Here is a 57,671-nt window from a genome sequence, read left to right as displayed (position 1 = left end):
CTGCTGGAGCAGCTGCTGCATGTTGGGCTGGCCACCACCGGGAATCACAGGGCACTCACTTCCGTACGTCGGTACCGTCGGGACCTTTCGCGACCCGAGACCTGCGGAACGCTTGGTCAATCCGAGCCTACGTGCTCCCCGGGCGCCGCGCCCTACGCCGTGAGGACCAACTCTTTCGAGTGAGAGTCGGGGCCTGCGCGTACCTGATGGAGCCCTCCTTGCGAGCGGAAATCCCGGGATTCGTTGTCCATCGCCCGCCATTCGAAGGTAGGAAGAGCATGCGCATCATTGCGCACACGCGCACCACCACACGTCAGCGCAGGCAGAGGGAGTGCCGGGTGAGCCAACCGGAGATGCAGCCCGAGGGGCCACCCCGGGATCCCCGGGAGGAGGGCGGCGGGCCGATGGCGGCGGGCGATCTGACCGGCCGGCCCTTCCCCCTCGGGGACTGGGGGGAGCCCGCCGAGCGGCTCGACGAGCTCTACCGGCGGGTCGAGGCGGACGCGCTACGCACGGCCGAGTGGTACCTGTCCGACCGGGCGTGGAAGCGCCGCGGAGCGCGCGTGCTGCGCGTCGGCGCCGCCCTGGGGGCCGTCACGGGCGCCGCGATGCCGGTACTGGAACTGACCGGCTCGGCGCCGGGCGGATCGGCGTACGGGTACCTGGCGCTCCTGCTGGGCGCGGCCGCGCTGGCCTGCGACCGGTTCTTCGGACTGACGTCGGGCTGGATGCGGGACGTGGCCACGGCCCAGGCGGTGCAGCGCCGGCTCCAGACCCTGCAGTTCGACTGGGCCTCGGAGAACGTCCGCGAGGTGCTCGGGCCCACCGAGGGCACCGCCAGCGAGGCCGCCGAGCGGTGCCTGACCGTGCTGCGGCGCTTCTCCGAGGACATCACGGAGCTGGTGCGGTCGGAGACCGCGGACTGGATGGTCGAGTTCCGTTCCGGTCCCGCTCCACTGGTGATGCAGTCGCTGGGGGCCTCCGGGGCGCGCGGCGCTGACGCGTACGTCCCGCCGGCCCGCTTCCCGCTGCCGCCGGGCACCCGCCCCAACATGCCGCGCCAGCGGCCCCCCGAGCAGCCGCGCTGACCCGGTGGAGGGGGCGGGGGCGGGGCCGCCCCCGCCCACCGGCCCGGGCAGCAGGTACAAGCACAGGTACAGGTACAGGTACAGGTACAGGTACAGGTCTGCAGGCAGCTCAGCTGAAGATGATCATCGATCCCTGTCCGAGACTGCGCGTCGCCGCCGCGTGCAGTCCCAGCCAGACGTGCCGCTCGCGGGCGAAGGGGCTGCCGTCGTACGGGATCGGTCCCGCCGGCTCCTCCAGCGAGGTCGGCCGCCCCGGCGGCGCGGGCGCCGCCGGCGGGTTCCCCGGGTCTATCCCGATGGAGGGAGCGACGAACACCAGCTCCCGCAGCAGCCCTTGCGCGGACCCCAGCGGCCCGCCTCCGGCCAGCAGCTCCTCGTTCGCCAGGGGCGCCGGGAAGTCGACGGGCACATAGGCGCCCGCGTGGTCGTAGTGCCACACCAGGTGCGACTGCTGAGCGGTGGGCTCGAACATCTCCAGCAGCTGTTCGTAGTCCCCGCCCAGCTCGTCCACCGGGGTCACCGGCAGGCCGCAGAGCTGGAGCAGGTAGGCGCGCCTCAGGAAGTGCAGGGCGTCGTAGTCGAAACCGGCGACCGGGGCGACGTCCCCGCTCAGACCCGGCATGTACGCGAACACGGGCACGGACGGGAGCCCGGCCTGGCCCAGCGCCTTGTCGTACGAGGCGATCTCTTCCGCGAAGGGGTTGTCGGGGCTGTGGCACAGCACGTCGACAAGGGGGACCAGCCACAGGTCACAGGCCACACGGCCTCCGATCAGTCGTTGTCGCCGATCAGGCCAGCGTAGTGCGCCGGACACCCTCCGCGAAGGGGTGCGCGGAACTGCGGCCGCCCCCAGGGGCCCGGCAGGGGTTCAGAGGCGCTCGGCCCAGGCCAGCGCGTGCTCGTTGTAGCCGTGCACGATGCGGCGGACGGCATCGGCGTCCGCCCGGGTCACGGCGTCCACCAGATCGCTGTGCCCGTCCCAGAGGGCTTCCCGCAGCTGCGGGTCGCGCTGGAGGTGGGGGACGGCGAAGACCCAGCACTGCACGCGGATGCGGTGCAGGAACTCGGTGATGTACGGGTTGGCGACGAGCCCGCTGAGTTCCCGCCAAAAACGCAGGTCGTAGCCGATCAGCACCTCCAGGGAGCCGCTCCGGGCCGCCCTGCGCGCCTCCTCGCCCCGGCGGCGCACCGACACCAGCATCTCGCCGAAGCCCGGGGTGGTGCCCCGCTCGGCGAGCCGGCGGAAGATGCCGTCCACGACCAGCGAACGGGCCTCGATCATGCCGCGGAAGTCGTCGACCGAGAAGACCCGCACCCGGAAACCCCGGTGCTGGACCAGTTCCAGCAGCCCCTGGGCCGAGAGGTCCACGAGCGCCTCGCGCACCGGAGTCGCGGAGACCTCGTACTGCTCGGCGATCTGCTTCACGGTGAACTCGGTCCCCGGGGGCAAGCGTCCCGCGAGCACCTCGTCACGCAGCGCGTCCGCGATCTGCTGGCGAAGCGTGTTGCGGGTGACAGCGCCGCTGCCTGGCATAGGGGTCCGTCTCCTGTCGTAGAGCTTCGGACACCATAGGCCAGACAGCGAGGCCGAAACCGGTCGGTCGGTGGGGATTGTGTGTGACTGTCCCGGCTACCCGGTGGTGTGGCGGTCGGCGACCGTGAGCGCCTCGTCCAGCAGGGCCAGGCCCTCCTTGGCCTCGGCCTCCGTGATGGTGCAAGCGGGGACGACATGGGTCCGGTTCATGTTGACGAAGGGCCACAGGCCGCCGGCCTTGCAGGCCGCCGCGAACTCGGCCATCGGGGTGTTGTCCGCCCCAGCCGCGTTGTACGGGACGAGCGGCTCGCGCGTCTCCTTGTCCCGTACGAGTTCCAGGGCCCAGAAGGCACCGAGGCCGCGGACCTCGCCGACCGACGGGTGGCGCTCGGCGATCTCGGCGAGCGCCGGGCCGATCACGTTCTCGCCCAGGTGGGCGGCATGCTCGACGACGCCCTCCTCCTCCATCGCGTTGATCGTCGCAACGGCGGCGGCGCAGGCCAAGGGGTGTCCGGAGTACGTCAGTCCGCCCGGGTAGGGGCGGGTCGCGAACGTCTCGGCGATGGCGGCCGAGATGGCCACGCCGCCGAGCGGCACGTAGCCGCTGTTGACGCCCTTGGCGAAGGTGATCAGGTCCGGCGTGACGTCCCAGTGGTCGGCGGCGAACCACGCGCCGGTGCGGCCGAAGCCGGCCATGACCTCGTCGAGGACGAAGACGATGCCGTAGCGGTCGCAGAGCTCGCGGACGCCCGCGAGGTAGCCCGCGGGCGGGACCATGATGCCCGCCGTACCCGGCACGGTCTCCAGGATGATCGCCGCGATCGACTGCGGGCCCTCGAAGGCGATGGTGTCGGCGAGGTGGGTGAGGGCGCGCTCGCACTCCTCGGCCTCAGTGGTCGCGTGGAAGGCGGAACGGTAGAGGTACGGGCCCCAGAAGTGCACGACGCCGGCCGCGGCGGTGTCGGACGGCCAGCGGCGCGGGTCCCCGGTGAGGTTGATCGCGGCGGCGGTGGCCCCGTGGTACGAGCGGTAGGTGGAGAGCACCTTGGCGCGGCCCGTGTGCAGACGGGCCATGCGAACGGCGTTCTCGACGGCTTCGGCGCCCCCGTTGGTGAAGAAGATCTTGTCCAGGTCGCCGGGGGTCCGCTCGGCGATGAGGCGGGCGGCCTCGGAGCGGACGTCGACGGCGAAGCCGGGCGCGAGGGTGCAGAGTCGGGCGGCCTGCTCCTGGATCGCGGCCACGACCTTGGGGTGCTGGTGGCCGATGTTGGTGTTGACCAGCTGGGAGGAGAAGTCGAGGTAGCGCTTGCCCTCGTAGTCCCAGAAGAAGGAGCCCTCGGCCCCCGCGACGGCGAGCGGGTCGATCAGGGCCTGGGCGGACCAGGAATGGAAGACATGCTTCCGATCTGCGTCTTTCACGGCGGCAAGGGTGTGCGGGGTGACATGAGGGGTCATGGCGCCACGCTAGAAGTGCGCAGGTGGGGAGGGATATCGGCGGACTGTATGGGGGTGGCGGGCCGGTCTCGGCAGTCTGTCGGCACCTCTCGGGCGCCCCTGCGCCATATTGACAGCATCCTGTCGTTATGACAGTCTCTTGTCATAGGCGCTTTTTGTGGAAGCCCTCGCGGAGGCCGCTACGGACGGCTTGCGCGGCACATCCCACGAGCATCGCCCAACCCGCCGACACCACGCTCACCACACCTTTCGGACGCGGTGAGCGCCGACGGCACCTGGCACCATCCGACGCTGGAGGCGAACCACCATGAGCGAGACCGCACGCAAGCCCGTCCACCTCGCGGTCTACGACACGTACGCGGACTGGGAGACCGGCCACACCACCGCGCACCTCACCCAGCGAGGCCACGCCGTGCGGACCGTCGGCCTCACCGCCGGAGCGCCGGTCACCACCATGGGCGGCATCCGCATCCAGCCTGACCTGGGCTTGGCCGATCTGCGACCGGAGGACTCCTCGCTGCTGATCCTGACCGGGGCCTCCCTGTGGGACGCGGGCGACGAACTGGGGCCCTTCGCGGCGAAGGCCCGGGAGTTCCTGGCCGCCGGCGTACCGGTCGCGGCGATCTGCGGAGCCACCGCCGGCCTCGCCCGCGAGGGACTGCTGGACGACCGCAGGCACACCAGCGCGGTCTCCTTCTACCTGGCCGAACAGCCGGGCTACCAAGGCTCCGAGCACTACGTCGAGGCCGATGCGGTTACCGACGGGGACCTGATCACGGCGGGCCCGACGGAACCGGTCGCCTTCGCCCGCGAGGTCTTCGCCCGCCTGGACGTCTACAAGCCGGAGGTCCTGGACGCCTGGTACGGGCTCTTCCACCACTCGGACGAGAGCGCCTACCCGGTCCTGATGGCGGCATCGGCGGCGGGCGATGCTTGAGCCGACGTCACCCGCGTCCTCCCGGACCCGGCAGGACCTGCTGAGCCGCACCGCGCTCGGGGTGTTCCGACTGAACGGCCAGTTCCTCTCCCTCTCCGAGGAGCTGGCGCGCCCCGCCGGGCTGACCGCCGCCTGGTGGCAGGTGCTGGGCGCGGTGCTGCGGGAGCCGCTGCCCGTCGCCGGGATCGCCCGCAGCATGGGGATCACCCGGCAGAGCGTCCAACGCATCGCGGACCTGCTCGTCGCCAAGGGCCTCGCCGAGTACGCGCCGAACCCGGCGCACCGGCGGGCCAAGCTGCTGCGCCCGACGGAGGAGGGCCGCGCGGCTGTGGACCGGATCGGCCCGGGCCACTCGGCGATGGCCGCCCGCCTCGCGTCCGAGCTGGGGGACGCCGCCTTCGCGGAGACGGTCCGGGTCCTGGAGCGGCTCGCCGCGGCCCTGGACACGCTGCCCGCGCCGCGTGACCCGGCCGGCCCGGCGGCCTGAGTCCCACGGGCCGGCCGTGCGGGGTCCGACTCGGCCCGGGGGCCGGGGTGGGGGCGGCGTCGAGGTTCAGGTGAGCGTCGAGGGCGGGCCGGATGCGCGCCCGGTCGGGGCCGGGTCGGGGCCCGGGCCAAGGCCCCTGCCCGGGTCCGGCGGCGCTGACCGGGAGGCAACCGGTCGGCGTCCCCACCCGTCTTTCCCGGCGGAGCTGTTCGGCCAGCAGGGGAAGGACCGCCCGGCCATGGAACAACTGCATCCGCACGACCCGCACCACGTCGGCCCGTACCAGCTGCTGTCCCGGCTCGGCAGCGGTCGCACGGGGCGGGTGTACCTCGCCCGGTCCGACGGCGGCCGTACCGTCGCGGTCACGCTGGCCCACCCCGGACTCGCCGCCCGCGAGGAATTCCGCATCCGCTTCCGCCAGGAGCTCGCCGCGGCCCGCCGGGTGGTCGGCGAGTGGGCCGTCCCGATCACGGACGCCGACACCGAGGCCGCCACCCCCTGGTTCGCCACGGACCACGTCGTCGGACCGAGCCTGCGGCGGGTCGTCGCCCACGACTTCGGCCCGCTGCCGGAACGGTCCGTACGCGTTCTGGCGGCGGGCCTCGCGCACGCTCTCCAGGACATCCACCGGGCTGACGTCGTCCATGGCGACCTGACGCCCTCGAAGGTGCTGATCACCCTCTACGGCCCGCGCGTCATCGACTTCGGCATCACCCGCGCCCCCACCGGGTGCGAAACAGGCCCGCCCCGGGCGGGCGACGCCATCGACTCCCCCGGCTTCACGGCCCCCGAGCGGATCCGCAGCGAGCCGGTGAGCGCAGCCTGCGACGTGTTCCGCCTCGGCACGGTCCTGGCGTACGCGACCACGGGACGGGTGCCCTTCGGGAGCGCGGAACGCCCCGGCGGCCACGCGGCACCCCCGCCGCGCGGCGCTGGAGTCGCCGCATCCGAACTGGCCGGCGTACCGGCTGGGTTGCTCGACCTCATACGGGACTGCCTGCACCGGGATCCAGGTGCGCGGCCGGGGCCGGCCGAGGTGCTGGCCCGGCTCGGCGCCGAGGAGACCGTGGCCGACGGGAGGGCCCTGGAGCCCTGGCTGCCGGCGCCGCTGGTGGCCGGGCTCGGCCGGCGCACCCTACGACTGCTGGACCGCGAGGACGCCGGGCCGGACCGCGCGGCGCCGGCACCGCCTCCGCCTCCGGTGCCGCCCTCCTACTCCGCGTACCCCCCGCTGGAACCGGAACGTCCGCCCAGGCCCTGGACGGCGTCCACCGCCCTGCTCCTCGCGGTCGCCGCGGTCGTCGCAGCCCTGTCCGTCGGCACCGTGTACGCGGTGATGAGCGGGGCAGAGAATCCGCGGCCGCCCGTCCCGAGCCCCGGTCCGCCGGCGCCGACGGGCTCCGGTCAGGCCTCCGCTTCGGCTCCGGGTTCCGCTTCGGGTTCGGGTTCCGCTTCCGGGTCGGGTTCCGCTTCGGGTTCGGCTTCGGGCGCTGCCCCGGGTTCCGCGTCGGCTCCGGTGGGCGGCGGCCTGCCGGAGGCGTACACCGGCACCTGGCAGGCCGTCCGCGCCGGCCAGACCTGGTGGCTCACCCTCACGCACGGCGGGGTCGGCGAGCAGGTGATGTCCCTGACCGTCCATGACCCCGGATTCACCTGCTCCTGGACAGCGGCCCTGCGCGGCGCTTCCGACCCCGTGGAGCTGGACGCCTCCACCGTCACCTCCGGCGCTCCGCCGACCTGCACGGCGGGCGGCCGGAGCCGACTGCGGCTGCTGCCCGACGGCGCGCTGCGCAGAGAACTCGCGGGGCGCGGCAGTCCCCCGCTCGACTACCGCAGACAGTGACCCGCCCGTCCGCGCCGAGGCCGAGGGGCCCGCAGCCACAGTTCGTCGCACGGAGCGGCGCTGCCGGACACCGTGGCACGCCTTCGGTCGCTCCCCTGACCGGCTCCCGTCCGGCTCCCGCCCAAGTGGCGTGTCGGCAAGGAGTTCCGGATGGTTCACCGGAGCGCGGCCAGATGGGCCGATGTGCCTCTGGCGTATGGCCCGTCATACCTGGGAGCTACACGCGGACACGGCTCCGTGGCGGGACGCGGACCAGGGGCTCGGATATCTAACTTCGTTGACGGAGAAGGGCACTGACGGCTCTTCCGGGACACGGGGGAAGAAGCCATGACGACGGAGACGGCCGAAACGGCGGACAGGGCAGCGGCGGCCGGTACGGCGCGGGAAGCCGGGGCGGTTGGGGCCGCGCTCGCGACGGGGAAGGGCGGCGGGCGTGGCGGACGCCTGCGCCGCACGCTGCTGGCTTCGCTGGTCGCGGCGGCCGTGGTCGTCCCCGTGTCGGCCGCCGCCTCCGCGCGGGTGCCCGCGCCTTCGCCCGCCGTGTTCGCCGAGGACGCCCCTCCCCGGAGCCGCTATGCGGCCAATCGCGACAACATCTCGGAGGCGCTCCGGATGGCCCATAACGCGGGCCGTTCCGGCCGGGCCGACCGGCTGCGGGCCATGGCCGCAACCGGTGCGGCGCAGTTCCTGGCCTTCGACGGCCGCGGCAGGGGCCGTGCCGTCGAGGTGTTCGGCGAGCTGGAGACCGCCGACCGGATCGCCGTCCTGGTACCAGGATCCGACACCACACTCGACACGTACGAGAGGTTCCGGTCCGGGGCGGTCGCCCTCCAGCAGCGGCTCCGGGCGGACTATCCGCGCACGGCCGTGGTCGCCTGGCTCGGGTACGACACCCCGAGCACGGTCAGCACGACCGTACTGACGGTCGGCCGGGCCGACGATGCCGCCGCCGAACTGGCACCGTTCCTGCACCGGTTGGGGGATCTGGCCGCACCCGGCGCGCGGCTCTCGCTGCTGTGCCACTCCTACGGCTCGGTCGTCTGCGCACGGACCGTCACCGGCCCCGCCGTCGGCGACGTGGTCCTCTTCGGCAGCCCGGGCACGGGGACCGGATCGGCCCGGGAGCTGCCGACCTCGGCCCGGGTCTGGGCCGGCAGGGGCGACGCCGACTGGATAGCCGGTGTACCGCACGTCCGGCTCGGCGGGCTCGGCTTCGGCACCGACCCGGTCGACCCCGCCTTCGGAGCGCGGGCCTTCGCCGCCGGGGGCGGCGGCCACAGCGATTACCTCAAGCCGGGCACCGCGTCCCTCGACGCCCTGGCCGCCATCGTCCTCGGCTGTGGTCCCGCCCAGGAGGCCGGCCATGCGTGAGCTCCGCGCCCGCTGGTCCGCCCTGGCGGCGGGCATCGACACGGCCACCCCGGCCGACCGAGACCGGGCCGTGGACGCCCTCCGAGCTCTCGCGATCCTCGGGGTGGTCCTCGGCCACTGGCTGGTCACCTCCCTGACCGCGGCGGACGGCGGTCTGCGCGGCACGAGTCCTCTGACGCACATCCCCTGGCTGACGCCGCTGACCTGGGTGTTCCAGACACTGGCCGTCTTCTTCCTGGTGGGCGGCCACGTCGCCGCCCGCGGGTACGCCTCGGCGCGCGAGCGGGGCGTCCCGTACACGGTGTGGGTCGGGCAGCGGCTCGGCCGGCTGTTCCTCCCGGTCTCCGCGGTGCTTGTCCTCTGGACGGTCGTCGTGGCGGGCATGCTGGTCGGCGGGGCGGAGCTCGGCACCGTACGGACGCTGGTCAAGCTGGTCCTGTCGCCGCTGTGGTTCCTGCTGGTGTTCGCCGCGCTCACCGCCGCGACTCCGCTGGTGTCCCGGATCGGCCCGGCGTGGCCGGCGGCAGTGGTGGCGGGCGTCGACCTGTGGCGCTTCTGGCTGGGCGGGCCGGAATGGATCGGCTGGGTCAATGTGGCCGCGGGCTGGCTCGTTCCCTTCACATTGGGCGCCACTTGGTCGCGCGGAGCCCTCGCCCGGCACGGCCGGCTCCGGCTCCTCGCCGGCGGTGCCGCGGCAGCCACCACCGCGCTGGTCCTGTGGGGCGGGTATCCGGCATCCATGGTGGGCGTTCCTGGGGCTGGCGTCTCGAATCTCAACCCGCCGACGCTGGCCGCGGTCACGTTCGGGCTGGCCCAGTGCGCCCTGGCCCTGCTGGCCCGCGACCGGCTGGCCCGACGCATGCGCAGGCCGGCGGCCTGGGCGAAGGTGGCTCTGCTGAACAGCTCCGCCATGACGGTCTTCCTGTGGCACCAGACCGCCATGATGGCCGTCACCTCGCTCGGGCTCCTCGTCCCCGCGCGGCTGCCCGGGCTGCACACGCCACCCGACTCGGCGGGATGGATAGCCGCCCGGGTGGTGTGGCTGCCGGTGTTCGCGGCCGCGCTGGGGCTGTGCTGGGCGGCGTTCCGCAACCACGAACAGGTCCGGCGTCCCCCGTCGACCGCGGTCCCTACCGCGCATTCCGTTCCGGCCGCATCCGCCGGGGAGTTCATCCGTGCCTAGGCTGACCGGCGTGAACGAACAGCGCGTGCCGACGGCCAAGCCGAAGCCCTCCGGCCCCGTCAAGGACGTCGCGCCGCGGCTGGCGTCGGTCATGGAGCCGGCCCTGGAGCTGTTCACGCTCCGGCGCGACCCGCTCCCCCGGATGGGCCGGCCGCTGCCGCGGTGGCTGGCTCGGCTTCCGCATGTGCTCGTCGCCTACGCGGCGGTGTTCTTCGGGTTCCTGACCACCGAGCAGCTCATGGACCACTACCACGTCAAAGGCGGCCCGCCGCTGGCCGTCGCGCTCCTGACGGCGCTGTCGATCTGGCTCGCGATGTTCCGCCCGATCGCCGCCTGGTGGCTGGCGCTGCTCGCCGCGGGCTGGATCGCCTCGATGATCCGCCACAGCGTCGGGCCGGGTCAGTGGTGGCCGTGGACGCCCGGCGGGATCCTCGCGTTCGCCCTCGTGCTGCTGCTGGTCTCCCTCCGGGTACCGCCCCGGGTGACGATCTGGGTCGTCACCGTCTCCCTCGCCCTCACCGGGACGGCCGAGCTGACCTCCCGTCCGAACGGAAGCCAGATCTCCTCCATGGAAGCCGCGGTCCTCTTCGGCTTCGTCGGGCTCCTCGGGTACGCGCTGCGCGCCCTGCGGCTGGCACGGGGCGAACTGGTCGAGCAGGAGACCCTCACCGCGGAGGAGCGGGCACGGCGCACCGTGCTGGAGGAACGCAGCCGCATCGCCCGCGAGCTGCACGACGTCGTCGCCCACCACATGTCCGTGATCTCCATCCAGGCGCAGGTCGCCCCGCACCTCGTGGACAACCCGTCGGAGGAGCTCAAGGAGAACCTGGCGGGCATCCGGGAGAACGCGCTGGAGGCCCTCACGGAGCTGCGTCGGGTGCTGGGCGTGCTGCGCTCCGAACAGGGCGGTGATCTCGCGGCCCCGAAGCATCCGCAGCCGACCCTCGCCGAGCTGAACGGTCTCGTGGACAACGTGCGGGGAGCCGGACTGGACGTCACCACCGAAGTCGCGGGCATCCGCCGGCCGCTGGCCCCCGGAGTCGAGCTGACCGCATACCGGATCGTGCAGGAGGCCCTGAGCAACTGCCTTCGCCACGCGCCCGGCTCACGGGTGGAGGTGGGCGTCGCGTACGGGCCGCGCGAACTGTACCTGTGCGTCGCCAACAGCGCGCCGAGCCGGCCGGCACCGCCCTCGCAGGGGGCGGGGCACGGGATGCTCGGAATGCGGGAGCGGGCGGGCATGCTGGGAGGCGAACTGGCTGCGGGCCCACGTCCCGACGGCGGGTACGAGGTCAGCGCGGTGCTCCCGACGGCTCCGCACATCCCGCCCGCCGACACCGACACCCGCTCCCGCACCGAGACGAGGAAGGCACCATGAGCACCCCGATCAGGGTGATGATCGCCGACGACCAGATGATGGTGCGGCAGGGCTTCACCGTGCTGCTCAACGCCCAGCCCGACATCGAGGTGGTGGGGCAGGCGGTGGACGGGGCGGACGCCGTCGCCCAGGCCGCCGAGCTGGCCCCGGACGTGGTGCTGATGGACATCCGGATGCCGGGCATGGGCGGCATCGAAGCCACCTCCGTGATCACACGTGTTCCCCGTGCCACGGTGAAAGTGCTCGTGCTGACCACCTTCGACCTCGACGAGTACGTGTACGAGGCGCTGCGGGCAGGGGCCTCCGGCTTCCTGCTGAAGGACGCGTCCGCCGATCAGCTCGCCGAGGCGGTACGGGTGGTGGCGGCGGGTGAGGCGCTGCTCTCACCGAACATCACGAAGCGGCTGATCACGGAGTTCTCCCGGCTGGGGGCGCCGCGTGCGCCGTCGCGGGCCCGGATCGAGGCGCTCACCGAGCGGGAGACGGAGGTGCTGTCGCTGATCGCCCAGGGCCTGTCGAACGCGGAGATCTCCGAGCACCTGGTCCTGGCCGAGCAGACGGTGAAGACCCACGTGAGCCGGATCCTGGTGAAGCTGGGCCTGCGGGACCGCACACAGGCGGCGGTGTTCGCGTACGAGAGCGGTCTGATCCGTCCGGCGGGCTACTGACGGCCCCGTGTAGTACTTGAGAGGGACGCGGCGAAATCCCCATCAGCGGCGACGCGGGTGCAGGCGGCACAGACCTACGGTTGTGCCTATGACCGAGACGACCACCGGGGGGACAGCCCGGACGCCTGAATTCCGACTGGCATCGGAGGTGATCGCGACCCTTCGCCAGGACCTCCTCACCGATGCCTTCGCCTATCGGCCGCTGCCCCTGGCGGGGGCTCCGGGGCGCTTCTCCCGACGGCTCCCCAAAGCGATACGCCCGTATGCGCCGTGGCGGCGGCATGCGGCCGTGGGATTCCTGGCCTTCGTCGCCGTGCTCGTCACGGTGGACGGGCAGTCGGGCTATCTCGGTGATCTCGGCGGGCTCGTCATGGGGCTGATGGCCGCGGCTCCCGTCCTCATGACGCTGGTGCGGCCGGTCGGCGCATGGTGGGCGGCCGTCGCGATGACCGTGGTGCTGGGCGCCCTCGGCGGGGGCGGCAGCTGGCCCTGGACCCCGGGCGCCTTCTTCTCCTACATCGCGGTCATGGTCCTCGTGACGCTGCGGACCGGGCCCCGGGTGGCGGCCTGGATGTGGGCGCTGACCCTCGCGCTGGGCGTTGTCCTCTCCGTGATGCTCAGCGGCCAGTGGGGGTCGAACGCGTCGGAGATGGCGGTGGCCTCCGCCTTCGCGCTGGTGATCGCCGGAAGCATCCAGATACGCCGGCACGCCAGGGCGGAGGTGAGCGCGCAGCAGGAGGTCACGGCCGTCGAGCGGGACAAGCGGACGCTGTTGGAGGAGCGGACGACGATCGCGCGGGAACTGCACGACGTGGTGGCACACCACATGTCGGTGGTGGCGATCCAGGCCGAGGCCGCGCCGTACCGGGTGAAGAACCCGCCGCCCGAGCTGGAGGCGGCGTTCGTCACCATCAGGGAGAACGCGGTGGCGGCCCTGACGGAGCTGCGGCGGGTGCTGGGTGTGGTGCGCTCCGCGGACTACGAGGCTCCGGAGGCCCCGCAGCCGACGCTGGACTCGCTGGACGGGCTGCTGGCCAATGTGCGCGAGGCAGGGCTGAGTGTGGAGAAGACGGTCACGGGTGCGGTGCGGGAGCTGCCGCAGGGCGTGGAGCTGTCGGCGTACCGGATCATCCAGGAGGCCCTGAGTAACGCGCTGCGGCATGCGCCGGGTGCGGCGGCCGGGGTGGAAGTGTCGTACGTGCTGGGCGGCTTGGGCATACGGGTCGTCAACGAGGCGCCGACCGGGGATGTGCGGCCTTCGCCGGGGGCCGGTCACGGGATCACCGGGATGCGGGAGCGGGTGGCCATGCTGGAGGGGGAGATGACGGCGGCGCGGACGGAATCGGGAGGGTACGAAGTCGCGGTGTTCATCCCGGTGCGCAGCCGTCCCGAGCCGGTGCCGCCGCAGGAGGCAACGGCATGACGATCAGGGTGCTGATCGTCGACGACCAGATGATGGTCCGCGAGGGGTTCTCGGTTCTCCTGAACGCCATGGACGGCATCGAGGTGGTGGGCGAGGCGGTCGACGGCCGCGAGGCCATCGCGCAGGTGGCGGCGCTGCGGCCGGACGTGGTGCTGATGGACATCCGGATGCCCCACATGAACGGCCTGGAGGCGACACGGGAGATCGTGGCCGCGGACACGGACGCGAAGGTGCTGGTGCTGACGACCTTCGACCTCGACGAGTACGTGTATCAGGCGCTGCGGGCGGGGGCCTCCGGGTTCCTGCTGAAGGATGCGTCGGCCCGTCAGCTTGCGGACGGGGTGAGGGTGGTGGCAGCCGGCGAGGCGCTGCTGGCGCCCTCGGTGACCAAGCGGCTGATCTCGGAGTTCTCGAAGATCTCCGAGGTGCGCAAGCTCGCGGACCCGGCGGGAGTGGGCGAGCTGACGGAGCGGGAGACGGAGGTGCTGATCCTGATCGCGCAGGGGCTGTCCAATGCGGAGATGGCAGACCGGCTGATCGTCGCGGAGTCCACGATCAAGACCCATGTGAGCCGGATCCTGGTGAAGCTGGGCCTGCGGGACCGGACACAGGCGGCGGTGTTCGCCTACGAGACCCGCCTGGTGACTCCGGCCTGATCCGGGGGCGGAGCGCATAGTCTGCGGTCATGGGCTTTGATCCGTGGGATGCCGCGTTCGTCGCCGATCCGTACCCGGCCTACCGGGAGTTGAGGCAGCAGGGGCGGGCCGTCTGGTGTGAGGCCACCGGCCAGTGGCTGGTGCCGCACTACGCCGATGTGAGCGCGCTGCTGCGGGACCGGCGGCTGGGGCGGACCTACCTCCACCGCTTCTCGCACGAGGAGTTCGGGCGCCCGGCACCGCCGGCGGCGCACGAGCCCTTCCACGTGCTCAACGGCAACGGCCTGCTGGACCTGGAGGATCCCGCTCACGCACGGGTGCGCAGGCTGGTGGCGAAGGCCTTCACGCCACGGACGGTGGAACGGCTGGTGCCCGCCGTGCAGCGGCTGGCCGGGGAACTGGTGGGGCGGCTACTCGCGGACGGTGGCGGCGATCTGCTCGCCACGGTCGCCGAGCCGCTGCCGGTGGCCGTGATCGCGGAGCTGCTGGGCGTCCCCGAGGGGGACCGGGGGCTGCTGCGGCCCTGGTCGGCGGACATCTGCGGAATGTTCGAGCTCCGGCCGGACGAGGAGACGGCGCGGCGCGCGGTGCGCGCGAGCATCGACTTCAGCGCGTACCTGCGGGAGCTGATCGCCCAGCGGCGCGCGCGCCCCGGCGAGGATCTGATCTCCGGCCTGATCGCCGCCCATGACGAGGAGGGGCGGCTCAGCGAGCAGGAGATGATCTCCACCTGCGTCCTCCTGCTGAACGCCGGGCACGAGGCCACCGTCAACACCACGGTCAATGGGTGGTGGGCGCTGTTCCGCAACCCCGATCAGCTCGCCGCGCTCCGCGAAGGCCGCGATCCCGAGAAGTTGTCCACAGCTGTGGATGAACTGATGCGGTACGACACTCCCCTGCAGATGTTCGAACGCTGGGTGCTCGACGACATCCGCGTCGGCGGTACCGACATCCCCCGCGGGTCGGAGGTGGCGCTGCTCTTCGGATCGGCGAACCGGGATCCCGCGCGTTTCGAGGACCCCGACGCGCTGGACCTCGGGCGGGCCGACAATCCGCATCTGGCCTTCGGCGCGGGGATCCACTACTGCCTGGGGGCACCGCTGGCGCGGCGCGAGCTGGAGGCCTCCTTCGGGGCGCTGCTGGCGGACGGCGTGCCCCCACTGCGGCTCGTCGAGGAGCCGCAGTGGCAGGACGGGTACGTCATCCGCGGGCTGAAGAACCTGCTGGTGGAGTTCTAGGAGGTTGGCTCCTCCGCAGTTCAGGTGGTCATGTCGCGGCGGCGCAGGGCGGTGAGGCCGACCGCCGTCAGGGCCGCTGCCAGGGCGGTCAGGGCCAGGAGTGGGGTCCACACCAGGGGCTCGGCGCCCGGGAGCCTGGGCATATGGGCGAAGGGCGAGAGGTCCAGGGCGGTCTGGGGGAGGTTCAGCGCCGGACCGATCCAGCCCAGGACCAGGGCGCCACCGGCCACGGCCCAGGCGGCCGCCGCGTACGCCGGTATCGCGCCGTGGAGGAGCGCCGCCACGGCCCCGATGACCCAGACCGCCGGAAGCTGGGCGAGAGTGGCCGCGACCGTCGCCCCCACCTCGCCGCCGTGCCCGATGCCGAGACCGAGCCCCGCCAGCAGCAGTATCAGTGCCGAGCCGCCGAAGGCGACGGCCAGGTGGCCGCCGGCCCAGCGGAGCCGGCCGACCGCGTTCGCGAGGAGCGGTTCCGCCCGCTGTCCCGTCTCCTCACCGCTCAGGCGCAGGACGGCCGACACCGCGTACAGGGCGGCGACCATGCCGAACATGCCGGCCATCGCGGCGAGGAAGGCGTCGGTGAGTCCGCTCTGCCCGCCCATCCGCTCGATGATCTCCCGCGTCCGGTCGTTGCCGCCGACCAGGTCCGCGGCACCGTCCGCCATACCGCCGAAGACCACGCCGGCCGTCAGGAAGCCCGCGCTCCAGCCCGTGAGGGTGCCTCGCTGCAGCCGCCAGGCCAGCGCGCCCGCCGTGCCGAGCCGCCCCTCGGCCGGCCCCGGCCGGGACGGCAGGAAGCTCATCCCGAGGTCGCGGCGACCGGCCAGCAGGTAGCCGGCGGCCACCTGCACCACGACGGCGGCGGCGAGCAGCAGGAGCACCCACCAGCGCTCGCCGGCGAAGGCTCGTACGTTCTCCACCCAGCCGAGGGGTGAGACCCAGGTCAGAGCGGAGCCTCCGCCCGTGGTACCGGCGTCGCCCGCGGCTTTCAGGACGAAGGCCGCGCCGAGCAGCGTGGCCGTGACCCCCTTGGCGGCCCGGGCGCTCTCGGTCAGCTGGGCGGTTACGGCGGCCGCGCCGGCGAAGAGCATGCCGGTGCCGGCGAGGGCCAGGGCGAGCGCGACCGCGCCCGGGGCTCCCTGCCCGGCGAGGCCGCCGGCGACGAGCAGGGCGGTGCACGTGTTGGCCACGAGGGCGGCGAGGAGCGCCGCGGTCAGTGGGGCCTGGCGACCCACCATGGCGGCGGAGAGCAGTTCCTGACGTCCCGTCTCCTCTTCCTCCCGGGTGTGTCGGACCACGATGATCAGGCTCATGACAGCCGCGAGGACCGCGCCGAAGACGCCGGCGCGCCAGGCCGTCAGGGCGCCGAGGGAGTCCCCGAAGACCGGTCCGTACAGGGCGCGCAGGGAGTCGTTGGCGTTCATCGTGGCCGCGGCCCGGGCGCGTTCGGCGGCGGTGGCGTACACGCTGCCGAGCGATCCGGGCATGCTCACCACCAGGAGCGCGGTGAGCAGGACCCAGACCGGCATCATCACCCGGTCGCGGCGCAGGGCCAGACCCAGCAGTGCGCCGGTGCCCGCGAGGCCGTTCGGTCGTCGCTTCATCGCGTGCCCGCCTCGCGGCCGTCGGTGTAGTGGCGCAGGAAGAGCTCTTCGAGGGTGGGCGGGGTCGCGGTCAGCGAGCGTACTCCGGCCTCGGTGAGGGAGCGCAGTACGGCGTCCAGCTTGTCGGTGTCGGCCTGGAGCCGGACCTTGAGCCCGCGCACCTCCACGTCGTGCACGCCCGGCAGGCGGGCCATGCCGTTCGGCGGGCCGGCGAGCTCGGCGCTGATCGACGTACGGGTGAGGTGGCGGAGTTCGGCGAGGGTCCCGGTCTCCACGGTGCGGCCCTGGCGGACGATGCTGACGCGGTCGCACAGCGACTCGACCTCGCTGAGGATGTGCGAGCTGAGCAGGACGGTGCGGCCGGCGGAGCGGGCCTCGGCGACGCAGCTCTGGAAGACCCCCTCCATCAGCGGGTCGAGGCCGGAGGTGGGTTCGTCGAGGATGAGCAGTTCGGCGTCGGAGGCGAAGGCGGCGACGAGGGCGACCTTCTGCCGGTTGCCCTTGGAGTAGGTGCGCCCCTTCTTGGTGGGGTCCAGTTCGAACCGCTCCAGGAGCTCGGCGCGGCGCGCCGGGTCGAGGCCGCCGCGAAGCCGTCCGTACAGGTCGATGACCTCGCCGCCGGAGAGGTTGCGCCACAGTGTGACGTCTCCGGGGACGTAGGCGACACGACGGTGGAGGGGCACCGCGTCGGCCCACGGGTCGCCGCCGAGGAGTTCGGCGGTCCCGGCGTCCGCGCGCAGCAGTCCGAGCAGGATCCGGATGGCGGTGGACTTGCCGGCGCCGTTGGGTCCGAGGAAGCCGTGTACTTCGCCGGTGGTGACCGCGAGGTCGAGTCCGTCCAGTGCGCGGGTGCGGCCGAAGGCCTTGTGGAGGCCGACGGCACTGATTGCCTTCGTCATGCCTCCGAACGTACGCTTCTTTCATAAATCTGTGAAGATTGGGAATCACAAGAATCGCGTAAAGTCGGGAGGGTGGCGAACGGCATGGTGCGGACGGACGGGCACGGGGATGGGGCTGCCGACTCGGCCGCCGGACGCGACGCGGGAGCCGTCTCCCGGTTCGTGGAGCGGTTCGCGGCGCAGCTGACCGAAGCGGGGATGCAGCGGATGGCCGCCCGGGTCTTCGCGCAGCTGCTGGCCAGCGATGGCGGCTCGATGACCTCGGCGGAGCTGAGCGACGCGCTCCGGATCAGCCCGGCCGCGGTCTCGGGGGCCGTGTCCTACCTGGCACAGGTCAACATGGTCAGCCGCGAACGAGAACCGGGCTCACGGCGGGACCGGTACGTCCTGCACAACGAGCTCTGGTACGAGACCTTCACCCGGCGCGACCAGGTCCTGACCCAGTGGGGGAAGACCCTGCGCGAGGGCGCGGCCGGACTCGGTACGGATTCGCCCGCCGGGGCGCGGGTCGCCGAGACGGCGGCCTTCTTCGAGTTCATGCAGGGAGAGATGCTGAGCCTGATGGACCGCTGGCGCGCCCACCGGGCCACCCTCGGCCTCGACTAGGGCCGGGGGGCCGTGCGGCGGTGAACCCTTCCGGTCGGTGGACCCTTCCGGTCACAGCACGAGCGGCCGCACCACCTGTCCGGCGGCGCCGGGTCCCGCCGTGCGACCCCGCACCCGGCGGACCGCGCGAAGCCCCGCACCCCGAACACCACCGGGGGCAGTGGCACCACCAGCACCACCGAACGCGTGAGCCGCGCCGCCTCCGTCACCGCGGCAGGGTGAGCATCCAGGACCCGGGGCGCAGCGTCCACGTACGGCGGCGAACCGGGCCGGTCATCGCGCCGTCGGCCCGGTAGCGGAAGTCCGCGCCCGAGACCGTCACCGTCTTCGCCCGGGCCGTCACCGTCGAGCCGGCGAAGCCGCCGCCCGTGCGCACCGCGACCTCCGCCGGTTCGCCGTCGCGCCGCGTGCGCACCGAGACGTCCGCCACGGGCTGGTCCACATCCGCCAGCACGACCCCGTCGGCCTCCACCCGGAGCCGGTGGTGACCGCCGCCCGCACCGCCCGCCGCCACCACCGGCCGGACCAGCGTCCGCACCAGCGAGCGGTAGGCGCTCCACACCGACGGCCCGGCCGGCCTGGGGAGCCCCCGCTCCGGGCCGCGCAGCGGCGAAATCCGCAGCGCGCCGAGGACCACCCCGTCACTGTCGTCGACCAGCAGGTCACACGTCCGCACCGACCCGTCGAGCACCGCCCGAGCCGCCGCGACGGCGGACTGGGGAACCCCCAGGGACATCGCCAGCGCCAGGGACCCCACCGGCCCCACCGGGACCAGGGCCAGAGCGCTCTCGCCCAGCCCCCGCTCCCGGTGCAGCAGTCCCACCGCCCGCACCAGGGCACCGTCGTCGCCCACGATCACCGGCTGCCGTTGACCCCGGCGGGCAAGCGCCCGCGCAAACTCCTCCTGCGAATCCGGGAGGCAGATCTTCGCCGCCGCGCCCGCTGACAACACATCCTTCGCGATCCGCACGGACTCGCCGTCGAGACGGCGGGCGACCGGGTCGACGAGCACCAGCAGACCGCCTACCGGCGCGCCCGCTTCGCTCATGGTGGGCTCTGGAGCCGACACCTCGGTCCTTCCTCGGGTAGCATCTTTGTGCAAGAGGCCCTTGCGCTATTGCGCCAGGGCCTTCGTCTATTCCGGGGCAACCCGTCCGACGGCTCAGCCCGCGTACATCGTCGTACGCGCCCCTGACCTTGGACATGCCCCATCCGGAAGAGGTGTACGCCTGTGCCCGCTCTTGTGCTGCTCGGAGCTCAGTGGGGTGACGAGGGCAAGGGAAAGGCCACCGACCTGCTCGGTGGATCCGTTGACTATGTAGTGCGCTACCAGGGCGGCAACAACGCCGGCCACACGGTCGTCGTCGGCGACCAGAAGTACGCGCTGCACCTTCTCCCTTCCGGCATCCTCTCCCCCGGATGCACCCCGGTCATCGGTAACGGCGTCGTCGTCGACCCGGCCGTCCTGCTCTCCGAGCTGCGCGGTCTCAACGAGCGCGGCATCGACACCTCCAAGCTGCTCATCAGCGGCAACGCTCATCTGATCACGCCTTACAACGTCACCCTCGACAAGGTCGGCGAGCGCTTCCTCGGCAAGCGCAAGATCGGTACCACCGGTCGCGGCATCGGCCCGACCTACGCAGACAAGATCAACCGCGTCGGCATCCGCGTCCAGGACCTCTACGACGAGTCGATCCTCTCCCAGAAGGTCGAGGCGGCGCTGGAGGGCAAGAACCAGCTCCTCGCGAAGCTCTACAACCGCCGCGCGATCGAGTCCGCGGCCATCGTCGAGGAAATGCTCCAGTACGCGGAGCAGATCAAGCCGTACGTCGCCGACACCACCCTGATCCTCAACAACGCGCTGGACGAGGACAAGGTCGTGCTCTTCGAGGGCGGCCAGGGCACCCTGCTCGACGTCGACCACGGCACCTACCCCTTCGTCACCTCGTCGAACCCGACCGCGGGCGGCGCCTGCACCGGCACCGGCGTCGGCCCCACGAAGATCAGCCGTGTCATCGGCATCCTCAAGGCCTACACCACCCGCGTCGGCGCGGGCCCGTTCCCGACCGAGCTGTTCGACCAGGACGGCGAGGACCTGCGCCGCATCGGCGGCGAGCGCGGCGTGACCACCGGCCGCGACCGTCGCTGCGGCTGGTTCGACGCGCCGATCGCACGGTACGCCACCCGCGTGAACGGCCTCACCGACTTCTTCCTCACGAAGCTGGACGTACTGACCGGCTGGGAGCAGATCCCGGTCTGCGTCGCCTACGAGATCGACGGCAAGCGCGTCGAGGAGCTGCCCTACTCGCAGAGCGACTTCCACCACGCGAAGCCGATCTACGAGTACCTCCCCGGCTGGTCCGAGGACATCACCAAGGCCAAGACCTTCTCGGACCTGCCGGCGAACGCCCAGGCCTACGTGAAGGCCCTGGAGGAGATGTCGGGCGCCCCGATCTCCGCGATCGGCGTCGGCCCCGGCCGCACCGAGACGATCGAGATCAACTCGTTCCTGTAGGCAGCGCCCGCAGCGGCACGAAGGGGCGGTGCGCCGTACGGCGCCCGCCCCTTCCCGCACGTACGGGCGCGTGCCCGCGGCGGTGTCACCGCCGTGCCGTTCCGGTAGTCGGACCAGTGGTTCGGGTCCGGGGCACGGACAGGAAGCCGCCACCAGGGCAGCGACGACCACGAGTCGGCGATTGCGCACCGATCCCCTTGCGCTCTTTCCATGATCGAACACGGTCACTTATGAACACGAGCGCTAATCCGGGCCGGTTCCGGATCGCACGAAGCCCGTGGATTCCGGGCGTCCAGGGGGATCCGGCCCCTGGCAGGCCCGGGCGCGGCGATCCCCGGAAGGCGGGTTCCGGGTGGGCGGAAATATGATGGGCGGGTCCTTTCCGCGGCGGAAGCAGGGACGGATGCGCCATCGTCGGAGCTGTCCATGAGCCGGCGCCGTCCCCCTCGGGTGGCCAGCGCCGACCTGTTGAGCACGCTCGGAAAACTGACCGCACAGGCACGCCAGGGCGTGGAGCTCCAGCAGGCCCGCGTGGAACTGGCCGAGGCGCTGCAACGCGAGATGCTGCCCACCGCGCTGCCCTGCGTGCCGGGCCTGCGCACCGCGGCCCGTTACTCGCCCGCCCGGAACGGCCTGGACATCGGCGGCGACTGGTACGACGGCTTCCGGCTGCCGGAGGGCGCGCTCGCCTTCTGCATCGGCGACGTCCAAGGGCACGATGTCGACGCGGCCGCGTTCATGGGCCAGGTCAGAATCTGTCTGCGGGCCGTGGCGGCCGTGGTCGTCGATCCCGGTGAGGTGCTGAGCCGGGCCAACGAAGTGCTGCTCTCGATGAACCGCGATCTCTTCGCGACCTGCAGCCTGCTCCGCTTCGACCCGGACACCTGGGAGCTGGAGAGCTCCCGGGCCGGTCACATCCCCGCGGTCTGGGCCACGGTCGACGGCCGGTACGGCATCACCGAGGACACCGGCGGGCTGCCGCTGAACCTGGTGGCCGGGTCGGCCTACGAGGTGACCCGGCGGCGGCTGACGCACGCGGGATCGATCGTCCTGCTCACCGACGGCGTGGTCGAGGGCCCGCGCTTCCCGCTCGAAGTGGGGCTGGAACGGGTGGTCGAGGTCGTCCGGGAAGCGGCCGGCAGCGACCCGGCCGAGCTGGCCACCGAGGTGATGAAGGTGGCCGATTCGACGGGCCACGCGGACGACGCCGCGGTCCTCGTCCTGAGCCACGACGCGGCCGGATCCACCCCGGGGCAGTGCCCGGACCCCGACCCCTGACCGGACCCCGTGACCCCGCGGAGCGCGTGTCACGCCCCGCCCGGCCCACCGGCTTGTTGTCTGATGACGTGGTGCGCACCGAGGGATGGCGACGTCCGGCCGAACTGCTCCTGCTGATCCTCGGCGTCGCCGTCGCCTACTACGCCGGCGGGCGGATCGGCCTGCGCCAGAGCGTGGTCGTCGACGGCGCCCAGGTCACACCGCTGTGGCTGCCCACCGGCATCGCGCTGGCGGCGCTGCTCTGGCTGGGCCTGCGCGTCTGGCCCGGGATCTCCCTGGGCACCTACTTCGCCATCGAACGCATCAGCGATTTCGATCTCAGTGAACTCGGCATCCTCGCGGGGAACACGCTCGCGCCGGTGTGCGCGTACCTGCTGTTGCGCCGGGTGGGCTACCGCACGGCGATGGACCGGCTCCGGGACGCACTGGCGCTCGTCTTCCTGGGCGGCCTGTTGCCGATGCTGATCAGCGCCACGGCCGGCACCTGGACGCTGGTGCTCACCGGCGATCTGCCCCGGGACGGGTTCTGGCCGGTGTGGACGGCCTGGTGGGTCGGGGACGCGATGGGGGTGCTCGTCCTGACCCCGCTGCTGCTGGTCCTGCGCCGGGCCCGGCTGCCCCGGGACGACTACCGGCTGGCCGAGGTGTCGGCCCTGGCGGTCACGTCCGTGATCGTCACGCTCGTGGCCACCCGCAGCCACCTGTCCGTGCTCTTCCTCGTCTTCCCGCTGCTGATCTGGGCGGCGGTCCGCTTCCAGTTCGCCGGGAGCGCGCCGTGCACCCTGCTGATCTCGGTCCTGGCGATTTCGGCGGCGCACGACCGCGCCGGACCGTTCGTCGACTACGGCCTGCTGGAGCTCATGGTCAACCTCCAGGCCCTCAACGGGGCGGCCGCCCTGACCGGACTGCTGCTCGCCGCGCTCGTCACCGAGCAGAACACCATACGGCTGCGGATCGAGCAGGTCTGCGAGGACCTGGCGGAGCTGGTGGAGCACCTGGCCCCCGGCGAGAGACCGCCCGAACACTGAGCGCCCCGGGCAGGTCCTGCCCGGGGCGCCCGGTGCTGGGTCAGTTGCTCTCGTAGTAGCCGAAGATGTCGACGATCAGGTCGGTGTTGTCCCAGCCCTGGTTCCAGTAGTCGACGATGCCGTTGTTCCCGGCGGCTGCCTGGACCAGGTTCGGGACGGTCCGGCGGGCCGTCCAGTTCAGCGTCGATGCGGTGGGGCGGTCCGGGAAGACCTGGCGGCCCAGCCGGTACTGCTCCCGCGTGTTCGGGTCGGGGGCGACCGACAGGAAGCCCGCACCGGCGGTGTTGGTGACCGTGGTGTTCAGCACGAACCCGGCGATGCCGGGCTCGTCCACGGACAGCGGGTGCCAGATGTAGCCGCGGCCCTGCATCGGGCCGTGCGTCCAGCGGGGGTCGCGGGTGTCGAGCAGCCGGACCGAGGTGATCGGCATGTAGGCGGCCTTGCTCTGGGTGCTGTAGTAGCCGACGACGTCGACGACGACGTCCGTACCGGCCCAGGCGCCGTTGCGGACGTCGATGGTGCCGTCGGGGCCGACCGGCACGATCACGGCGTTCGCGACGGTCTGGCCCGCGGTGAAGTTCAGGTTGGACGTGATCGGGACGCTCCCGCCGCCCGGGAAGACGGACAGGTGCCCGGCCTCCCTCGGGTTGGTCACGGTCACGTTCAGCGCCACGGCGGTGATGCCTGCCGGCACTCCGCGCAGGCCGCTGATCTTCGTGCCGAAGGTCTTCTGGCCCTGCAGCTGGCCCCGGGCGGTGCCGAGGCCCTCACGGGTGTCGACGAACCGGACCGGCGCCATCGGCGTGTAGCCGGCCGCGTCGGCGTGCGTGAAGTAGCCGGTCACGTCCGCGATCAGGTCCACGGACGCCGAACCGCGGTTGGCGAGCTCCACGTAGCCGTTCTTGCCGACGGGCACGATGACCAGGTTCGGAACGGACTGGCCCGCCTCGAAGTTGACGTTCGAGGTCGTCGGCCGGTCGGTGCCCTCGGCGAACGCCGTGACGTGTCCGCCGCTGGTGGTGTTCGTGACGGTCACGTTGAGGGCGACGGCGGTGACGCCTTCCGGGATGGTCCCGTTGCCGCCGACCTTCACCCGGGTCGAGCCGTACGCGGGGACCTTGCCCCGGACCGCGCCGGTGCCGTCGCGGGTGTCCAGCAGGCGGGTCGGGGTGTGCGCGACGAAGTCCGAGCCGGCGGTCATGATCTGGAACTCGTTGACGACCTCGGCCTGGTTGGCCGGGTCCGTCACGGCAACCCTGACGGTGTACTGGCCGAGCTTCGCGTAGGTGTGACTGTTCTTCAGCAGCGTCGAGCCGTGGGCGTCCATGCCGTCGGGGGCGCTCCCGTCGCCCCAGTCGACGGTGACCTTCAGCGCGGAGTCGGCGCTGACGATGGTGGTCTCCAGGTCGAACGCGTGCGCGGTGGTGGCCGTGGCGTTCAGGACGAGGGCCAGGTCAGGGTTACCGGCCGCCTGCTGGGCGGCGACCCCGCTCTTGGCACCGGGCAGAGCCTTGCGGACGGAGCGCTCCGCGGGACTGCTGAAGGTCTTCAGGCCCGGCGCCGCGACCTTGGCCAGGTCGACGGCCGGCGCACCCATCCCGGGCGCGACGGGCCCGGGCGCGACGGGCCCGGGCGCGACGGGCCCGGCGGCCTGGGCGATGCCCGGCGCAAAGCCGATGGTGGCCGCGATGACGGCAACGGAAACTACGAGACGGCGACTGCGCACCGATCCCCCCATTTTTGAACGTGCTCAGGTCTGGGCTCCAGCGTACACAGATCTTCACCCCCTGGATGGCGAATAAATGTGCGATCCAAGGGAGTTGGCGCGTTTCCACCCTGAACCGACCCCTATGCCCCACGGACCGGCCCGACGCTCCGGCCGTCCGGCGCTCCCCGACCGGCCGCCGCGGCACGCCCCGACGCAGCCGGGCCGCTACCAGGCCAGCTGGGAGATCTCCTCCGCCACCACCGCGCAGGCGTCCGCCGCCGGGTCGATCAGCGGGAAGTGGCCGACCCCGTCGAGCAGGGTCAGCCCGACCATCTCGCCGGCCTTCGCGGCCGCCACCACGTACGCCTCGGCCACCTGCTGCGGGACCACGATGTCGTCGCGGCCCTGAACCACCGCCGTGGCGATGCCCGTCGGCAGCAGCGACGCCGGGTCGGCCGACGGCATGCGCTCGTGCCAGTGGTCCGCGCCGCCCAGCAGCTGCGCGCTCGCCCCGCCGCACACGCCCAGTTCCTCCGCCACCGCGAAGTCCGCGATCGGCGCCAGCGCCACCACCCCGCGCAGCATCGGCGGGGCGGGCAGCCGCCACGGCGAGCCGGGCGGGAGCACGTGCCGGGCCGCGGCCCACAGCGCGAGGTGGCCGCCCGCCGAGTGACCGGTGACGACCACGCGACGGACGTCGGCCTGCGGCAGGGCGGTGGCGACGAGCCCCGGCAGGGCGTCCATCGCGGCGGCGACGTCGTCGAACGTCTCCGGCCAGCGCCCGGCCACTGGCCCCTCGGCGTCCTGGTGGGGCAGGGAACTTCCGCGCCGGTACTCGATGTTGGCGACGGCGAAACCGCTTCGGGCCAGGAAGTCGGCGAAGGGGGTGACGTGCTGCCTGTCGTAGGGGGCCCGCCATGCCCCGCCGTGCAGGACCACCACCAGCGGGGCCGGGCCCGGGGTCTCGCCGCGCGGGGCGTAGAAGTCGACGACGTGGTCGGGGTGTTCGCCGTACGCGGCCGTCGCGTCCGGTGCGACCGCCGGATGGGCAAAGGCCGAGGCGGCCTCGGCGGCGTCCCGTTCCACGGCGGCGGGGTCCGTCATCGGCTCAACCTCTCGGTAACGCGTGGGACAGCGGGGACAGATGTTCCGGTGTTCCGGCAGAGCGGGACCGTATCAGTCTGGAACAGCCTGTTCCGTGCTGGGACCGGAATACGGCCGGGCGGACGGAGCATTGGCCCCGCCCGCCCTGCGATGTGACGTTTCGCTACCGCTTCACCCGAAAATGTGACCCAGCGTGCGCGCCGCACGCTCGGCGTCGGCGAAACCGACGTAGAGCGGTGTGAAGCCGAAGCGCAGGACGTCGGGTGCGCGGAAGTCGCCGATGACGCCCCGGGCGATGAGCTCCCCCATGACCTTCCGGGCGTTGTCGGTCCGCAGCGAGACCTGGCTGCCGCGGCACTCGTGCTCGGCCGGGGTGACCGACTCCACCAGGCCCTGCGGGACGTACGCCGCCACACACGCGAGGAAGAAATCGGTCAGGGCGAGGGACTTGGCGCGCACGGCCTCGACGGCGACTCCGTCCCAGGCGTCGAGCGCCGCCTCCAGCGCCAGCATGGACAGGATGTCCGGGGTGCCGACGCGGCCGCGGGTCGCGCCCCGCGCCGCCTCGTAGGCCGGGGTCATCGCGAACGGATCCGCGTGGCCGTTCCAGCCGGGGAGGGGGGAGTCGAAGGCGTCCTGGTGGCGAGCTGCGATGTACAGGTACGCGGGGGCGCCGGGGCCGCCGTTGAGGTACTTGTACGTGCACCCGACCGCCAGGTCGACACCGTGCGCGTCGAGGCCCACGGGCAGGGCGCCCGCGGAGTGGCAGAGGTCCCAGACCGCGACCGCCCCGGCGGCGCGGGCCGCCGCCGTGAGGGCCGGCAGGTCGTGGAGCCGACCGCTGCGGTAGTCGACGTGGTTGAGCAGAACCACGGCGGTGTCGGCGTCGATCGCCTCCACCGCCTGCGCGGGGTCGACCGGGACGACGGTCAGGCCCGTCAGCCGGGCCGCCGACTGCGCGATGTAGCCGTCGGTGGGGAACGTCGCCGAGTCGACCAGCAGCCTGGTCCGGCCGGGGGCGGCGAGGCGGGCACCGCCGACCAGCGCCTTGAAGAGGTTGACGCTGGTGGAGTCACCCACGACCACCTGGCCGGGAGCGGCGCCGATCAGCGGGGCGATCTTGTCACCGATCCGCTCGGGCGCGGTCCACCAACCGCTCTCGTCCCACGAGCGGATGAGCAGTTCGCCCCACTGCCGGGCGACGACGTCGGCGGTGGCCGCGGCCACACCGGCGGGCAGCGCCCCGAGCGAGTTGCCGTCGAGGTAGACGACCCCGTCGGGCAGGGTGAAGCGCTCGCGCAGTGTGGCCAGCTCGTCGGCGGCGTCCAGCTCGGCCGCACGGGTCCGCAGGTCGGACCGGATGTCAGACATGGCTGCGCGCCGTCCAGAGCTCCGGGAAGACGTTCTTCGTCGCGCGCTTCTCCAGCCAGGTCACACCGGCCGAGCCGCCCGTTCCGGTCTTCGCGCCCATCGCGCGTCGGGTGGCCACCAGGTGGTCGTTGCGCCAGCGCCAGACGAGCTCGGCGACATCGGTGAGGACCTCGCCGAGCCGGTGGAGGTCCGCGTGCAGCTCCGGGGCGGCGTACAGGCCGGTCCAGACGGCCTCGACCTCGGCCGAGGCCTCGTAGCGCAGCGAGAGGTCCCGGTTGAGGACCGACTCCGGTACCGGCAGGCCGCGGCGGGCCAGCAGGCGCAACACCTCGTCGTAGAGGCTGGGCTCTTGGAGGGCCTTCTCCAGCTCCGCGTGGACACGCGGCGCGCCGCGGTGCGGGACCAGCATGGAGGAGGACTTCTCGCCGAGCAGGAACTCCATCCGGCGGTACATCGCCGACTGGAATCCGGAACCTTCGCCGAGGGCGCCTCGGTAGGCGTTGAACTGCGCCGGGGTGAGCTGGGCGAGCGGGCGCCAGGAGGCGTTGAGGGCCTCCAATTCACGGAGGGAACGTTTCAGCGCATCCATTGCGACCGGGATGCGGTCCTCGCTCAGAGCCTTCGCGGCGGTTTCCCACTCGTGGACGATGACCGTGAACCACAGCTCCATGACCTGGGTCGTGACCAGGAAGACCATCTCGCCCGGGTCGTCCGAGCGGAGGTGCTGGAGGTGGGTGAGGACGTCCGCCTGGACGTAGTCCTCGTACGGGGTCGTGCCGTCGAAGTCGAGGTTCGGGGTGTCCCCGCCGACTCCGGAGGCATCAAGGGTGTTCGACATCGCTGTCTCCTCGACACGTGCTTCCGGGTAGCGGTCCGCTCCTTCCGTGAGGTGAGTGGAGCCCCGGTCCCCTGCCCGCATCATAGGACCCCGGCGCGCCGGCGCTCCAGCGGAGAGTGACGCAGACCACATACCCGGTCCGCGTGCCACGTCCCGCCGCCCGCCGTGCGGCACCCGGTCGCAGCCTCGGCCGACCGGGAGACGGACCCGGTGCCGCCCCTCCGCCGTACCCGGGGGCTCGGTGCGGGACCGCACGGAACACGGCCGGGCGAGCACTGCGGCGCACGGCCACCTGTGGCTGGCCCCGCCGCCCTGTTCACGGAGGCGGCCCTTGCCACGCGCCACCGCGTCCCCCCGGGCGCCGGATCGGCCCTCTTCGGAGCCCCTGCGGGCCGGCAGCACTGGCGACGCTTCACCGGTGACGTGGGGCGACCACCTGATCGTCCTCCAGGTGGCCCTCTTGTCCAGCGTGGGCCCCGCCGGCCCGGATCTCCTGACCCGGACGAGGTCTGTGCCACGGGCCCGCCTGGCCGATCTCTCCGGGATCCGGTGGGGGGAAAGTCGGCCCACCAGGTCCGCTCAGCGGGCTCAGGCCCCCGCGTCGATCGACTCCGCAATGATCCCGACCATGGTGGAATCCCAGGTGAGAACCAACAGTTCGGCCTTCTCCCCCTGGATGGTGTTGCAGGTCAGCGCAGTTCCGCCGCGGCCGCCACCGATCGCCGCGTCGGACGGTCCGGCCAGCCGCAGCGCCTTCGCACCGGGCCCGTCCAGGACCGCTGCGGAGCGGAGCAGCGTTATCTTCCCGGGTTGCATCCCAGATGCCCTGGCGCCCGTACGGTACCGGCAGCGCAGGGTGACCGGCTCACCGCGCCGAAACGCGGCGACGCGGCGTGCGGAACGGGCCCGGTCGAGCCCCTTGCCACCGATCCACAGCGCCAGGTCCATCAGGGAATGCAGCGCGAATTCCAGCAACAGCATGTGATCGTTCGCTCCTCAACTCAAAGGATTCGTGCAAGGCGTGTGCGGGTGCAGCCCGCTTGCCCGTGCGTGCGAGCACGCCCGGGGCCGTCAGACCGTACGCATGAAGCCTTGGCGTCCTTGCGGAAGGCCCCGACGGACTCGCCGCCCGGCCCCGTGCCGTCGTGGGTGGACCCGAAGTCGATGACCTGCCGGGCCTTGCCCCCCGAGCTTCCGGGTCCGGTCCTCACCGTTGCACGGGGTCTGCTCTCCGATCGTCCCCCGGTCCCCGAGTGGCAGACTGCTTCCATGACGATGCACAAGAACCTGCTCGGCGGCCCGGAGCCGACGTACCTCCCGGAGAACGAAGAGGCGTACCGCCTGCTCAGCGAGGGGTCCCTGTCGCCGGCCGAAGTGGTGGCGAAGGACCCCACGTTCTCGCTCGCCTGGGCGATGCTCGCCGACGAGGCCTTCGAGGCCGGTCGGGTGGTCGAGTCGTACGCGTACGCGCGCACCGGCTACCACCGCGGTCTGGACGCGCTGCGCCGGGCCGGGTGGAAGGGGCACGGCCCCATCCCCTGGGACCACCAGGCCAATCGCGGGTTCCTGCGCTGCCTCGCCGCCCTCGCTCGCGCCGCCGGCGCGATCGACGAGAAGAGCGAGACGGAGAGGTGCTGGCAGTTCCTGAACGACAGCAGCGCCGAGGCGTACGCCGAGCTGAAGTAGAGGGGCGGGCAGCCCGAAGCCCGGCCTCCGTCGTGGGACGGAGGCCGGGCCCTGGGGGTGCGACTGCTGCCGCCTCAGCGGCGGCGGACTACTTGATCCGGGTGCCGGCAGAGCGCAGGTCCGCGCACGCCTCGACGACGCGCGCAGCCATGCCCGCCTCAGCGGCCTTGCCCCAGGTGCGCGGGTCGTACTTCGACTTGGTGCCGACCTCGCCGTCGACCTTCAAAACGCCCGCGTAGTTGCTGAACATGTGGTCCACGACCGGGCGGGTGAAGGCGTACTGGGTGTCGGTGTCCAGGTTCATCTTCACCACGCCGTTCTCCAGCGCGGTGGCGATCTCCTCGGCCGTGGAACCCGAACCGCCGTGGAAGACGAAGTCGAACGGCGAGGCCTTGCCGAACTTCTCGGCGACACCGGCCTGGAGGTCCTTCAGGAGCTCGGGGCGCAGCACGACGTTGCCCGGCTTGTAGACGCCGTGGACGTTGCCGAAGGAGGCGGCCAGCAGGTAGCGGCCCTTCTCGCCCAGGCCCAGGGCCTCGGCGGTACGGATGGCGTCCTCGACGGTGGTGTACAGCTCGTCGTTGATCTCGTGGCTGACGCCGTCCTCCTCGCCACCGGTCGGGGTGATCTCGACCTCAAGGATGATCTTCGCGGCGACGGCCTTGGCGAGCAGCTCCTGGCCGATCGCCAGGTTGTCGGCCAGGGTCTCGGCGGAGCCGTCCCACATGTGCGACTGGAAGAGCGGGTTCTGACCGCGGGCGACGCGCTCGGCGGAGATGTCCAGGAGCGGACGTACGTAGCCGTCCAGCTTGTCCTTGGGGCAGTGGTCGGTGTGCAGGGCGACGGTGATGTCGTACTTGGCGGCGACGATGTGCGCGAACTCGGCCAGGGCGACCGCGCCGGTGACCATGTCCTTGTTGTGCTGGCCACCCAGGAACTCCGCACCACCGGTGGAGATCTGGATGATGCCGTCGCTCTCGGCCTCCGCGAAGCCCCGCAGCGCGGCGTGCAGGGTCTGGGACGAGGTCACGTTGATGGCCGGGTAGGCGAACTTGCCTGCCTTCGCCCGGTCGAGCATCTCGTTGTAGACCTCGGGGGTTGCGATGGGCATCTGTCCGCTCCTTGGGTGTGCGGGAAGTGTGCTTATTGCGGGCCCTGACCTGGGGGCGACGTCATCGTCGCGCCTATCTTTCCAGACTCCGCGCAAGGGTCCAGCCCGCCGGTCTCGCGTCAGGCGGGAACGTCCCGGGATGTTTCACGTGAAACATCCCGGGACGCGATGAAAAGCCAGGTCAGACCCACCTCAAGAGGTCGGGGGACCCTTGGCGCCAGTTGTCGCGGTGGCCGGTCAGGACAGGCCGAGGTCCTCGAGGCGGTAGCCGGTGAGGTACGGCAGGCCCGCCTCGGCGATCGCGTCGGCCGCGCCGCGGTCGACGATCGTGGCGACGGCGACGACCTCGCCGCCGGCCTCGCGGACGGCCTCTACGGCGGTCAGCGGGGAACCGCCGGTGGTCGAGGTGTCCTCGACCACCAGGCAGCGCCTGCCCTTCACGTCGGCGCCCTCGATGCGGCGCTGCATGCCGTGCGCCTTCTGCGCCTTGCGGACGACGAAGGCGTCCAGGCGCTGACCGCGCGCGGCGGAGGCGTGCAGCATCGAGGTGGCGACCGGGTCGGCACCGAGGGTCAGGCCGCCGACGCAGTCGTAGTCGAGCTCGGCGGTGAGGTCGAGCATGACCTGGCCGACCAGCGGGGCCGCCTCGCCGTCGAGGGTGATCCGGCGGAGATCGATGTAGTAGTCGGCCTCCCGGCCGGAGGAGAGGATCACCTTGCCGTGCACGACGGCCTTGTCCTTGATCTGCTGCAGAAGCGCATCGCGCGTGCCCGACGGCATGACTTCGTTGACGTCACTCATGGCGACGAGCTTAGTTGCGGGCTAGACGAGGCGCCGCCACGTCCAGGTCGTGGAGACCTCCAGCGGGTCGACGGGGGTGACCAGGCGCGGAGCGGTGTTGATCCCGTTCGGCGGACCGGACTGGGGCTCGACGCAGACGGCTTCGGCCTGCTCGTCGTAGACGACCACCCATTCGGACCTGCTGGTGACGCGTAGTTCCAGCGCACCGGGCCAGGTGAGGGTGACGTCGACCCCGTCGGGCATGCCGAAGCAGTCGTCCCAGGGACCGGGCCGGCGGTCGATGCGCTGTCCGGTGGGCAGGTGGTCGGCCCCGCGCTCCTCCTGCCAGGCGGGGTCGAAGGAGATCTCGACGTCCTGACCTCCGAGGCTGCGCAGGAACCAGGGGTGCCAGCCGGCCTGGGCGGGGAAGGAGTCCCCGTACGTCTCGACGCCCATGGTGAGGGTCAGTGAGTCCTCGGTCAGCGTGACGACCTGGGTGACCCGGCCGGGCGTCGGCCACGGGTCGGCGAGGTCGTAGACGAAGGCGGCCTCGGTGGCGGTGGCGCCGGCCGGCCGCCACGACGCGTCCCGGCCGAGGCCGTGCAGGGCGTGCGGCGGGTGGTCGAGGGGCATCTGGTGCACGGTCGCACCGTTGTGGAACCGGCCGTCCTTCATCCGGCCGCACCACGGCACCATCGGGAAGGCTCCGTACCGGGGCCCCTGGCGCAGCAGCTCGGTTCCGTCGATGCGCAGGCTGCTGATCCGGCAGCCGTTCTCCTGGTCGACAGTCACCTCGGTGCCGCCGGCGCTCAGTTGCGTACTCATGCAGTCGACCCTAGTAGTGCTCGGCCACGTCACCGCAGGTGCACCGGTCAGGGCCGCAGTGTCCGGTGGGTGCACGCCACGGCGCAGGAAACGCCCGGGTACGCGCCGCACCCGGGCGTCCCGGCCAGGGCGTGACACCGACGGCAGAGCCCGAGACCGCACGCACCGCGGCGGGGGCCGCGGGTCAGCGGCGGCGACGCAGGGCGCGGCCGATGACGACGGCGGAGGCGAGTGCGAGCGCCGCAGCCGGGGCGATCCAGCGCAGGCTGTCGCCGGTCGCGGTGGCGGCCGGGGCGGGAACCGGAGCGTACCGGCCGCGTGGGGGCGCGTGGTCCACCTCCTCGGCACTGCGGCCGATCATGGTGCGGCGGGCGTGGGCGGCCTCGGCCGGCGGCCGCGGGGCACCGGCCGCTCCGAGGTCCTCGAACCCGCCGGCCAGGAACGGGTCCACAGCAGGGTCCAGGGACGGGGGCGGCACCTCGGTCTCGAAGACCGTGGCGCTGACCTCGGTGACGTCGCCTTGGGGTCCCTCCACACCATCGGCGTCCTCGGCCTCGGCCTCGGCAACGGGATCGGCGACGGGACCGCTCACCGCGGACCCGGCGGCCAGTTGGCCGGCGGCCCGGTCGAACAGCCTGCGCAGGGCGGTGGCCGCAGCCGCGGGGTCGAAGGAGGCGGCCCGCCCGTCGGCGGTGGCGTGGGCGGAGAAGTCCAGCCGGGTCCCGTCCGGTGCCGGCGTCAGACGCAGGCCGAGGGAGAACGTCACGGTGCCGCTGCCCCGCACCTCGGTGCCCTCGCCCTCGAAGGTGAAGTGGTCGGGGTCCCGCTCGGTGACGGCCGCGGACCCCCGATAGGTCACGGTGCTCCCGCCGGCCCGGACCTTGAGCCGGCCGGACAGCGGGCCGACGCCGGTGTCGGCGTCCTGCTGGAGTCCCGGCACGCACCGGGCCACCCGTGCGGGGTCGCGCAGCACGGCGCGGAGGTCGTCTGCCGGGACCGGGACGAACACCTGATGCTCCATGCGATCGAGCCTACGGCCTGGACCGCACCGGGTCACGAATACCGCGGATGCGGCAGCGTCGAGGGCGGAAGTCCGCTCAGTCGGGTGCGTTCGGCGTCGCGCGCCGCGTCCTGGAGGGAACCGGTGGTCAGCGAGCTCAGCGCGGGCGTCTCGCCGTCCACGCGCAGCCGGGGCTGCTGGTCGCGGGCGGCCAGGACGAGGCCCCAGTCCTGCGGTGGCGCGCCGGTCCCGCCGGAGGGGCTGCGGTCGGGGCCGGCGGCGAAGCCCGTGAGGCGGCCGCCGGCGCTGTACGGGGCGGTACGCAGGCCCGCCGCGCGGAGCGTGGAGTCGACGGTCCAGTACGTACGGGGGCGCGCGGTCATCGGTCCGGCGTGCACGGCCATCCGGCCTCCGGGGGCCAGCGCCCGTGCGGCCAGTCCGTAGAACTCCTGCGAGTACAGCTTCGTGCTGGGGGCGATGCCGGGATCCGGCAGGTCGGAGACGATCACGTCGAAGCGGTCGTTCGCGGCGGGGCCGCGCAGCCAGCGGAAGGCGTCCTCGTTGACGACGACCAGGCGCGGGTCGGCGTACACCCCGGCGTTGAGCGCGGACAGCATGGGGTCGGTGCGGGCGAGGCTGACCACGCCGGGGTCGACCTCGACGACGGTGACGGAGGCGACATCCCGGTAGCGGAGGACCTCGCGGGCGGCGAGCCCGTCGCCGCCGCCGAGGACGAGCACCCGGGCGTGCGGGCCGGTCATCGCGGGGTGCACCAGGGCCTCGTGGTAGCGGTACTCGTCGTAGCCGCTGACCCGCAGCCGTCCGTCGAGGTACAGGTCGAGGGAGCGCGGGGAGCCGGTCGCGGGCCCGGTGAGCACCAGCTCCTGCACGCCGGTCCGGACGGCGACCCGCACCTCGGATCCGTAGACGGCACGCCGGGCGAACCGCTCGAAGTCGTCGGCGAGGACGGTCGCGGAGGCCAGGACGACGAGGACGGTCAGGTTCGCGGCGACGAGCAGCCAGCGGCTCCGCCGGCTCAGGTCACGGCGGAAGAGCCACAGGACCAGCCCGCCGCCGACGACGGCGTTGACGGTGCCGGTGACCATGGCGCCGGTGAGCTGACCGAGCATCGGCAGCAGCAGGAACGGGAAGGCGAGGCCTCCGACGAGGGCGCCCACGTAGTCGGCGGCGAACAGGTCGGCGACGGCGCCGCCCGCGTCCTGTCTGCGGATGCGCTGGATGAGGACCATCAGCAGCGGGATCTCCGCGCCGATGAGCATCCCGATGGCGAACGAGAACGCGACGAGCGCTGGTCGGGACTCCCCCAGCCAGGCGAAACTCGCGTAGAGCGCCATGGCGGAGAGGCCGCCGAGACAGGCGAGGCCGGCCTCGATGACGGCGAAGCCGAGGGCGGGCCGGTGCCGCAGGCGCTTGGCGAGCAGCGAGCCGACGCCCATGGCGAAGACCATGACGGACAGGACGACCGACGCCTGGGTGACGGAGTCGCCGATGAGGTAGGTGCCCAGGGCGAGGAGCTCCAGCTCGTACACCAGCCCGCAGGCGGCGCAGACGAACACGGTGGCCAGGACCAGGAGTCGGCCGGTCCGGGGCCGTACGGGCAGCGCCACCGGAACGGTCGCGGCGCCTCCCGGCTCCGGAGCCGGGAGGACCCGGCGCGGGACGGAACGGTCGATCATGCAGCGAACCGTACGTCACCGCCCACTCGCATCCGGTCACCCACATGGGTGCAAGTGGCCCACCGATTCGGCCAGTTGGCGTAACCACACCGCACGCCTCGCGCCACGGGGCTCCGCCAGGACCCGCCACGCCCGAACGGCCCTCCCCCGCATGGCCTAGAGCAGGGCCGGCGATTCCAGAGCCGGCGCCGCGGCTCCCATCCGGATCCCGACCCGCGTGCGGGTGACCACCAACTGCCCCTCCTGCGGGTAGGCGTGCCAGGTGCGCCACCGCACCTGGCCCTCGTACCGCTGGGCGAGCATGGCGGTGAAGGCGTGCGGACTTCCCGGAAACGTCCCCGCGAGCCCGTTCGGGTGATCGGCCACCAGGGCGAGCAGCTCCTGCGCCCGCCCCGCGAACGATCCCCGGGACAGGGTCTCGACCCGTGCGGCGAACTCGTACTCGCAGTCGCCCACCCGCTTCGCCACGCCGAGCGGCAGCGGCGTACTGCTGCCGGGCATGCAGGCGACCGTCTCCGAACAGAGCACGTCCCGCTCCTCCAGCAGAACCTGATGGGAGGCCCCGAGCAGGCGCAACTCGACCTTCGCACCAGAAAGCTCGAGGTTCAGTACGGCCAGGGCGGGCAGCCGGTCCCGACCCAGGGCCCAGGCGAGATCGGCGGCACGCGTGTCGGTGTAGGAGGTCTGGAGGGTCGTGAGCATGAGTCGGCTCCGCAAACGCGCGAGGGAGAGGGGCCGGGGCCCGCCAGCGGTAGCAAGCACGGGTGGGGGGACACCGGCACGGGTCCACAGGAAGTCCAGGGAGGTCCGAGGACTGGTCTACTCAACCGAGGGAATCATGAAAGGCACGGCACTCACAGCGTTTTTACCCAACTTGACGGGGTTTACATCCCCCCGGGGGCTTCGCAGTTCACGTGTTCAACAGGTTGCGTCCCGCGCGTCGCGCTGCACGGACAACGCACGGGGCGCCCGGGGGAAACGGGCCTCGGACGCCCACGTCAGGACGGCGCCGTTTGCCCCGTCAACTGCTGCCGCACCCCCCGCCCCCTCCGCCGCCCCCGCCTCCGCACGAGGACGACGACCCGCACGACGAGGACGACCCGCAGCCGGACGAGCCCGAGTCGCCCACCCACGAGCTGCTCTGGCCGCGGCTCGTCCGGTACGTCCGCGAGCCGCGTCCCGCCGGCTTGCGCGCGACCCCCCTGACGAGGAGCACGAACAGCACCCCGATCACCACCGCTATCGCGACGAACTCCATGTCCGCCCCTCTCTCACGCCCCGGTCCTCCGGGGAGCGGGATCCCCGCGTCCCGCGTGAAGGGGGGATGCCCCCGGCCCGCGCGGCCCAAAGCACACTTGAGCAAGTCCAGAGGTTGCACGCAGGATGGCGCCCATGAGCGCACCCGCGGGCAGCGACCGCCCCTTCCTCAACCGCCGGCTGGCGGCCTTCGGCACGACGATCTTCGCTGAGATGTCGGCGCTGGCGGCACGCACCGGGTCGATCAACCTGGGCCAGGGTTTCCCCGACACCGACGGTCCGGCGCAGATCGCCGAGGCGGCCTCCCGCGCGGTCCTCACCGGCCTCGGCAACCAGTACCCGCCCGGTCCCGGCGTCCCGGAGCTGCGCACCGCGATCGCCTCGCACCAGCAGCGCTTCTACGGCCTCGGCTACGACCCCGAGACCGAGGTCCTGGTCACCGCGGGCGCCACCGAGGCCATCGCCGCCTCCCTGCTCGCCCTCCTGGAGCCGGGCGACGAGGTCATCGCCCTGGAGCCGTTCTACGACTCCTACGCGGCCTGCATCGCGATGGCCGGCGCCACCCGCGTCCCCGTCACCCTGCGCCCGCACGGCGGGGCCTTCGTCCTCGACCTGGACGAACTGCGCGCCGCCGTCACCCCGCGCACCCGGCTGCTCCTGCTGAACACCCCGCACAACCCGACCGGCACCGTCCTCACCTCCGGCGAGCTCGCCGCGATCGCCGAGTTGGCCGTCGAGCGCGATCTGCTGGTCGTCACCGACGAGGTGTACGAGCACCTGGTCTTCGAGGGCTCCCACCTCCCCCTGGCGGGCTTCCCCGGCATGCGCGAGCGCACCGTCTCCATCTCCTCCGCCGGCAAGACCTTCTCCTTCACCGGATGGAAGGTTGGCTGGGTCATGGCGGACGGCCCGCTCGTCTCCGCGGTCCGGACCGCAAAGCAGTACCTGACGTATGTCAGCGCGGGCCCCTTCCAGTACGCCGTCGCCGAAGCTCTCCACCTCCCCGATTCGTACTTCGACGGCTTCCGTGCCGACCTGCAGCGCAAGCGCGACCTGCTCGGCGACGGCCTGCGGGCGGCCGGCTTCGAGGTCTACCAGCCGGAGGGCACCTACTTCATCACCACCGACATCACCCCCTTCGGCGAGAAGGACGCCCACGCCTTCTGTCGCACCCTCCCCGAACGCTGCGGCGTCGTCGCCATCCCCAACTCCGTCTTCTACGACGACCCCGACACCGGCCGCACCCAGGTCCGCTTCACCTTCTGCAAGAAGGACGGCGTCCTCCACGAGGCAGTCAACCGCCTTCGCGGCCTCGCGTCCTGAACGCCAGGCGGCATACCCAGTCAAGGACGTACGGTGCCGGGAGCCACCCGCTGCCCAGCTCCTCGCCGGTGCCGGTCTCCTCGGCACCGGCGGCCCCTGTCCGATGCCGCCGCCGGTCAGCGGCGCCGCTTGCGGCCGCTTCTGCCGGCGGGGCGCGCCCGCTTGTGGGCGCGGCCGGGACGGGCGGCGGGAACGCGTAGTGTCCGGGCAGCCAGCCGGCTCAGCTCTTCCAGACCGGCCCGGTCAGGGTGCGCGGAGTCCGACGCGGCGGCGATCGCGTCCCTGACCTCCGGGCCCTGGGCGCGCAGCGTCTCCTCGGCGCCGCCCGATCCGCCCGCCAGCTCCACGAGCTGGAGCAGGTTCTCGGCCAGCACCAGCAGATGCTCGGCATCGGTCATGTCCGCCGGAGACAGCAGCTCATGCTGCGCCAACGTGTTCAGTGCCAGCGGCGCGAGCTGGGGATCGCGGCGCAGCACGCGCAACAGCTGCTCGCCCTCGCCGTCCGGCAGCGCGGTGAGCAGCACGCCGAGCATCGCCTGTGCGCGCGTGCGGAAAGCCATGACTCTTACCGCGTCGGTCAGTTGCCGCAGTGCCGCCTCTCGCTCGCCGCGGGCCGCGATCCAGCCGGCCAATTCCACCCGGGCGGCATCCGGCGGGTACTCCTCGGCCAGCACGCCCAGCAGGCCGGTCGCCGACGCCTGGGCCAGTTCACCGATCAGCGGTGCGTCCCTGCCGACGGCCAGCAGTCGCTGCCGCACAGCCCGGGTGCCGAGCTCGGTGAGACGGATGAGTTCGACCGGCCCTGCGGTCAGCTCTTCCCGCCGCCGGTCGGCCCGCTCCCGCGCCATCGGGTCCGGTGTCGCCCCTGCGGCGCCCAGCAGTTCCGCGAGCTCCGGCGGCATGCCGGCGGTCAGCTCAGGTCCGGCGTCGGCGAGGTCGACATCGAGGAACACCGGGTCGGCCATTCCCCGGTCACGCTCGATCGCGCCCAGGTCGTCCAGCAGGTCGAGCACCCTGCGCAGGTCCCGGTCGGCGTGCTCCAACCACATCCCGTGCTGGAGGTCCGACCCTCCGTCGAGCTGGAAGGAGGTCCGATAGGCCAGGTGCACCGTGTCGCGCAGCCGCGGCCAGGGCATCGGGTACGGCAGGCTGTAGAGCGTGTTCAGCACATCCGGCAGGACGTCCTCGTAGACGTCGAAGAGCATCGACTCGACCTGCCAGCCGCTACGCGCCCCGAGGAGGGGCTGTCTCAGTTCGAAGCACGCGTCGAAGGCGCGCAGCCACAGCTGAAGCGGGTCGGACAGTACCGGCCGGGCCTTGGCCACCGCGTACAGACGCCCTTTGGCCACCCGGACCAGCCGCGCCTTCTTCGCCCACTCCACCAGCAGTCCCAGCCGCGGCAGGTCGGCCGATGAGCGCACCCCGTCGGTCTTGTCCCCGGTGCCGAGTACGTCCACCAGGTCTCGGGCATCGGCCATCCGCAGCCGGCCCGTCGCCGTCACAGGGCGGCCGTCCCGTCCCGCCCACTCGGTGAGTCCGCGCAACTGCGCCACCGTCTTCGACGCCTCTGCCCTCCGGCGCAGTTCGTCGTCCTCGGGCAGCGCGACGGGTAGCTGCGGCTCGGCGCGGGCCGAGCCGGACAGCGCGCGGCCGGTCAGCCGCCGTTCCATGATCGCGTCGAGGGCCTGCTCGTCATAGGCGACCGCTCCGCGCCGCGCCCGGTCCGCGAAGCGCTGCAGCGCCGCCCCGTCCCGGACGTCCACGCCGTGCTCGGCGGCCGTCATCGCCCAGAACTTCGCGGGACCCCAGCGGGTGCGGTCCGCCATCGCCACCGGGTGCCGCTCCGCGAATTCGCCGACCGTGGCAAGGGAATCCTGGAGTACGGGGCCTCGCGGGTCCGCCAACTGCGCCGCGTGCAGATAGCGCAGCAGCGTGCGCAGTGTGCCCGGGGCGTCGGAGCGTTCCTCCCCGGGGAGTTCGGTGACGTTCTGGGGCAGCCAAGTGAGCAGGAGCTCCTCCACGTGGCGCGGCTCCCACAGCCCCAGTCGGCCGTCGGCGGTCGCTCCGTGCCGGTAGTCCAGAATCGCCTCGGCCGTGAACCCGTCCACCGGCTGCCCTTGTTCCCCGGCCCACCGGGCCAGGCGATCGACCAGCAGCCCACGCGCCGCCTCGAACTCCTCCTCGGCCTCGGGCTCGAACCTCATCCGCATGCAACCCATCCCACCTGTCCGCAGCGGTCCTTACGGTGGCACGGTACCCGCCCCGTCGCGGCCGGAATCAGCGGGCGTCGGCCTCGGGCTCCGGACGCGGGAGTTCGTCGAGGTCGAGCGTGAAGGTGCGGCCGTCGGCCAGCGGGATGGGGAGCTTGCCGGTGCCGTACTTGTGGGTGTGCGCCGCGATGTAACCGGTGCCGGTCGGCTGGGTGTGGAGGACGACTTCCTGAGCGTAGGGGTCCACCACCAGGTAGATCGGGATGCCGTAGCGGCCGTACTTCGCGGTGCAGTCGTCGTAGTCCTTGCGAGCGGAGGAGGTCGAGACGACCTCGGAGATCAGCAGGACGTCTTCGAAGCTGTAGCGCTTGCCTTCGCGGCGGGCGTCCGCGCGAAGGATCGCGAGATCGGGAGCGGAGTTCTCGTCGGCGGGGAAGTCGATGTAGACGTTCGAGGTGACCTTCGCGTGACGACCGAGTGCGAGAGAGTCGATCTGCATCGACCTGATGGTGCTGGAGTGCTCTTCGCTCTGCGGGGTCGTGATCACTTTTCCGTCAGCTCCGAACAGCACCACGTACCCCTTGGGGAACTCGGTGTGCATGATCGCGTCGGCGCTCATGGACGGCTCCTTCCCGTGTGCGGGCAGGATACGGCGGACCATTCCGTTTCACCGAGCCGCCGGGACACGATCCGCTTGGGCTCACCGGCATCGCCGGACATCCCGCGGAGGGGCGCCCGCGGTCCACCCGGGGCTCCGGGCGGACCGGAAGGCCGGCGGACCGGAGGGCCGGTGGACCGGAAGGCCGGTGGACCGGGCGCGGCGGCGTGTGGGATGTCACCGGAGCTTCCGGTGCCGTTCACGCCCGGTGCGCGGCGGGGGCGCTTAGTGTGCCCGAGGCTCCTCATGGTCCGGATGGGCCTCCTCACACAGCGCAGGGAAGTCGGGGGTAGATGACGGCGACGGGCAGTACGTCGGTTTTCGTGCGGCCGCGGGACGTCAGGGCCGTCGGGGTGCCCTCGGCCGCCCTCGCGCTCGGCGTGTTCGCGGTGGTCCGCGGGGCCGGGGCCGCCGTGCTGGTCCTGGCTGCCTGGTGGGCCGGGCGCAGCCCCGTACGGGTGCTGGGGCACTCCTGGGACTCCGCCTGGTACCTCGCCATCGCCCGGCACGGCTACGGCCGCACCCAGATCTGGCCCGTCACCGGGCTGGTGCAGAGCGACCACGCCTTCTTCCCGCTGTACCCGGCGCTGGTGCGGCTGGCGGGCGGCGGCGAGTGGGGCGGGCTGCTGGTCTCCTGGACCGCCGCCGCGGTGGCCGCCGTCGGCGTGTACCGGGTCGGGGAGCTGGTGGCCGGGCGGCGCGTCGCGCTGCTGTTGGTCGCGCTGTGGGCGGCGACCCCGCACGCGGTGGTGCTCACCCTCGCCTACACCGAGCCGCTGCTGGTCGCGCTCGCCGCCTGGTCGCTGTACGCACTGCTGCGCGGGCGCTGGCTGCTCGCCGCCTCGCTCGCGCTGGTCGCGGGGTTGACCCGGCCCACCGGGATCGCCGTCGCCGCCGCGGTGTCCGTCACCGCCCTGCACGCACTGCTCGTACGGCGCTCCCGGGCACCCGGGGTGTGGGTGGCCGGCCTGCTGGCGCCGGCGGGCTGGCTGGGGTACGTGGTGGCCGTCGGCGCGGCCCGGGACGACCTCACGGGGTACTTCACCGTGCAGCGGCAGTGGGGGTCCCGCTTCGACGGGGGCCGGGCCACGCTGCTGAAGGTCTGGGAGGTGCTCACCGGCGGGCCCGTGGCGCTCGCCACCACCGTGTCGGCGTTCCTGCTGGGCGCGGCCCTGCTGCTGGCGGTGCTGCTGCTCGTGGACGACCGGCCGCCGCTGCCGTTGCTCGTCTACACGGCGGTCCTGCTGGTGATCGCCGTGGGTGGCGCCGGCTACTTCGAGTCGAAGCCGCGGTTCCTGCTGCCGGCGTTCCCGCTGCTGCTGCCGCTGGCCGCCGCGATGGCGCGAGCCCGGCCGCGCTCCGCGGTCGTGGTGACCGCGGGGCTGGCCGGGCTCAGTCACGCCTACGGGGTCTACCTCCTGGTGTTCGCCAAGGTGCCCCTGTGAGAGCGGGGGGTCAGTTGTCCCCGCCGTCCTCGTCCTCGCCGTCGGCGGAGTCGATGTCCTTCTCCAGTCCGAGCTGCTCCGTGAGCCACTTGTCGAACTCGATGGAGGCGCGGACCCAGCTGACCGTGGAGGACACGAAGTGCTCCAGGTTGACGCCGGTGCCGATCAGCATCTGCGCCTCGCCGATCAGGCGGACGGAGCCGTCGTCGTGGGTGTGGCTGTAGACCTTCGGCCACAGCGTGCGACGGTTCCAGTCGTCGATCGACTCGAGGAGCTGCGGCTTCTCGTCGATCTTGTGCGGACGGTCGTAGAAGGTCCGCACCGAGAAGACCTGCTGCTCCGCTTCGCCGCGGAACATGAAGTACGTGCGGAACTCCTCCCACGGCGCCGCGAGGTCACCCTCGTCGTCGACGACGTACTTGAGCTCCATCTGCTCCAGCAGCTGCTTGACCAGATCCTGGTCGGGGACGACGGGGCCCGCCGGTCCTGTGGCCTGCGGATCGGGCTGCTGCCCTCCGAAGTTCGGAATCGAGGCCGGGTCGATGCTCACCGTGTACTTCCCTTCGTGCGGATACTTGCATCCTCCCCCATCCCGCCCACCCCATGTCCAGCCCGACGGTCACGGATCCGCTGCGGGCGGACAGGAGTGCACCCCGCGCACGTTCCTGTACGCAGGGTGCCCGGTGGTCGCACCGGTCCCGGGCCGGGTCAGACCGCCTTGCCCACCAGCAGGTCCTCGCCCGCCACGTCGACCCGTACCGTGTCGCCGTCGCGCACCTCGCCGGAGAGGATCTCCTTCGCCAGGCGGTCGCCGATCGCCGTCTGGATCAGGCGGCGCAGCGGCCGGGCGCCGTACGCGGGGTCGTTGCCCTTGTCCGCCACCCAGGCCAGGGCCTCGGGGGTGACGTCCAGGGTCAGGCGCCGGTCGGCCAGGCGTCCGGCCAGGCGGCGGATCTGCAGCTCGGCGATGTGTGCCAGCTCGTCCCGGCTCAGCGCGGAGAAGACCACCAGGTCGTCCAGGCGGTTGAGGAACTCCGGCTTGAAGCTCGCCCGGACCACGTCCAGGACCTGCTGCTTCTTCTGGTCGGCCGGGGTGGCCGGGTCCATCAGGAACTGGCTGCCCAGGTTCGAGGTCAGGATCAGGATGGTGTTGCGGAAGTCGACGGTGCGGCCCTGGCCGTCCGTGAGCCGGCCGTCGTCGAGGACCTGGAGCAGGATGTCGAAGACCTCCGGGTGGGCCTTCTCCACCTCGTCGAGGAGCACCACGCTGTACGGGCGGCGGCGGACGGCCTCGGTGAGCTGACCGCCCTCCTCGTAGCCCACGTAGCCGGGCGGGGCACCGACCAGCCGGGCCACGCTGTGCTTCTCGCTGTACTCCGACATGTCGATGCGGACCATGGCCCGCTCGTCGTCGAAGAGGAAGTCGGCGAGCGCCTTGGCCAGCTCCGTCTTGCCCACGCCGGTCGGGCCGAGGAAGAGGAAGGAGCCGGTCGGCCGGTCCGGGTCGGCGATGCCGGCGCGGGTGCGGCGCACGGCGTCGGAGACGGCCCGCACGGCCTCGTTCTGGCCGATCAGGCGGCGGCCCAGCTCGTCCTCCATGCGGAGCAGCTTCTGGGTCTCGCCCTCCAGGAGGCGGCCCGCGGGGATGCCCGTCCAGGCGCCCACCACGTCGGCGATGTCGTCCGGCCCGACCTCGTCCTTGACCATGGTGTTCTTCGACGTGGCGGCCTTGGATGCCTCGGCCTCCTCCTCGGTGGCCTCCGCCAGTTCCCGCTCCAGGGCCGGGATCTCCCCGTAGAGCAGCTTGGAGGCGGCGTCGAAGTCTCCGTCGCGCTGGGCCCGCTCGGCCTGGCCGCGCAGGTCGTCCAGGCGCTCCTTGAGCTCGCCGACCCGGTTGAGGGACTGCTTCTCCTTCTCCCAGCGGGCGGTCAGGCCGCGCAGCTCCTCCTCCCGGTCGGCGAGGTCCTTGCGGATCTTGTCGAGGCGCTCGCGCGAGGCCGGGTCGGACTCGTTGTTCAGCGCCAGCTCCTCCATCCGCAGACGGTCCACCGAGCGCTGGAGCTCGTCGATCTCGACGGGCGAGGAGTCGATCTCCATGCGTAGCCGGGACGCCGCCTCGTCGACGAGGTCGATGGCCTTGTCGGGCAGGAAGCGGGAGGTGATGTAGCGGTCGGAGAGGGTCGCTGCGGCCACCAGCGCGCTGTCGTTGATGACGACCTTGTGGTGGGCCTCGTAGCGGCCCTTGAGCCCGCGCAGGATCGCGATGGTGTCCTCGACGGACGGCTCGGCGACCAGCACCTGCTGGAACCGCCGCTCCAGCGCCGGGTCCTTCTCGATGCGCTCGCGGTACTCGTCGAGGGTGGTCGCGCCGACCATGCGGAGCTCGCCGCGGGCCAGCATGGGCTTGAGCATGTTGCCGGCGTCCATGGCGGAGTCGCCGCCGGCGCCCGCGCCGACCACCGTGTGCAGCTCGTCGATGAAGGTGATGATCTGGCCCTCGCTGGACTTGATCTCCGCGAGGACGGTCTTCAGCCGCTCCTCGAACTCACCGCGGTACTTGGCGCCGGCCACCATGGCGCCAAGGTCGAGGGAGACGAGCCGCTTGTTCTTCAGGGACTCGGGCACGTCACCCTTGACGATGCGCTGGGCCAGGCCCTCGACGACGGCGGTCTTGCCGACGCCGGGCTCGCCGATGAGCACCGGGTTGTTCTTCGTGCGGCGCGAGAGCACCTGCACGACGCGCCGGATCTCGTGGTCGCGGCCGATGACCGGGTCGAGCTTCCCGTCGCGGGCGGCCGCCGTGAAGTCGGTGCCGAACTTCTCCAGGGCCTTGTACTGGCCCTCGGGGTCGGGGGTGGTCACCCGCCGTGCTCCTCGTGCGTTCTGGAAGGCGTCCAGCAGCTTCTTCGCCGTCGCGCCCTGGGCGGAAAGGACCTCACCGGCCGCGCCGCCCTTGGCGGCGATGGCGATGAGGAGGTGTTCGGTGGAGAGGTACTCGTCGCCGAGCTCGCCCGCCTCGCGGTCGGCCTCGGCCAGTACGGCGAGCAGGTCGCGGGTGGGCTGCGGGGGCGCGACGGTGGAACCGGTGACGCTGGGCAGCGCCGCGAGGAGGCGCTCGGCGCCGCTGCGCACGGCGGCCTGGTCGGCCTCCGCGGCGATCAGCAGGTCGATCACGTTCTCGTTGTCCTCGCCGGCGAGCAGGGCCAGCAACAGGTGCGCGGGGGTCAGGTCCGCGTGGCCTTCCTTGACGGCCCTGCTGGTGGCGGCGTTCAGCGCGTCCCGGCTCTTGTTGGTCAGCTCGGCGTCCACTGCGTCTTCTCCTCTCCGAGGGATGCACAACTGGGTCTGACAGAGTCAGCGTATGCAAAGTTGAGTCTATTCCACTCAAGGCAGCTGAGTGGACATGTTCCCCGTACCCTTCGGGCCATGTCCCATGACGTACTCAACCCGACGCCCGAGTACCTCGCCTTCTGGCGGGAGCGGCACGTCTGCACGCTGACCACGCCGCGCCCCGACGGGACCCCGCACGTGGTGCCGGTGGGCGTGACGTACGACCCCGAGGCCGGCCTGGCCCGGGTGATCAGCAACAGGCACAGCAAGAAGGTCCGCAACGTCCTGGCGGCCCAGGACGGGCACGGCGGCGGTGCACGAGTGGCGGTCTGCCAGATGGCCGGACGCCGCTGGGCCACCCTGGAGGGCCGCGCGGTGGTCCGCACGGACGAGGCGTCGGTCGCCGACGCGGTGGCCCGCTACGCGGAGCGGTACGGGCGGACGCCGACACCCCATCCCGACCGCGTGGTCGTGGAGATCATCCTGGACCGGGCCATGGGGCGCGCGTGAGCCGTTGACCCTTCATCTTGTCCGGATCACGCACTGGACGGCGACATCACAACGGCGCCATCGCGGTCAGGTCCACGATGGCGCCGTTGTGTGGGGGTAGCGCCTGAGCGATCTGGAACGACGGGGGAATCGCTTCAGGCACTGCGGGGGGTGGCGGTGGTGATGTCGGGTTCGAAGAGCTGGTGGTCCCGCTGGTCGAGATTGACGAAGACCATTCCGTAGCGCACTTCGCAGCGGACGGGCTGCGGCGCGCCGCGCGGGCGGCGCAGGCACCGATAGGCACGTACGTCCTCGTCCTCCTCGCGCACGATGACGATCGGTTGGCCGAAGAGGGTCACCATCAACGAGTCGCCGGGGTGGGGGATGGCCGTGGCGAGGTCGATGAACTGCCAACCGGAGCGGTAGGCGGACGCCATCTCGCGGCGGAAGCCGCGGTCGTCGGGGGTCACGCGGACACCGTCGCAGGAGTCTCGGTCCAGCCGGTGTCGTCCTTGCCGCCGAGGTCGGCGGCGGTCCAGCCGGTGTCCGCGTACTTGCCCACGGGCGCCGTGGTCCAGCCGGTGTCGAACTCCGTGCTCGTCAGGCTCGTACCCTGACCGCCCCCAACGCTCCCCGCGTCACTTTCGACGGCGCTGACTGCCCCAAAAACCGCAACGGCGGAGAAACCTATGGCAAGCACCGAGCGAAGCATTCTCTTGTACATGGTCGGCTTCGTCCTCACTTGATGGAATCCTCTCCCCCGCGTGTCAGACGATGGCTCATTCAGGCACGTCAATGCCACAGGGACGATGCATCATGTTCTTGCATGTTCAGGACCCTGGGGGGTGGAGATTTGACGCAAAAAGGGACAATGGCGACACATCCCCACCCCGTCACGTCCATGTGCGCCGAGGGAACCCGGCTCTACGCGGCTGCCCTGAGCACCGGCCGGATCGCTCGGGGAGAGATCCAGAACGCCCCCTGCCTGCTGGAACTGGCCCTTCTGCAGCCCGACCCGGATGACGCCAACCAACTCCGCCCGGTTCCCCCGTCGGTGGCTCTGGCGCAACGACTCCATCCGATTGAACGCGAGATCCAGGACCGCCGACGCAGCGCTGTAGATCTCACCGACACTTTCGAGCCTTTCCTGGCCATCAGCGCGCAGAGCCCGGCCGACACCCATGCCATCACGGTGCTGGAGGGTTTCGAAAGGATCAACGCCGCGCTGAACCTCGCGACGGCCGAATGCCACACCGAGGTGCTGACGGTCCAGCCGGGCGGAGCGCGCCCCTCCGAGGCTCTCACACAGGCCCTGGAACGCGACCAGCCGCTGATCGACCGCGGGGTCAGCATACGGACCCTCTACCAGCACACCGCGCGGCACAGCCAGGGCACCCTCGCCTACGTGGACCGCATCTCCACGGGCAAGGTGGAGATCCGCACGCTCGAAGAGCTGATAGAGCGCCTCATCGTCTTCGACCGCACGGTCGCCTTCATCCCGGTGAGCGACGACCGCCGGGTCGCGCTGGAACTGCGCCACCCCGGCCTCGTCGACTACCTCATCAAGGTGTTCGAGCAGCTGTGGCACCGCGCCGTGCCCCTCACGGAGGAGGTGACGTACCGCAGCACCCCCGGCGGCATCACGGGCGTGCAGCGCACCATCGCCCAGCTCCTCATCGAGGGGCACGTGGACGAGGCCATCGCCCGCCGCCTGGGCATGAACGTCCGCACCTGCCGCGCCCACATCGCCAAGCTCGCCACCACCCTCGGCAGCGGCAGCCGGGCCCAGCTCGGCTACCTCATCGCGCAGTCCGGCATCCTGGGCGCGGCGGCGGAGCCGCCGCCGGAGGAACCGCCCTGAGAACGCGCGGGTGCCCTCTCCCGTGTCGCTCGGGGAGGGCACCCGGACCGTGCGTGTGCGGCTATCCGATGGCGAGGAAGGTGTTCCAGGAGTCCTCGTCACGCCCGGTGGCTTCGCCGTAGGTGGTCCTGCCGCCTTGGAAGTAGTACTGGTAGCCGTCGGAGCGGACACCCCAGATGTCGGGGATGCCGTCTCCGGTGTTGTCCGCCGTGCCCAACACCTTGGGCCAGTCCGTCCGGTTCCAAGCGGTCGTCGCGTAGGTGTTGTCGACGCCGCCCTCCGCACTCGACGCGAACTGCAGCGAGGCGAGATCCGCGCCCCCGTTGACGCCCGGCTTGCCCTTGCGCAGCGCCATGGTTCGGTTGGCGTTGGCGCCGTCGCGGAAGAGGAGGTCGGGCACGTTGTCCCCGGACACGTCCCGGACCCCGACGATGTCGCGGGCGGCCCAGCCGGTGGCCATCTTGCGGTAGGAGGCGAAGCTGGACCCGGTGTAGCCGGAGAACGCCCAGAAGCCGTCGGCGTCCAGCGCGAACAGGTCGGGGAGGCCGTCACCGTCGACGTCTTCGGTGACGACGATCTGCCGGAACGTCGCCGGGTCCGGCGCGGACAGCGGCAGCTGCATCTCGATGCGGCGGCCGGCGTCGAACTGGCCGGTACCGATGCCGGGGTAGATGTACAGCTTCCCGTCGGGCATCCGCGCGATCATGTCGGTGATGCCGTCGCCGGGATACCAGTCGGTGGCGTGGCCGATCAGCACCGGGATGGCGGAGGCCGGGTCCTTGAAGTGGCCGGGCTCGACGGGCTTGCCGTCGCGCACGGCACCCGGGATGAACACGTCGGTGTCACCCCTGCTGTCGCCGGCGTAGGTGCGCAGGTTGCCGTCCTTGTCGATGGCGAGGAGATCGGCGAAGTGGTCACCGGTCACGTCGCCCGGCTTGTCCGTGCCGGTGCGGGGGCTGACGTAGAAGAGGTACTCGGTCGGGACCGAGACGTTCCCCGCGTGGTTGACGGTCCGCACGTACAGGACGTTGGGGCCGGCGGTGTCGACCCGGAGCTTGACGGACGCCAGGTCACCGTTGGTGGGGGAAACCTTCCCCTCCCAGGTGGGCTTGTTCAGGGACCACTGGTACTCGCGGATCGTGCCCGCCGCGGTGCCGTTCCCGCGGAACTCGACGACCTGGTCCGGGGTGGAGGCCGGGTTCACGCTCCACTGGGAGGTGTCGCCGTCCGCCTTCGGGAAGTGCGTTGAGGAGACCGCGGGGTTGGCGGGGGCGGTGTGGTCGACGGTGAAGGTGCACCAGTCCGGGGAGCCCGATTCCCGCGGGCCCGCGCCCGGGGAGCCGAAGCCGTCGTGGTCGACGGCGCGGGAGAGCCACTTGTACGTGCGGCCGTTGGTGAACGTCGACGAAGGCACGGAGTACGTGAGGACCCCGTCGCTGTCGGCGTCGTGCCACTCGTCGAAGACGGGCTGCCCGGTCCCGGCGTCCCAGATCTCGATCTGCAGGCGGTTCAGGTTGCCGTCCGCGTCGTTGCCCTTGACCCTGAACGACACGTCGGTCAGGCCGATGGAAGTGCCGGTACCGCCTGTCAGGCACTCTCCACCCGGGGATGTGCTCATGTTCGCCGCGAGGGGGATGTCGGGCGGGCTGTTGTAGGTGACCTCGATGTACGGGGCGCTCTCGCCGTTGGCGAGCAGCTTCTTCCAGTAGTACGAATCCGACTCGCTCGGCGCCTTGAACCCGAGGGACAGGGCGTTCCAGCGGGCACTCGCGGCCTGGGAAACCAGGCCCTTGATGTCCGGGGCGACCCAGTTGTCGGGGCAGGAACTGTTGTAGCCGTAGCCGGCGCTCTCGGTGCCTATCTTGTTGCCCCACCAGCCCGTGGTGTTGTTCCACGTCGAGGACGATGTGGCGTAGGGGGTGGAGTAGATGTCCATGTCCTTGCGTGTGCAGGACCACGAATAGGTCTGCAGCGCCCGGACGACCGCCGTGCGGATTCCCGCTCCATGGAGCTCGGAACCGACATCGAAATTGAAGATGGAGCGAGAGGTGCCACCCGAGTCGGATTCGTAACCGACCCGTGCCTCATTCGTGCCCGAGGCGTTGTAGTTCTGCCCGTTGTAGAAGCTCGAATTGCCGGCCGTTTTGTACAGCAGCGACCAGGAACGCTTGTGCCCCTTGAAGGAAGGGTCCACGAACACCGGGTATACGGTGTCCGCGGCGTTCAGCAGGGCCGCGTCGGGCTTCAGGGTGAGCGTGCCGTCCTGGTACGAGGCGGCCGCGACGGACAGGTGCGCCCTCTCCGCGCCGGCCAGGCCCGCCAGTCCGAGCGTCGGGTGCCGAGCGGCCAGCGCCGACGGCTTCCACGCCGGAACGTCGTCGGTCGTCGCCACCTTGCCCGACGAATCCCACATCAGGGGCGAGGGGGAGCCCGCCACCTCCTCGCCCGCGGCGTCGCGGGCACTGAGGGAACCGGACTCGGCGTCGAGCCGGAACTGCAGGTCGGGGGAGGCGAGCCGGTAGTTGAGCTCGGCGAGCAGCGGGTCGGCCGCGGCCTGCTTGTCCTTCACGACCAGCAGGTGCGAGTAGCCGCCGTCCTGCGCGGTCATGAGCAGGTCCACCCCGGGCCGGACGTTCTCGTACAGCGCGCGCGGACCATCGATCACCGGCGCGGGCAGCTCACCGGGCCAGCTGACCGACATCTCGTGCCCGTCGACGTCCAGCCGGACCAGTTCGGTCCACGCCGGCCCGGGCACGTCCGCCTTCACGGCGGGCCGCACGGCGCCGCGTGCGGCGCGGCCTCCTCCCGCGCTGCCGCCACTGAAGACGACGGCGCCGTTCACGGCCTTCGCAGCGAAACCGCCCTCGACCCGGTGGAGATCGGTGTCGATGGCCCTCCACTCCTCGCCGACCCGCGCGCGGACGGCGGAGCTGGAGATGTGCTTCTTGAAGACGCCGTCGGGCTGCGCCCACGTCGTGGTGTTCGCGCTCCGCTCCGCCGAGACCTCCACGTCCTTGCCCGTCTCGGCGGCCAGCTTCCGCGCCTGCGGGGCGGTCACGGGCCCGGTCGCCCCGTCGGAGGTGCCGCCCTTCGGCTTCTGGCCCCCGCCGAACTGCACGCCGACCGGCACCGCCACGGCCACCGCCAGCAGGGCCGCCAGGCCGCCGATGGCTCTGCGGCGCCGGAACCAGCGACGTCTCGGCGGAGCGTCCGCCACGGACTCCGGCTCGGCGGCGGTGTCACTGACTTCCATTTCTCTCCCCCCTCAGGCCCTCCACAAAAGGGCGACCCGATCATGACTCATCCCCCGTTGCCGAAATCCGCCCGCCACGAATTCACAGGCAGCGAAAACGCATGGATTATCTGAATTTTCAGGACATTGATTCCACGCCGCGTGATGTAGCTCACTCACCCCTGGCTTGGAGTGGACTTACCCCGTACGCCACCCCCAAGATCTGCTGGCAATTTGTCAATTCCCTGCCGCCCGAATTTTCGACGTCCGGGCCGCAGCGGTATGGGGGGTACACATGTCGCCCTTTGCGGCGCGTAATTTGCGCCTACCCGGAAACGGGAAGGCGCGCAAACATCTGGCGCGCACCGGGATCGCGCTCTCCGTGGTCCTGGTGTCCACTCTTCTGCCCACCCAGGCGTGGGCGGCACCACCCGGCAACCGGATCGGCGTCGAGCTGCCGGGCCTCCAGGAGGAGGTGAAGGCGAAGCTCGACAAGGTCGAGGCTGCGAAGCTCGAAGGCTGGGACGGCGATGCGGCCGAGCCTGCAGAGGAGTACGAGCCGAAAAAGGAGGAGCCGCCGAAGGGGGGGAGCGAGCCCGTCCAACTCGGCCCCGAAAGCGGGATAGACCTGGTCCAGGCGGGCACGCTGCCCGTCATGATCGGCAAGGCTTCCCCGACCGAGGCCGACCCGACTCCCCCGGCGCCGTCCGGTACCTGGTCGGTGGAGGTCAAGGACCGCGAGACGACCGAGGCAGCCGGTCTGGACGGTGCGATCATCAAGGTCACGCCGCCGGCCGAGGGCTCGACTCCGGTCGACGTTCAGCTTGACTACAAGCAGTTCAAGGACCTGTACGGCACCGAGTGGGCCTCCCGGCTGGAGATCAAGCAGCTCCCCACGTGCTTCCTCACGACGCCGGAGATTCCCGACTGCAGCAGAGCAAAGACCGTCCCGAGCACCAATGACCCGGAGACGGGTACGGTCCGGGCGACCGTCGACCCGGCCACCGCGCCCGGTCAGGGACTGCGCACGATGGCCCTGACCGGCGGAGGCGGTCCCACCGTGCTGGCCGCGACCGACTCCGCCTCCGGGGCGGGCGGCACGTACAAAGCCACCTCCCTCTCCCCCTCCGGCACCTGGAGCGCGGGCGGCAGCGGCGGCGGGTTCTCCTGGAGCTATCCGGTGGGCGTCCCGCAGGCGCCGGCGGGCCCCGCACCCAAGATCGCCCTCTCGTACAGCTCCCAAGCGGTCGACGGCAAGACCTCGGTCGCCAACGGGCAGGCCTCCTGGATCGGTGACGGCTGGGACTACCACCCCGGTTTCATCGAGCGGCGCTACCGTTCCTGCTCGGACGACCTGGAACCGTCGCCCGGGGCGCCCAACAACGACAACGACGCCGACAAGAAGAAGAACGACCTCTGCTGGGCCGGCGACAACATGGTGATGTCACTCGGCGGCAACACCACGGCACTCGTGTACCACGCTGACTCCGGCAAGTGGATCCCGGCCGACGACGACGGATCCCGGGTCGAACGCCTCACCGACCCGAACGTCGTCAACGGTGCCAAGGACAACGAGTACTGGGTCGTCACCACCCGGGACGGCACGCGCTACTTCTTCGGCCGCCACGACGTCGACGGCTCCGGCTCACGCCCGGTGACCAAGTCCGTCTTCAACGTGCCGGTGTTCGGCAACCACACCGGCGAGCCCTGCCACGCGGACGCCTTCGCGGACTCCTCCTGCAAGCAGGCCTGGCGGTGGAACCTCGACTACGTCGAGGACGTCCACGGCAATGCCCTCGTCATCGACTGGGAACCGGAGGAGAACCGCTACTCGAAGAACGAGCAGTACACGGAGAAGGACCCCGCCAAGGTCGGCTACATCCGCGGCGGCCACCCGACCCAGATCACCTACGGCCTGCGCTCGAACGACCTGTCCGGACCGCCGGCCGCCCGCGTCGCGTTCTACACGGACGAGCGCTGCATCCCGGCCGAAGGCAAGTCGGCGTGCGCGAAAACCGACTTCGAGTCGAAGGACTACGAGAAGAAGCAGCCCTGGTGGGACACCCCGTCCACACTGAACTGCACCTTCTCCGCAACGACCTGCCAGGTCTCGGTGCCCTCCTTCTGGTCCCGCAAGCGCCTGACCGGCATCACCACCTTCGCGCAGCGCACCGAGGGCAGCACCGCCCTCACCGAGGTCGACCACTGGGCCCTGACCCAGTCGTTCCCGAAGCAGCGCACCGACACCCACCCGCCGCTGTGGCTGGAGTCGATCAAGCGCACCGGCTACAGCACCAAGAAGGACGGCAGCGGCAACCTGGTCACCGCCCCGCTGCCGGCGGTCTCGTTCCTCGCGAACGAGCAGGACATGCCCAACCGCGTCGCCAAGAGCGCGGAGGACGCGACCCCGGACTTCGACCGGCTGCGGGTGGAGACCATCCGCAACGAGACCGGCGGCGAGATCCACGTCAACTACTCCGATCCGTGCCCGGTCGGCCCCATCAGCACCAAGCCCGAGGAGAACACCAGCCGCTGCTTCCCCACGCACTGGTCCCCTGACGGCGACCTGAAGGACCCGCCGCTGGAGTGGTTCAACAAGTACGTCGTCGAAGAGGTCGTCGAGAAGGACCGCGTCGCCCGCCAGCCCGACGTCAAGACCTCCTACCAGTACAAGGACGGCGCGGCCTGGGCCAAGGACGACGACCCGTTCACCAAGCCGGAGCTGCGCACCTACAACCAGTGGCGCGGCTACGCGACGGTGATCACCACCAAGGGCGCCACCGACACCGCGGTCGCACGTGAGGCCACCCAGGAGTCCCGGACGGAGACCCGCTACTTCCGGGGCATGTCCGGCGACGCCGGCCGGGCCGTGATCACGGTCAAGGACTCCACCGGCGAGACGCTCGGCGACGACCTGCGCCAGTACGCGGGCAAGATCGCGGAAACCCTCACCTACACGAAGGCAGGAACCGGCGGCACCGTCGCCGCCCGCGAGGTGACCCGGTACGAGAGCACGAAGAGGGCCACCCAGGCCCGCCCCGGCACCACGGCCCTGGACGCCTTCCGCGTCAACACCAAGCAGACCGACCAGTACGAGGCGATCGACGGCGGGACCCGACGCAACCGCGTGATCGACACCTTCGAGCCCACCTACGGTCTGGAGGCCACCTCGGAGGCCGAGGCGGCCACGTCGAACGGCTCGGGCGGCTGGACGGTCCAGGACCAGGTCTGCACCACCACCGAATACGTGCACAACACCGCCAAGCATCTGATCGGACTGGCGCAGGAGGTGAGCGCCACGGTCGGCACCTGCGCCCAGGCCGCGACCGGCACCGTGCTCTCCACAACCCGCACCTCGTACGACGCGCTGAACGCCTTCGGCACCGCGCCCGTCAAGGGACTGGTCTTCCAGACGGACACCCAGGACGGAGCGGGCACCGGCTGGATCACCACCGGACGCTTCGAGTACGACTCCCTCGGCCGAACGGTCAAGACCTACGATCCTGCCGGGAACGCCGTCACCACCACGTTCAACCCGACGACCGGGCCGGTGTTCACCCAGAGCGCCACGAATGCCCTGAACCACAAGTCGACCACCAAGCTCGACCCGGGCCGGGGCCTCGTCCTGGAGGTCACCGACCAGAACAACCGGAAGATCACCTCCGAGTACGACGCTCTGGGTCGGACCACCGCGGTCTGGACGCCTTCCCAGAACCCGGCCTCCGACAAGGCCCGGCAGACCTTCGACTACCAGGTCTCGGAGCACGAGCCCCCGGCCGTCACCTCTCGCATCCTGCGGGACAACGGCACCTACGAGAGCTCCGTCGAGATCTACGACGGCCTGCTGCGCCCGCGCCAGACCCAGACGGAGGCCGTCGGCGGCGGCCGCGTGGTGAGCGACAAGCTGTACAACGCGAACGGCACCGTCCGCCGGACCAACAACGCCTACTACGCGGAGGGCGAGCCGAACCGGAAGATCTTCGTCCCCGAGACCGACTTCCACGTCCCGAACGCCACCACGACCGCATACGACGGCCTCGGCCGACCCGTGCGCACCACCACCCTCCTCGGAGGAAACGACCACCACTCCGACACCGCCGCGTACGGTGGCAACTGGACCCTCCAGCGCGGCGGCATGTCGGCGGACGGCACGACCGCGCTGCCGGGCAGCCAGTCCACCAAGACGTGGACCGACGCGCTGAACCGCACGACACGGATCCAGAGGGCCACGGCCAGCGACCTGACCACTTGGAACGACACCACTTACACGTACGACGTCCGCGGGAAGCTGGCAAAGGTCACCGACGCCCTCACCAACGAGTGGACGTACACCTACGACGCCCGCGGCCGCCTGACCGGCTCCACCGACCCGGACATGGGTGCGGCCTCCTTCGGCTACAACACCCTCGACCAGCAGGAGTGGGCGCAGAACGCCGCCGGCAAGCGGACCTACCACGTCTACGACAAGCTCGGCCGCAAGACGGAGTCGCGCGAGGAGTCGGCGACCGGTCCGCTGACGGCCTCGTGGACGTACGACACGCTGGCGGGAGGCAAGGGCAAGCCCGTCTCCGCCACCTCGTACACCCGCACGGAGGCGGACGGCGAGACGGCGTACAAGAGCCAGATCACCGGTTACGACAGCGAGTACCGGCCCACCGGTTCGAAGATCACCATCCCGGACAAGGCCGCCACCAAGGGCCTGGCCGGCACGTACACCTACAGCACCACCTACACCCCCACGGGCGCGGTCCAGTCGACGACGCTGCCGGCCACCCCGGGCGGCCTCGCCGCCGAGAAGCTGATCACCCGGTACAACACCGACGGCCTGCCGCAGACCGTGTCGGGCCTGTCCTGGTACACCGGCGAGGTGCTGTACAGCCCCTTCGGCGAGGTCCTGCGCACCGCGTCGGGCCAGGCTCCGAACCGGGTGTGGACGACCACGATGCACGACCCGAACACGGGCCGTGTCACCAGGGCGATCGCCGACCGGGAGACCCCGAACGATCACCGGATCTCGGAACTGTCCTACGGCTACGACGTGGCGGGCAACCCCACCTCGATCACGGACACCCGCCCCGGCGGCCTGATCGACCGGCAGTGCTTCGCGTACAGCCCGCTGGGACAGCTCACCAAGGCCTGGACCGGCAAGACGTCCGCGTGCACGGGGCCCTCCCTGAGCGACGTCACCGCCGGCCCGGACGGTGACGGCTACTGGCAGTCGTACGCGTTCGACGCCATCGGCAACCGCACCCAGCTGGTGAACCACCACCTCACCGACCCGGCACTGGACCAGACGACGACGTACACCTACGGCGTCGGCCCCGGCGGCGGCCAGCCGCCGGTCGCGACCACCAAGCCGCACGCCCTCTCCAAGGCGGAGAAGAAGCAGGGGACGACCCTCCTGTCCCGCTCCACCTACGAGTACGACGCGGCCGGCAACACCACGTCACGGAAGATCGACGCCGACACCCAGGCCCTGACCTGGGACCGCAACAACAAGCTGACCGAGGCGTCAAGCCCCGGCATCGGCGCCGTCGCCATCACCGGCCTGGCCGGCAAGTGCCTCGACGTCGAAGGGGGCCGCACCGCGGACAACACCCCCGTCCAGCTGTGGCCCTGCAACACCTCCAAGGCTCAGGAGTGGCGCCTGACCGGCAACACGGTCCGCGCACTGGACAAGTGCCTGACCGTCCTGGACGGCAAGGCGGTTCTGGCCACCTGCAACGGTGGCGTCGCGCAGGAGTTCGTCCACCGCAGCGACACCGACAAGGCCCTCTACAACGAGGACGCCAACGCCTGCGTCGACGTCCCGAACGGCAATGCCGCGGACGGCACCGACCTTCTGGTCTACGCCTGCAACAACGGCACCAATCAGAAGTGGAACCCGGCCGAGCACTCCACCAAGTACATCTACGACGCGAACGGCAACCGCCTCATCGAGGAGACGGGCACCGGCCGGACGCTCTACCTCGGCGAGACCGAGTTCACCGTGAACAAGGCCGGGCAGGCCATCGACGCCGTCCGCTACTACAGCGGTCCCGGCGGTGTCACCACCACCCGGCAGACCGACGGCAAGGCGACCGGCCACAAGCTGACCGTCCTGCTGGCCGACCACCACAACACGGCGACCGTCGCGGTCGAGCAGTCGACGGGACAGCCGGTCACCCGCCGCAAGTTCGACCCGTACGGCAACACCCGCGGCAACCCGGTCAACAACTGGCCCGGCAGCCGTACCTTCCTCGGCACCGGCAACGACGACGCGAGCACCGGCCTCACCCACATCGGCGCCCGCGAATACGAACCGGCCACCGGCCGCTTCATCTCCGTCGACCCGATCATCGACATCACCAACCCGCTCCAGATGAACGGGTACAACTACGCGAACAACAACCCGATCTCGCAGATGGACCCGACGGGTCTCGAAAGCTGCTTCGGGTACGGCTACTGCGGTGGCGGCGGTGAAACCAACGGAAAGACCATTGAGGAGCACAATAAATCCGAGGGCAAGAACGACAAGCCCAAGGTCACCGTCACCGTCGACAAGCGCGGCAACAT

Annotated in this window: 45 protein-coding genes (2 of these 45 cut by a window edge); 21 read left to right on the top strand and 24 right to left on the bottom strand. The window is 71.5% G+C overall.

Going from position 1 to position 57,671, the window contains the following annotated elements; translation table 11 throughout:
* Positions 1-48, bottom strand: the start of a protein-coding gene (locus tag R4Z63_RS16965; RefSeq protein WP_078556344.1) for a YbaB/EbfC family nucleoid-associated protein. 297 nt of this gene lie to the left of the window's left edge; the window shows 48 of its 345 coding nt (coding positions 1-48); the start codon lies at positions 46-48; its stop codon lies off the left edge, out of view.
* Positions 49-338: 290 nt separating this feature from the next.
* Here R4Z63_RS16965 and R4Z63_RS16960 point away from each other — a divergent pair, with 290 nt between their 5' ends.
* Positions 339-1,088: an SLATT domain-containing protein gene (locus R4Z63_RS16960; RefSeq protein ID WP_037920867.1), complete on the top strand. Its 750-nt coding sequence runs from the start codon at positions 339-341 to the stop codon at positions 1,086-1,088.
* Positions 1,089-1,197: 109 nt separating this feature from the next.
* Here R4Z63_RS16960 and R4Z63_RS16955 read toward each other — a convergent pair whose 3' ends face one another.
* The 3 genes from R4Z63_RS16955 to R4Z63_RS16945 all read right to left on the bottom strand — a co-directional run bounded on the left by R4Z63_RS16955 (position 1,198) and on the right by R4Z63_RS16945 (position 4,077).
* Positions 1,198-1,848, bottom strand: coding sequence for a putative DNA-mimic protein (locus tag R4Z63_RS16955; RefSeq protein ID WP_037920865.1), 651 nt, complete (start codon positions 1,846-1,848; stop codon positions 1,198-1,200).
* Between the two features lie 108 nt (positions 1,849-1,956).
* Positions 1,957-2,622 (bottom strand): GntR family transcriptional regulator, encoded by a 666-nt coding sequence (locus R4Z63_RS16950; RefSeq protein ID WP_037920863.1) that lies wholly within the window; start codon positions 2,620-2,622, stop codon positions 1,957-1,959.
* Positions 2,623-2,718: 96 nt separating this feature from the next.
* A complete protein-coding gene (locus R4Z63_RS16945; protein WP_037920861.1) occupies positions 2,719-4,077 on the bottom strand; it encodes an aspartate aminotransferase family protein in 1,359 nt (452 codons plus the stop codon).
* 307 nt (positions 4,078-4,384) lie between these two features.
* Between R4Z63_RS16945 and R4Z63_RS16940 the strand changes: the two genes are divergently transcribed.
* The 10 genes from R4Z63_RS16940 to R4Z63_RS16895 all read left to right on the top strand — a co-directional run bounded on the left by R4Z63_RS16940 (position 4,385) and on the right by R4Z63_RS16895 (position 15,261).
* Positions 4,385-5,014 carry a DJ-1/PfpI family protein gene (locus R4Z63_RS16940; protein ID WP_037920855.1) on the top strand — a complete coding sequence of 210 codons (630 nt, stop codon included), beginning with the start codon at positions 4,385-4,387 and terminating at the stop codon, positions 5,012-5,014.
* Positions 5,007-5,501 carry a MarR family winged helix-turn-helix transcriptional regulator gene (locus R4Z63_RS16935; RefSeq protein ID WP_037920849.1) on the top strand — a complete coding sequence of 165 codons (495 nt, stop codon included), beginning with the start codon at positions 5,007-5,009 and terminating at the stop codon, positions 5,499-5,501. The genes R4Z63_RS16940 and R4Z63_RS16935 overlap by 8 nt, the downstream gene beginning before the upstream one ends.
* A 238-nt stretch (positions 5,502-5,739) precedes the next feature.
* Positions 5,740-7,344, top strand: coding sequence for a serine/threonine-protein kinase (locus R4Z63_RS16930; protein WP_384446014.1), 1,605 nt, complete (start codon positions 5,740-5,742; stop codon positions 7,342-7,344).
* A gap of 327 nt (positions 7,345-7,671) precedes the next feature.
* Positions 7,672-8,715, top strand: a complete 1,044-nt coding sequence (locus tag R4Z63_RS16925) for an alpha/beta hydrolase (protein WP_384446013.1) — start codon at positions 7,672-7,674, stop codon at positions 8,713-8,715.
* The gene (locus tag R4Z63_RS16920; RefSeq protein ID WP_384446012.1) at positions 8,708-9,898 is read left to right on the top strand and encodes an acyltransferase family protein; all 1,191 of its coding nucleotides are present in this window, start codon (positions 8,708-8,710) and stop codon (positions 9,896-9,898) included. The genes R4Z63_RS16925 and R4Z63_RS16920 overlap by 8 nt, the downstream gene beginning before the upstream one ends.
* Positions 9,899-9,908: 10 nt before the next feature.
* Positions 9,909-11,276, top strand: coding sequence for a sensor histidine kinase (locus R4Z63_RS16915; RefSeq protein WP_384446011.1), 1,368 nt, complete (start codon positions 9,909-9,911; stop codon positions 11,274-11,276).
* The gene (locus tag R4Z63_RS16910; RefSeq protein ID WP_037920841.1) at positions 11,273-11,944 is read left to right on the top strand and encodes a response regulator; all 672 of its coding nucleotides are present in this window, start codon (positions 11,273-11,275) and stop codon (positions 11,942-11,944) included. Before R4Z63_RS16915 ends, R4Z63_RS16910 begins: the two co-directional genes overlap by 4 nt.
* An 88-nt stretch (positions 11,945-12,032) precedes the next feature.
* Positions 12,033-13,367: a sensor histidine kinase gene (locus R4Z63_RS16905; RefSeq protein ID WP_384446010.1), complete on the top strand. Its 1,335-nt coding sequence runs from the start codon at positions 12,033-12,035 to the stop codon at positions 13,365-13,367.
* Positions 13,364-14,023 carry a response regulator gene (locus tag R4Z63_RS16900; protein ID WP_037920836.1) on the top strand — a complete coding sequence of 220 codons (660 nt, stop codon included), beginning with the start codon at positions 13,364-13,366 and terminating at the stop codon, positions 14,021-14,023. Before R4Z63_RS16905 ends, R4Z63_RS16900 begins: the two co-directional genes overlap by 4 nt.
* A 29-nt stretch (positions 14,024-14,052) precedes the next feature.
* Complete coding sequence (locus R4Z63_RS16895; RefSeq protein WP_384446009.1) at positions 14,053-15,261, top strand: cytochrome P450; 1,209 nt, start codon at positions 14,053-14,055, stop codon at positions 15,259-15,261.
* Positions 15,262-15,281: 20 nt separating this feature from the next.
* Here R4Z63_RS16895 and R4Z63_RS16890 read toward each other — a convergent pair whose 3' ends face one another.
* Positions 15,282-16,865 (bottom strand): ABC transporter permease, encoded by a 1,584-nt coding sequence (locus R4Z63_RS16890; RefSeq protein WP_384446008.1) that lies wholly within the window; start codon positions 16,863-16,865, stop codon positions 15,282-15,284.
* Positions 16,862-17,764, bottom strand: coding sequence for an ABC transporter ATP-binding protein (locus R4Z63_RS16885; RefSeq protein ID WP_037920827.1), 903 nt, complete (start codon positions 17,762-17,764; stop codon positions 16,862-16,864). The genes R4Z63_RS16890 and R4Z63_RS16885 overlap by 4 nt, the downstream gene beginning before the upstream one ends.
* An 84-nt stretch (positions 17,765-17,848) precedes the next feature.
* On the opposite strand from R4Z63_RS16885, the gene R4Z63_RS16880 reads away from it, so the two are divergent.
* Positions 17,849-18,370: a GbsR/MarR family transcriptional regulator gene (locus R4Z63_RS16880; RefSeq protein ID WP_037921463.1), complete on the top strand. Its 522-nt coding sequence runs from the start codon at positions 17,849-17,851 to the stop codon at positions 18,368-18,370.
* A gap of 205 nt (positions 18,371-18,575) precedes the next feature.
* Here the strand turns inward: R4Z63_RS16880 and R4Z63_RS16875 are convergent, their stop codons facing one another.
* Entirely contained in the window at positions 18,576-19,418 is an 843-nt protein-coding gene (locus R4Z63_RS16875) for a diacylglycerol kinase family protein (protein ID WP_384446065.1), read from the bottom strand.
* A gap of 183 nt (positions 19,419-19,601) precedes the next feature.
* Here R4Z63_RS16875 and R4Z63_RS16870 point away from each other — a divergent pair, with 183 nt between their 5' ends.
* The 3 genes from R4Z63_RS16870 to R4Z63_RS16860 all read left to right on the top strand — a co-directional run bounded on the left by R4Z63_RS16870 (position 19,602) and on the right by R4Z63_RS16860 (position 23,191).
* On the top strand, positions 19,602-20,885 hold the full coding sequence (locus R4Z63_RS16870) for an adenylosuccinate synthase (RefSeq protein ID WP_037920822.1): 1,284 nt from the start codon (positions 19,602-19,604) through the stop codon (positions 20,883-20,885).
* A gap of 426 nt (positions 20,886-21,311) precedes the next feature.
* On the top strand, positions 21,312-22,163 hold the full coding sequence (locus R4Z63_RS16865) for a PP2C family protein-serine/threonine phosphatase (protein WP_384446007.1): 852 nt from the start codon (positions 21,312-21,314) through the stop codon (positions 22,161-22,163).
* A gap of 68 nt (positions 22,164-22,231) precedes the next feature.
* Positions 22,232-23,191: an MASE1 domain-containing protein gene (locus R4Z63_RS16860; protein WP_037920818.1), complete on the top strand. Its 960-nt coding sequence runs from the start codon at positions 22,232-22,234 to the stop codon at positions 23,189-23,191.
* A gap of 40 nt (positions 23,192-23,231) precedes the next feature.
* Here R4Z63_RS16860 and R4Z63_RS16855 read toward each other — a convergent pair whose 3' ends face one another.
* The 5 genes from R4Z63_RS16855 to R4Z63_RS16835 form a co-directional block, all read right to left on the bottom strand.
* Positions 23,232-24,917 carry a PKD domain-containing protein gene (locus R4Z63_RS16855; RefSeq protein ID WP_384446006.1) on the bottom strand — a complete coding sequence of 562 codons (1,686 nt, stop codon included), beginning with the start codon at positions 24,915-24,917 and terminating at the stop codon, positions 23,232-23,234.
* A 207-nt stretch (positions 24,918-25,124) separates the two neighbouring features.
* The gene (locus R4Z63_RS16850; protein ID WP_384446005.1) at positions 25,125-26,003 is read right to left on the bottom strand and encodes an alpha/beta hydrolase; all 879 of its coding nucleotides are present in this window, start codon (positions 26,001-26,003) and stop codon (positions 25,125-25,127) included.
* 171 nt (positions 26,004-26,174) lie between these two features.
* Positions 26,175-27,374 carry a kynureninase gene (gene kynU, locus R4Z63_RS16845; protein WP_384446004.1) on the bottom strand — a complete coding sequence of 400 codons (1,200 nt, stop codon included), beginning with the start codon at positions 27,372-27,374 and terminating at the stop codon, positions 26,175-26,177.
* On the bottom strand, positions 27,367-28,212 hold the full coding sequence (locus tag R4Z63_RS16840; protein WP_037920810.1) for a tryptophan 2,3-dioxygenase family protein: 846 nt from the start codon (positions 28,210-28,212) through the stop codon (positions 27,367-27,369). Before R4Z63_RS16840 ends, kynU begins: the two co-directional genes overlap by 8 nt.
* A gap of 588 nt (positions 28,213-28,800) precedes the next feature.
* Positions 28,801-29,193, bottom strand: a complete 393-nt coding sequence (locus tag R4Z63_RS16835; protein WP_384446003.1) for a hypothetical protein — start codon at positions 29,191-29,193, stop codon at positions 28,801-28,803.
* A 288-nt stretch (positions 29,194-29,481) separates the two neighbouring features.
* Between R4Z63_RS16835 and R4Z63_RS16830 the strand changes: the two genes are divergently transcribed.
* Complete coding sequence (locus R4Z63_RS16830) at positions 29,482-29,898, top strand: DUF3151 domain-containing protein (protein ID WP_384446002.1); 417 nt, start codon at positions 29,482-29,484, stop codon at positions 29,896-29,898.
* Between the two features lie 88 nt (positions 29,899-29,986).
* On the opposite strand, the gene fbaA is transcribed toward R4Z63_RS16830, so the two are convergent.
* The 6 genes from fbaA to R4Z63_RS16800 form a co-directional block, all read right to left on the bottom strand.
* Positions 29,987-31,009, bottom strand: a complete 1,023-nt coding sequence (gene fbaA / locus R4Z63_RS16825; RefSeq protein WP_037920803.1) for a class II fructose-bisphosphate aldolase — start codon at positions 31,007-31,009, stop codon at positions 29,987-29,989.
* Between the two features lie 237 nt (positions 31,010-31,246).
* The gene (pyrE, locus tag R4Z63_RS16820; RefSeq protein ID WP_236647612.1) at positions 31,247-31,810 is read right to left on the bottom strand and encodes an orotate phosphoribosyltransferase; all 564 of its coding nucleotides are present in this window, start codon (positions 31,808-31,810) and stop codon (positions 31,247-31,249) included.
* A gap of 21 nt (positions 31,811-31,831) precedes the next feature.
* Positions 31,832-32,614 carry an aldose epimerase family protein gene (locus tag R4Z63_RS16815; protein WP_037920800.1) on the bottom strand — a complete coding sequence of 261 codons (783 nt, stop codon included), beginning with the start codon at positions 32,612-32,614 and terminating at the stop codon, positions 31,832-31,834.
* A 184-nt stretch (positions 32,615-32,798) separates the two neighbouring features.
* Complete coding sequence (locus R4Z63_RS16810; RefSeq protein WP_384446001.1) at positions 32,799-33,635, bottom strand: SRPBCC family protein; 837 nt, start codon at positions 33,633-33,635, stop codon at positions 32,799-32,801.
* A 32-nt stretch (positions 33,636-33,667) separates the two neighbouring features.
* A complete protein-coding gene (locus tag R4Z63_RS16805) occupies positions 33,668-35,311 on the bottom strand; it encodes a polyamine aminopropyltransferase (RefSeq protein WP_384446000.1) in 1,644 nt (547 codons plus the stop codon).
* Between the two features lie 156 nt (positions 35,312-35,467).
* Positions 35,468-36,013 carry a DUF2617 family protein gene (locus tag R4Z63_RS16800; RefSeq protein ID WP_037920796.1) on the bottom strand — a complete coding sequence of 182 codons (546 nt, stop codon included), beginning with the start codon at positions 36,011-36,013 and terminating at the stop codon, positions 35,468-35,470.
* 681 nt (positions 36,014-36,694) lie between these two features.
* Here R4Z63_RS16800 and R4Z63_RS16795 point away from each other — a divergent pair.
* On the top strand, positions 36,695-37,891 hold the full coding sequence (locus tag R4Z63_RS16795; RefSeq protein WP_384445999.1) for a pyridoxal phosphate-dependent aminotransferase: 1,197 nt from the start codon (positions 36,695-36,697) through the stop codon (positions 37,889-37,891).
* Positions 37,892-38,007: 116 nt separating this feature from the next.
* Here R4Z63_RS16795 and R4Z63_RS16790 read toward each other — a convergent pair whose 3' ends face one another.
* A complete protein-coding gene (locus tag R4Z63_RS16790) occupies positions 38,008-40,101 on the bottom strand; it encodes a hypothetical protein (RefSeq protein WP_384445998.1) in 2,094 nt (697 codons plus the stop codon).
* Positions 40,102-40,168: 67 nt separating this feature from the next.
* Complete coding sequence (locus R4Z63_RS16785) at positions 40,169-40,720, bottom strand: Uma2 family endonuclease (protein ID WP_384445997.1); 552 nt, start codon at positions 40,718-40,720, stop codon at positions 40,169-40,171.
* A 332-nt stretch (positions 40,721-41,052) separates the two neighbouring features.
* Here R4Z63_RS16785 and R4Z63_RS16780 point away from each other — a divergent pair, with 332 nt between their 5' ends.
* Entirely contained in the window at positions 41,053-42,204 is a 1,152-nt protein-coding gene (locus R4Z63_RS16780) for a mannosyltransferase family protein (RefSeq protein WP_078556325.1), read from the top strand.
* 10 nt (positions 42,205-42,214) lie between these two features.
* Here R4Z63_RS16780 and R4Z63_RS16775 read toward each other — a convergent pair whose 3' ends face one another.
* Both R4Z63_RS16775 and clpB read right to left on the bottom strand, forming a co-directional pair.
* Positions 42,215-42,754, bottom strand: a complete 540-nt coding sequence (locus R4Z63_RS16775; RefSeq protein ID WP_030647953.1) for a YbjN domain-containing protein — start codon at positions 42,752-42,754, stop codon at positions 42,215-42,217.
* Between the two features lie 158 nt (positions 42,755-42,912).
* Complete coding sequence (clpB, locus tag R4Z63_RS16770; protein ID WP_037920783.1) at positions 42,913-45,513, bottom strand: ATP-dependent chaperone ClpB; 2,601 nt, start codon at positions 45,511-45,513, stop codon at positions 42,913-42,915.
* 117 nt (positions 45,514-45,630) lie between these two features.
* On the opposite strand from clpB, the gene R4Z63_RS16765 reads away from it, so the two are divergent.
* Positions 45,631-46,044 carry a pyridoxamine 5'-phosphate oxidase family protein gene (locus R4Z63_RS16765; RefSeq protein ID WP_384445996.1) on the top strand — a complete coding sequence of 138 codons (414 nt, stop codon included), beginning with the start codon at positions 45,631-45,633 and terminating at the stop codon, positions 46,042-46,044.
* Between the two features lie 134 nt (positions 46,045-46,178).
* On the opposite strand, the gene R4Z63_RS16760 is transcribed toward R4Z63_RS16765, so the two are convergent.
* Positions 46,179-46,460 (bottom strand): Rieske (2Fe-2S) protein, encoded by a 282-nt coding sequence (locus tag R4Z63_RS16760; RefSeq protein ID WP_051734285.1) that lies wholly within the window; start codon positions 46,458-46,460, stop codon positions 46,179-46,181.
* A gap of 389 nt (positions 46,461-46,849) precedes the next feature.
* Here R4Z63_RS16760 and R4Z63_RS16755 point away from each other — a divergent pair, with 389 nt between their 5' ends.
* Entirely contained in the window at positions 46,850-47,884 is a 1,035-nt protein-coding gene (locus R4Z63_RS16755; RefSeq protein WP_384445995.1) for a helix-turn-helix transcriptional regulator, read from the top strand.
* Positions 47,885-47,945: 61 nt separating this feature from the next.
* Here R4Z63_RS16755 and R4Z63_RS16750 read toward each other — a convergent pair whose 3' ends face one another.
* On the bottom strand, positions 47,946-51,137 hold the full coding sequence (locus tag R4Z63_RS16750; RefSeq protein WP_491522558.1) for a DNRLRE domain-containing protein: 3,192 nt from the start codon (positions 51,135-51,137) through the stop codon (positions 47,946-47,948).
* A gap of 370 nt (positions 51,138-51,507) precedes the next feature.
* Here R4Z63_RS16750 and R4Z63_RS16745 point away from each other — a divergent pair, with 370 nt between their 5' ends.
* A protein-coding gene (locus R4Z63_RS16745; RefSeq protein ID WP_384445993.1) for a ricin-type beta-trefoil lectin domain protein crosses the window boundary here: on the top strand, positions 51,508-57,671 show its 5' portion. 661 nt of this gene lie beyond the right edge of the window; only the first 6,164 of its 6,825 coding nucleotides appear in the window; its start codon is at positions 51,508-51,510; its stop codon lies beyond the right edge, outside the window.

The organism is Streptomyces sp. PL-29 (assembly GCF_058344425.1).
This window is presented reverse-complemented; position numbering and strand designations above follow the sequence as displayed.

What these genes read in the sequence shown, in the direction of transcription:
- R4Z63_RS16810 (WP_384446001.1), bottom strand. Translation starts at nt 33,635, where the DNA reads ATGGAGCATCAGGTGTTCGTCCCGGTCCCGGCAGACGACCTCCGCGCC.
- R4Z63_RS16920 (WP_384446012.1), top strand. Translation starts at nt 8,708, where the DNA reads ATGCGTGAGCTCCGCGCCCGCTGGTCCGCCCTGGCGGCGGGCATCGAC.
- R4Z63_RS16800 (WP_037920796.1), bottom strand. Translation starts at nt 36,013, where the DNA reads ATGCTCACGACCCTCCAGACCTCCTACACCGACACGCGTGCCGCCGAT.
- R4Z63_RS16895 (WP_384446009.1), top strand. Translation starts at nt 14,053, where the DNA reads ATGGGCTTTGATCCGTGGGATGCCGCGTTCGTCGCCGATCCGTACCCG.
- R4Z63_RS16940 (WP_037920855.1), top strand. Translation starts at nt 4,385, where the DNA reads ATGAGCGAGACCGCACGCAAGCCCGTCCACCTCGCGGTCTACGACACG.
- R4Z63_RS16935 (WP_037920849.1), top strand. Translation starts at nt 5,007, where the DNA reads ATGCTTGAGCCGACGTCACCCGCGTCCTCCCGGACCCGGCAGGACCTG.
- R4Z63_RS16910 (WP_037920841.1), top strand. Translation starts at nt 11,273, where the DNA reads ATGAGCACCCCGATCAGGGTGATGATCGCCGACGACCAGATGATGGTG.
- R4Z63_RS16875 (WP_384446065.1), bottom strand. Translation starts at nt 19,418, where the DNA reads ATGAGCGAAGCGGGCGCGCCGGTAGGCGGTCTGCTGGTGCTCGTCGAC.
- R4Z63_RS16780 (WP_078556325.1), top strand. Translation starts at nt 41,053, where the DNA reads ATGACGGCGACGGGCAGTACGTCGGTTTTCGTGCGGCCGCGGGACGTC.
- R4Z63_RS16835 (WP_384446003.1), bottom strand. Translation starts at nt 29,193, where the DNA reads ATGCTGTTGCTGGAATTCGCGCTGCATTCCCTGATGGACCTGGCGCTG.
- R4Z63_RS16805 (WP_384446000.1), bottom strand. Translation starts at nt 35,311, where the DNA reads ATGATCGACCGTTCCGTCCCGCGCCGGGTCCTCCCGGCTCCGGAGCCG.
- R4Z63_RS16765 (WP_384445996.1), top strand. Translation starts at nt 45,631, where the DNA reads ATGTCCCATGACGTACTCAACCCGACGCCCGAGTACCTCGCCTTCTGG.
- R4Z63_RS16760 (WP_051734285.1), bottom strand. Translation starts at nt 46,460, where the DNA reads ATGGCGTCCGCCTACCGCTCCGGTTGGCAGTTCATCGACCTCGCCACG.
- R4Z63_RS16850 (WP_384446005.1), bottom strand. Translation starts at nt 26,003, where the DNA reads ATGACGGACCCCGCCGCCGTGGAACGGGACGCCGCCGAGGCCGCCTCG.
- R4Z63_RS16830 (WP_384446002.1), top strand. Translation starts at nt 29,482, where the DNA reads ATGACGATGCACAAGAACCTGCTCGGCGGCCCGGAGCCGACGTACCTC.
- R4Z63_RS16750 (WP_491522558.1), bottom strand. Translation starts at nt 51,137, where the DNA reads ATGGAAGTCAGTGACACCGCCGCCGAGCCGGAGTCCGTGGCGGACGCT.
- R4Z63_RS16790 (WP_384445998.1), bottom strand. Translation starts at nt 40,101, where the DNA reads ATGCGGATGAGGTTCGAGCCCGAGGCCGAGGAGGAGTTCGAGGCGGCG.
- R4Z63_RS16880 (WP_037921463.1), top strand. Translation starts at nt 17,849, where the DNA reads ATGGTGCGGACGGACGGGCACGGGGATGGGGCTGCCGACTCGGCCGCC.
- R4Z63_RS16755 (WP_384445995.1), top strand. Translation starts at nt 46,850, where the DNA reads ATGTTCAGGACCCTGGGGGGTGGAGATTTGACGCAAAAAGGGACAATG.
- kynU (WP_384446004.1), bottom strand. Translation starts at nt 27,374, where the DNA reads ATGTCTGACATCCGGTCCGACCTGCGGACCCGTGCGGCCGAGCTGGAC.
- R4Z63_RS16930 (WP_384446014.1), top strand. Translation starts at nt 5,740, where the DNA reads ATGGAACAACTGCATCCGCACGACCCGCACCACGTCGGCCCGTACCAG.
- R4Z63_RS16785 (WP_384445997.1), bottom strand. Translation starts at nt 40,720, where the DNA reads ATGAGCGCCGACGCGATCATGCACACCGAGTTCCCCAAGGGGTACGTG.
- R4Z63_RS16865 (WP_384446007.1), top strand. Translation starts at nt 21,312, where the DNA reads ATGAGCCGGCGCCGTCCCCCTCGGGTGGCCAGCGCCGACCTGTTGAGC.
- R4Z63_RS16890 (WP_384446008.1), bottom strand. Translation starts at nt 16,865, where the DNA reads ATGAAGCGACGACCGAACGGCCTCGCGGGCACCGGCGCACTGCTGGGT.
- R4Z63_RS16945 (WP_037920861.1), bottom strand. Translation starts at nt 4,077, where the DNA reads ATGACCCCTCATGTCACCCCGCACACCCTTGCCGCCGTGAAAGACGCA.
- R4Z63_RS16885 (WP_037920827.1), bottom strand. Translation starts at nt 17,764, where the DNA reads ATGACGAAGGCAATCAGTGCCGTCGGCCTCCACAAGGCCTTCGGCCGC.
- R4Z63_RS16840 (WP_037920810.1), bottom strand. Translation starts at nt 28,212, where the DNA reads ATGTCGAACACCCTTGATGCCTCCGGAGTCGGCGGGGACACCCCGAAC.
- R4Z63_RS16905 (WP_384446010.1), top strand. Translation starts at nt 12,033, where the DNA reads ATGACCGAGACGACCACCGGGGGGACAGCCCGGACGCCTGAATTCCGA.
- R4Z63_RS16815 (WP_037920800.1), bottom strand. Translation starts at nt 32,614, where the DNA reads ATGAGTACGCAACTGAGCGCCGGCGGCACCGAGGTGACTGTCGACCAG.
- R4Z63_RS16900 (WP_037920836.1), top strand. Translation starts at nt 13,364, where the DNA reads ATGACGATCAGGGTGCTGATCGTCGACGACCAGATGATGGTCCGCGAG.
- R4Z63_RS16950 (WP_037920863.1), bottom strand. Translation starts at nt 2,622, where the DNA reads ATGCCAGGCAGCGGCGCTGTCACCCGCAACACGCTTCGCCAGCAGATC.
- R4Z63_RS16795 (WP_384445999.1), top strand. Translation starts at nt 36,695, where the DNA reads ATGGCGCCCATGAGCGCACCCGCGGGCAGCGACCGCCCCTTCCTCAAC.
- fbaA (WP_037920803.1), bottom strand. Translation starts at nt 31,009, where the DNA reads ATGCCCATCGCAACCCCCGAGGTCTACAACGAGATGCTCGACCGGGCG.
- pyrE (WP_236647612.1), bottom strand. Translation starts at nt 31,810, where the DNA reads ATGAGTGACGTCAACGAAGTCATGCCGTCGGGCACGCGCGATGCGCTT.
- R4Z63_RS16925 (WP_384446013.1), top strand. Translation starts at nt 7,672, where the DNA reads ATGACGACGGAGACGGCCGAAACGGCGGACAGGGCAGCGGCGGCCGGT.